General features: G+C 66.7%; 44 protein-coding genes and 1 pseudogene. 25 read left to right on the top strand and 20 right to left on the bottom strand.

Features of this window, described 5'->3' with window-relative positions; genetic code table 11:
- The first annotated feature begins 291 nt into the window (after positions 1-291).
- From AC1VXD_RS13280 to AC1VXD_RS13220, 13 genes are all read left to right on the top strand, one after another.
- Positions 292-876: a hypothetical protein gene (locus AC1VXD_RS13280; protein ID WP_482992434.1), complete on the top strand. Its 585-nt coding sequence runs from the start codon at positions 292-294 to the stop codon at positions 874-876.
- Positions 877-919: 43 nt separating this feature from the next.
- Positions 920-1,366: a GNAT family N-acetyltransferase gene (locus AC1VXD_RS13275; protein WP_482992433.1), complete on the top strand. Its 447-nt coding sequence runs from the start codon at positions 920-922 to the stop codon at positions 1,364-1,366.
- A gap of 153 nt (positions 1,367-1,519) precedes the next feature.
- Positions 1,520-3,208 carry a malate dehydrogenase (quinone) gene (gene mqo, locus AC1VXD_RS13270; RefSeq protein ID WP_482992432.1) on the top strand — a complete coding sequence of 563 codons (1,689 nt, stop codon included), beginning with the start codon at positions 1,520-1,522 and terminating at the stop codon, positions 3,206-3,208.
- 321 nt (positions 3,209-3,529) lie between these two features.
- On the top strand, positions 3,530-5,719 hold the full coding sequence (locus AC1VXD_RS13265; protein WP_482992431.1) for a TonB-dependent siderophore receptor: 2,190 nt from the start codon (positions 3,530-3,532) through the stop codon (positions 5,717-5,719).
- A 244-nt stretch (positions 5,720-5,963) separates the two neighbouring features.
- The gene (gene mdcA, locus AC1VXD_RS13260) at positions 5,964-7,607 is read left to right on the top strand and encodes a malonate decarboxylase subunit alpha (RefSeq protein WP_482992430.1); all 1,644 of its coding nucleotides are present in this window, start codon (positions 5,964-5,966) and stop codon (positions 7,605-7,607) included.
- Positions 7,608-7,617: 10 nt separating this feature from the next.
- Positions 7,618-7,938, top strand: coding sequence for a malonate decarboxylase acyl carrier protein (gene mdcC / locus AC1VXD_RS13255; RefSeq protein WP_482992429.1), 321 nt, complete (start codon positions 7,618-7,620; stop codon positions 7,936-7,938).
- Positions 7,935-8,843, top strand: coding sequence for a biotin-independent malonate decarboxylase subunit beta (locus tag AC1VXD_RS13250; RefSeq protein ID WP_482992428.1), 909 nt, complete (start codon positions 7,935-7,937; stop codon positions 8,841-8,843). Before mdcC ends, AC1VXD_RS13250 begins: the two co-directional genes overlap by 4 nt.
- Positions 8,840-9,550, top strand: coding sequence for a biotin-independent malonate decarboxylase subunit gamma (mdcE, locus tag AC1VXD_RS13245; protein ID WP_482992427.1), 711 nt, complete (start codon positions 8,840-8,842; stop codon positions 9,548-9,550). The genes AC1VXD_RS13250 and mdcE overlap by 4 nt, the downstream gene beginning before the upstream one ends.
- Positions 9,543-10,184 carry a malonate decarboxylase holo-[acyl-carrier-protein] synthase gene (gene mdcG / locus AC1VXD_RS13240; protein ID WP_482992426.1) on the top strand — a complete coding sequence of 214 codons (642 nt, stop codon included), beginning with the start codon at positions 9,543-9,545 and terminating at the stop codon, positions 10,182-10,184. The genes mdcE and mdcG overlap by 8 nt, the downstream gene beginning before the upstream one ends.
- Complete coding sequence (gene mdcB / locus AC1VXD_RS13235) at positions 10,181-11,038, top strand: triphosphoribosyl-dephospho-CoA synthase MdcB (protein ID WP_482992425.1); 858 nt, start codon at positions 10,181-10,183, stop codon at positions 11,036-11,038. The genes mdcG and mdcB overlap by 4 nt, the downstream gene beginning before the upstream one ends.
- Entirely contained in the window at positions 11,035-11,955 is a 921-nt protein-coding gene (mdcH, locus tag AC1VXD_RS13230) for a malonate decarboxylase subunit epsilon (RefSeq protein ID WP_482992424.1), read from the top strand. The genes mdcB and mdcH overlap by 4 nt, the downstream gene beginning before the upstream one ends.
- Positions 11,956-12,059: 104 nt before the next feature.
- Positions 12,060-13,427 carry an SLC13 family permease gene (locus AC1VXD_RS13225; protein ID WP_482992423.1) on the top strand — a complete coding sequence of 456 codons (1,368 nt, stop codon included), beginning with the start codon at positions 12,060-12,062 and terminating at the stop codon, positions 13,425-13,427.
- A gap of 105 nt (positions 13,428-13,532) precedes the next feature.
- Entirely contained in the window at positions 13,533-14,252 is a 720-nt protein-coding gene (locus AC1VXD_RS13220; RefSeq protein ID WP_482992422.1) for a GntR family transcriptional regulator, read from the top strand.
- 59 nt (positions 14,253-14,311) lie between these two features.
- Here AC1VXD_RS13220 and AC1VXD_RS13215 read toward each other — a convergent pair whose 3' ends face one another.
- From AC1VXD_RS13215 to AC1VXD_RS13205, 3 genes are all read right to left on the bottom strand, one after another.
- On the bottom strand, positions 14,312-14,638 hold the full coding sequence (locus tag AC1VXD_RS13215; protein WP_482992421.1) for a hypothetical protein: 327 nt from the start codon (positions 14,636-14,638) through the stop codon (positions 14,312-14,314).
- A 31-nt stretch (positions 14,639-14,669) separates the two neighbouring features.
- Positions 14,670-15,128: a hypothetical protein gene (locus tag AC1VXD_RS13210; RefSeq protein ID WP_482992420.1), complete on the bottom strand. Its 459-nt coding sequence runs from the start codon at positions 15,126-15,128 to the stop codon at positions 14,670-14,672.
- A gap of 103 nt (positions 15,129-15,231) precedes the next feature.
- A complete protein-coding gene (locus AC1VXD_RS13205; RefSeq protein ID WP_482992419.1) occupies positions 15,232-15,630 on the bottom strand; it encodes an SMI1/KNR4 family protein in 399 nt (132 codons plus the stop codon).
- A gap of 339 nt (positions 15,631-15,969) precedes the next feature.
- Here AC1VXD_RS13205 and AC1VXD_RS13200 point away from each other — a divergent pair, with 339 nt between their 5' ends.
- A complete protein-coding gene (locus AC1VXD_RS13200; RefSeq protein ID WP_482992418.1) occupies positions 15,970-16,917 on the top strand; it encodes a nucleoside hydrolase in 948 nt (315 codons plus the stop codon).
- Between the two features lie 4 nt (positions 16,918-16,921).
- On the opposite strand, the gene AC1VXD_RS13195 is transcribed toward AC1VXD_RS13200, so the two are convergent.
- From AC1VXD_RS13195 to AC1VXD_RS13160, 8 genes are all read right to left on the bottom strand, one after another.
- The gene (locus AC1VXD_RS13195; RefSeq protein WP_482992436.1) at positions 16,922-18,181 is read right to left on the bottom strand and encodes an MFS transporter; all 1,260 of its coding nucleotides are present in this window, start codon (positions 18,179-18,181) and stop codon (positions 16,922-16,924) included.
- 115 nt (positions 18,182-18,296) lie between these two features.
- Positions 18,297-19,454, bottom strand: coding sequence for a metallophosphoesterase (locus AC1VXD_RS13190; protein WP_482992417.1), 1,158 nt, complete (start codon positions 19,452-19,454; stop codon positions 18,297-18,299).
- A gap of 267 nt (positions 19,455-19,721) precedes the next feature.
- Positions 19,722-21,260 carry a TerC family protein gene (locus AC1VXD_RS13185; protein ID WP_482992416.1) on the bottom strand — a complete coding sequence of 513 codons (1,539 nt, stop codon included), beginning with the start codon at positions 21,258-21,260 and terminating at the stop codon, positions 19,722-19,724.
- A 42-nt stretch (positions 21,261-21,302) separates the two neighbouring features.
- Positions 21,303-21,527 carry a helix-turn-helix domain-containing protein gene (locus AC1VXD_RS13180; protein ID WP_108764376.1) on the bottom strand — a complete coding sequence of 75 codons (225 nt, stop codon included), beginning with the start codon at positions 21,525-21,527 and terminating at the stop codon, positions 21,303-21,305.
- Positions 21,527-21,994 carry a DUF2975 domain-containing protein gene (locus AC1VXD_RS13175; RefSeq protein ID WP_108770634.1) on the bottom strand — a complete coding sequence of 156 codons (468 nt, stop codon included), beginning with the start codon at positions 21,992-21,994 and terminating at the stop codon, positions 21,527-21,529. The genes AC1VXD_RS13180 and AC1VXD_RS13175 overlap by 1 nt, the downstream gene beginning before the upstream one ends.
- Before the next feature lie 185 nt (positions 21,995-22,179).
- Complete coding sequence (locus tag AC1VXD_RS13170; protein ID WP_482992415.1) at positions 22,180-22,782, bottom strand: NMCC_0638 family (lipo)protein; 603 nt, start codon at positions 22,780-22,782, stop codon at positions 22,180-22,182.
- A 202-nt stretch (positions 22,783-22,984) separates the two neighbouring features.
- Positions 22,985-23,416 (bottom strand): pyridoxamine 5'-phosphate oxidase family protein, encoded by a 432-nt coding sequence (locus AC1VXD_RS13165; RefSeq protein WP_482992414.1) that lies wholly within the window; start codon positions 23,414-23,416, stop codon positions 22,985-22,987.
- A 136-nt stretch (positions 23,417-23,552) separates the two neighbouring features.
- Complete coding sequence (locus AC1VXD_RS13160; RefSeq protein ID WP_482992413.1) at positions 23,553-24,578, bottom strand: AI-2E family transporter; 1,026 nt, start codon at positions 24,576-24,578, stop codon at positions 23,553-23,555.
- Positions 24,579-24,719: 141 nt separating this feature from the next.
- Between AC1VXD_RS13160 and AC1VXD_RS13155 the strand changes: the two genes are divergently transcribed.
- Positions 24,720-25,136 (top strand): hypothetical protein, encoded by a 417-nt coding sequence (locus tag AC1VXD_RS13155; protein ID WP_482992412.1) that lies wholly within the window; start codon positions 24,720-24,722, stop codon positions 25,134-25,136.
- Between the two features lie 27 nt (positions 25,137-25,163).
- On the opposite strand, the gene AC1VXD_RS13150 is transcribed toward AC1VXD_RS13155, so the two are convergent.
- Positions 25,164-26,171 (bottom strand): LacI family DNA-binding transcriptional regulator, encoded by a 1,008-nt coding sequence (locus tag AC1VXD_RS13150; protein WP_482992411.1) that lies wholly within the window; start codon positions 26,169-26,171, stop codon positions 25,164-25,166.
- Positions 26,172-26,266: 95 nt separating this feature from the next.
- Here AC1VXD_RS13150 and AC1VXD_RS13145 point away from each other — a divergent pair, with 95 nt between their 5' ends.
- From AC1VXD_RS13145 to AC1VXD_RS13125, 5 genes are read left to right on the top strand one after another with little or no spacing between them, the layout of a single operon-like run.
- A complete protein-coding gene (locus AC1VXD_RS13145) occupies positions 26,267-27,319 on the top strand; it encodes a sugar phosphate isomerase/epimerase family protein (RefSeq protein ID WP_482992410.1) in 1,053 nt (350 codons plus the stop codon).
- Between the two features lie 27 nt (positions 27,320-27,346).
- Positions 27,347-28,564 (top strand): nucleoside permease, encoded by a 1,218-nt coding sequence (locus tag AC1VXD_RS13140; RefSeq protein ID WP_482992409.1) that lies wholly within the window; start codon positions 27,347-27,349, stop codon positions 28,562-28,564.
- 11 nt (positions 28,565-28,575) lie between these two features.
- Positions 28,576-29,700 carry a Gfo/Idh/MocA family protein gene (locus AC1VXD_RS13135; RefSeq protein WP_482992408.1) on the top strand — a complete coding sequence of 375 codons (1,125 nt, stop codon included), beginning with the start codon at positions 28,576-28,578 and terminating at the stop codon, positions 29,698-29,700.
- A 19-nt stretch (positions 29,701-29,719) separates the two neighbouring features.
- Positions 29,720-30,580: a sugar phosphate isomerase/epimerase family protein gene (locus tag AC1VXD_RS13130; RefSeq protein ID WP_482992407.1), complete on the top strand. Its 861-nt coding sequence runs from the start codon at positions 29,720-29,722 to the stop codon at positions 30,578-30,580.
- Between the two features lie 18 nt (positions 30,581-30,598).
- A complete protein-coding gene (locus AC1VXD_RS13125; protein ID WP_482992406.1) occupies positions 30,599-30,895 on the top strand; it encodes a c-type cytochrome in 297 nt (98 codons plus the stop codon).
- A 9-nt stretch (positions 30,896-30,904) separates the two neighbouring features.
- Here the strand turns inward: AC1VXD_RS13125 and AC1VXD_RS13120 are convergent, their stop codons facing one another.
- From AC1VXD_RS13120 to AC1VXD_RS13100, 5 genes are all read right to left on the bottom strand, one after another.
- A complete protein-coding gene (locus AC1VXD_RS13120; protein WP_482992405.1) occupies positions 30,905-31,639 on the bottom strand; it encodes a 3-keto-disaccharide hydrolase in 735 nt (244 codons plus the stop codon).
- Positions 31,640-31,653: 14 nt separating this feature from the next.
- Positions 31,654-32,229 (bottom strand): gluconate 2-dehydrogenase subunit 3 family protein, encoded by a 576-nt coding sequence (locus AC1VXD_RS13115; RefSeq protein WP_482992404.1) that lies wholly within the window; start codon positions 32,227-32,229, stop codon positions 31,654-31,656.
- Positions 32,229-33,914, bottom strand: a complete 1,686-nt coding sequence (locus tag AC1VXD_RS13110) for a GMC oxidoreductase (RefSeq protein ID WP_482992403.1) — start codon at positions 33,912-33,914, stop codon at positions 32,229-32,231. The genes AC1VXD_RS13115 and AC1VXD_RS13110 overlap by 1 nt, the downstream gene beginning before the upstream one ends.
- Positions 33,915-33,941: 27 nt before the next feature.
- Positions 33,942-34,841, bottom strand: a complete 900-nt coding sequence (locus AC1VXD_RS13105) for a hydroxypyruvate isomerase family protein (protein ID WP_482992402.1) — start codon at positions 34,839-34,841, stop codon at positions 33,942-33,944.
- A gap of 213 nt (positions 34,842-35,054) precedes the next feature.
- Positions 35,055-35,636 carry a single-stranded DNA-binding protein gene (locus AC1VXD_RS13100; RefSeq protein ID WP_482992401.1) on the bottom strand — a complete coding sequence of 194 codons (582 nt, stop codon included), beginning with the start codon at positions 35,634-35,636 and terminating at the stop codon, positions 35,055-35,057.
- 375 nt (positions 35,637-36,011) lie between these two features.
- Between AC1VXD_RS13100 and AC1VXD_RS13095 the strand changes: the two genes are divergently transcribed.
- On the top strand, positions 36,012-37,043 hold the full coding sequence (locus tag AC1VXD_RS13095) for a LacI family DNA-binding transcriptional regulator (RefSeq protein ID WP_482992400.1): 1,032 nt from the start codon (positions 36,012-36,014) through the stop codon (positions 37,041-37,043).
- A 173-nt stretch (positions 37,044-37,216) separates the two neighbouring features.
- On the opposite strand, the gene AC1VXD_RS13090 is transcribed toward AC1VXD_RS13095, so the two are convergent.
- Positions 37,217-39,274, bottom strand: coding sequence for a PAS domain-containing protein (locus tag AC1VXD_RS13090; RefSeq protein WP_482992399.1), 2,058 nt, complete (start codon positions 39,272-39,274; stop codon positions 37,217-37,219).
- Positions 39,264-40,760: an ATPase domain-containing protein gene (locus AC1VXD_RS13085; RefSeq protein ID WP_482992435.1), complete on the bottom strand. Its 1,497-nt coding sequence runs from the start codon at positions 40,758-40,760 to the stop codon at positions 39,264-39,266. The genes AC1VXD_RS13090 and AC1VXD_RS13085 overlap by 11 nt, the downstream gene beginning before the upstream one ends.
- A 210-nt stretch (positions 40,761-40,970) precedes the next feature.
- On the opposite strand from AC1VXD_RS13085, the gene AC1VXD_RS13080 reads away from it, so the two are divergent.
- The 4 genes from AC1VXD_RS13080 (at position 40,971) to AC1VXD_RS13065 (ending at position 47,295) form a co-directional block, all read left to right on the top strand.
- Positions 40,971-41,873: an ABC transporter ATP-binding protein gene (locus AC1VXD_RS13080; RefSeq protein ID WP_482992398.1), complete on the top strand. Its 903-nt coding sequence runs from the start codon at positions 40,971-40,973 to the stop codon at positions 41,871-41,873.
- Positions 41,874-41,885: 12 nt separating this feature from the next.
- Complete coding sequence (locus tag AC1VXD_RS13075; RefSeq protein ID WP_482992397.1) at positions 41,886-45,470, top strand: ABC transporter permease/M1 family aminopeptidase; 3,585 nt, start codon at positions 41,886-41,888, stop codon at positions 45,468-45,470.
- A 929-nt stretch (positions 45,471-46,399) separates the two neighbouring features.
- Complete coding sequence (locus AC1VXD_RS13070; protein WP_482992396.1) at positions 46,400-46,900, top strand: hypothetical protein; 501 nt, start codon at positions 46,400-46,402, stop codon at positions 46,898-46,900.
- Positions 46,897-47,295, top strand: a complete 399-nt coding sequence (locus tag AC1VXD_RS13065; RefSeq protein WP_482992395.1) for a hypothetical protein — start codon at positions 46,897-46,899, stop codon at positions 47,293-47,295. The genes AC1VXD_RS13070 and AC1VXD_RS13065 overlap by 4 nt, the downstream gene beginning before the upstream one ends.
- 43 nt (positions 47,296-47,338) lie before the next feature.
- On the opposite strand, the pseudogene AC1VXD_RS13060 reads toward AC1VXD_RS13065, so the two are convergent.
- A pseudogene (locus AC1VXD_RS13060) lies at positions 47,339-47,703 on the bottom strand (hypothetical protein).
- Positions 47,704-47,858 lie beyond the last annotated feature (155 nt).

Raw genomic sequence — 47,858 nt, 5'->3', positions numbered from 1 at the left:
GTTGAGGGGGACGCCGTGAACCCATCCATGGGGGCTTGGTCGCGCCATCCATGGCGCTCACACCCCCTCAACCGGACCCACCCCGCCTTCGACAGTTTCCTGCGAGCTGTTGGAACCTGCTGCTGATGATGCTTCTGCTGATGGTGCTGCTGATGGTGCTGCTGGTGGTGGGTGCCGACCGTTGGTCGGCACGAGGGCGGATCCCGTTGCCGCGCAACGGGCTCTGACCCCATTTTTTGGGGCTGGTTTCTGTGCCAGCATCGCGGCATCCGACCTTCTGGGGGCTGGGCGATGCAGACCGATCCGGTGTTCCTGCATATCCGCGTGGTGATGGGCATCATCCTGGGCCTGTCGATCACCACGCTGCTGAAGGGGCTGGCGCAGATCATCGAGCACCCGCAGCGGCGTGGCTGTTCGGCCCTGCACCTGTGCTGGGTGGCGTGGACGCTGGTGTCGCTGGTGACGTTCTGGTGGTGGGAATTCCGCCTGATCCAGGTGCATCAGTGGACCTTCGAGATCTATCTGTTCGTGATCGCTTACTGCGCCACGTGGTTCCTGCTGTGCGCCCTGCTGTTTCCCGATGACCTGCGCGATTTCGGCAGCTACGGCGCCTACCTGTTGCAGCGCCGGCGCTGGATCTTCAGCGTGATCGCCACGCTGACGCTTCTGGATCTTGTGGATACCGCGATCAAGGGGCAGAGTCGCTGGCGTCTGCTGGGCGAGGAGTATCCGCTGCACACGGCGCTGATGCTGGTGGTCTGCGTGCTGGGCTGGAACCTGCGCACCGCGCGCGCGCAGGTGGTGCTGGCGGGAGTGGCGCTGGCGTACCAGGTGGGCTACTTCGCCGCGGAGTACTTCACCATCGGCAGTGATTGAATGCTTCCACCGGGCATGGCCCGGCGCTATTGAAGGAACCTGCATGACGATCCACTACCGCCCCGCCCTTGCCACTGATGCGGCTGCCTGCATCGACCTGCGCGGGCGTACCCGCGAGAACGCCTTCAACGCCGCGCAGCTGGCCGAACTGGGCATCACCGCGGAAAGCTGGGCGGCAGGCATCGCCGGGGGCGATTTCGTCGGCCGCATCGCAGAGCACGACGGCACGGTGGTCGGCTACGGCTTCGCCGACCGCGACAGTGGCGAGGTGCTGGTGCTGGCGCTGCTGCCGGACTACGAAGGCCGCGGCATCGGCCAGCGCCTGCTGCAGGAGGTGGTCGGACTCGCCCGCGCCGCCGGCCATCGCCGCCTGTTCCTGGCCTGCTCGGCCGATCCGCGCTCGCGTTCGCATGGTTTCTACCGGCACCTGGGCTGGCAGGCCACCGGCGAGGTGGACGAGGCGGGCGACGAGATCCTGGAACTGGTCTGAGCACATGACGCCGGGGAGCGGAATGCTGCATTGCATCAAAACCGGACCGGATCGGGTTAAAATCGCGCCAGGTTGCTGCAAGGCATTGTTTCTTCACGCCATTTGCTGTCCCAGCGCGCATCCTGCCCCCTTCCCCACGCCCAAGTCATTCCCATGAAGAAATTTGGCAAGGCTCTTATCGCCCTGCTCGTGCTGCTGTTGCTGGCCGCCGCGCTGTTCCTGTACTGGCCGCTGACCCAGCGCTCGGTGCCCGCCGCCAGCAACGACAAGCCGGTCGACGTCGTCCTGGTCGGTGCCGGCATCATGAGCATCACCCTGGCCACCTACCTGCAGGAACTGCAGCCGGACTGGAACATCCAGGTCTACGAGCGGCTCGACACCGTCGCCGGCGAAAGCTCGGACGGCTGGAACAACGCCGGCACCGGCCACTCGGCATTCGCCGAACTGAACTACACCCCGGAACTGCCCGACGGCAGCATCGAGACCAAGCGCGCGGTCGGCATCGCCGAATCGTTCGAGGTCTCGCGCCAGTTCTGGTCGCACCAGGTGAAGGAAGGCCGGCTGAGCCAGCCCAGCGACTTCATCAACCCGACCCCGCACATGAGCTTCGTCTGGGGCGATGACAACATCGCCTACCTGCACAAGCGCCAGCAGGCGCTGGTGAAAAATCCGCTGTTCTACGGCATGCAGTACTCGGAGGATCCGGCGCAGATCAAGCAGTGGGCACCGCTGCTGATGGAAGGCCGCGACCCGAAGCAGAAGGTCGCTGCGACCTGGATGCCGCTCGGTACCGACGTCAACTTCGGCGTCATCACCCGCCAGCTGACCGCCGGCCTGCAGCGCAGCCCGAACTTCGGCCTGCACCTGGAACATGAAGTGAGCGCGCTGCGGCAGAACGCCGACAAGAGCTGGAACGTGACGGTGAAGGACCTCAAGGCCGGCACCGAGACCACCACCCATGCCCGCTTCGTGTTCATCGGTGCCGGTGGCGCCGCGCTGAAGCTGCTGCAGATGTCCGGCATTCCCGAATCGAAGGATTACGCCGGCTTCCCGGTGGGCGGCCAGTTCCTCGCCTTCCAAGGCGCGGACGTGACCTCGCGCCACCACGTGAAGGCCTACGGCATGGCCGAAACCGGTTCGCCGCCGATGTCGGTGCCGCACCTGGATGCGCGCAAGCTCGATGGCAAGCCGGTGATCCTGTTCGGGCCTTTCGCCCTGTACAGCACCAAGTTCCTCAAGCACGGCTCGTGGTGGGACCTGTATTCGTCGGTCAACCACAACAACGTCGGCCCGATGCTGTCGGTGGGCAAGGACAACCTGGACCTGGTGCAGTACCTGATGGCCCAGGCGCGCCTGGATGATGCCGACCGTCAGGCCGAGCTGGTCAAGTACTTCCCCAACGCCAAGCCGACTGACTGGAAGCTGGTGACGGCTGGCCAGCGCGTGCAGATCATCAAGCGCGACCCGTTGAAGGGCCCGGTGCTGCAGTTCGGCACCGAGATCGTGACCGACAAGGACCACACCCTGGCCGCCCTGCTGGGTGCCTCGCCGGGTGCCTCGACCTCGCCGCCGATCATGCTGGACCTGATGGCCAAGGCCTTCCCGGAACAGATGAAGGCCGGCTGGGAAACCCGCCTGCGCGGGATCGTGTCGTCGTATGGGCGCAAGCTCAATGACAGCGCCGCGCTGACCAACGAGATCCGCACGCAGACCAGCCAGACCCTGCACCTGCCGTATCTGGACGTGCCGGTGGAAGCCGGTGCGACGCCGGCGCTGGCCCCGGCCGCTGCGCCGGCCGCGCCGGAAAAGCGCAACGCCAACGAGGAGCTGCAGGCGCTGTAAGCCTGCTTGCCCGCTGCGGTACACGGACGGCCACCTTCGGGTGGCCGTTCGTATTTGGGCGGCTCCCTGGTGTAAAGCCGAGCCCATGCTCGGCTCCAGCCAAATGCAGCCGAGCATAGGCTCGGCTCTACAGAAGGCGGTGCCCGGCGCCGGGACGCCCATGTCCACTGATACGAATTGTAATGTTGTTAAGAATTATTTACATTTGCGCCCTGCGAAGCGACTGCGCCCTCCCAGATGGACCTGATGTGCCCGAAGCCGTCGCCCCGGGTACTGGACGACTGTCGCCACCCTTCCCCGCTTCCAACCCTCGAGCCCACCATGTCCTTGACCCTGCGTAACCGCCTGCCCCGCCGCGCGCTGCTGCCGGCGGCCCTGCTTTCGTCGCTGTCCCTGCTGGCGGCGCCCAGCGCGTTTGCTGCCGCCGATGCCTCCGACGCCAAGACCCTGGACCGGGTGAGCGTGCGCGCGGAGCAGACGGCACCGCCGTCGAGCACCACCCGCCTGCCGATCACGCTGCAGGAAACCCCGCAGTCGTCGACGGTGATCGGCCTGGAGCGACTGCAGAACGAATCGCTGTTCAGCATCAACGACGTGATGCGCAACGTCACCGGCGTCAGCGTGTCCTTCTATGACACCCAGCGCCCGCTGTACTACGCGCGTGGTTTCGCCATCACCGATTTCCAGGTCGACGGCATCCCCACCTACAGCGGCTCGACCAACCAGGAATACGACACCGCCTTCTACGACCGCGTGGAAGTGATCCGCGGTGCCAACGGCCTGCTCAGCGGCGCCGGCGTTCCGTCGGCCACGGTCAACCTGCTGCGCAAGCGCCCGGGCAAGGAATTCGACGCCTCGTTCTCGGTCAGCGCCGGCAGCTGGGATTACCGCCGCATGGAGGCGGATGTGACCGCGCCGCTGACCACCGATGGCCGCTTCCGCAGCCGCGTGGTCGCCGCCTATACCGATCGCGATTTCTATTACGACCGCTACAAGGAAAACAAGATGGCCGGCATGGCCGTGCTGGAAGGCGACCTGACCGACAGCACCACGGTCACCGTCGGCTACCAGACCCAGGACAACAACCCGGTGGGTTCGACCTGGGGCACCGTGCCGTTCTTCGACAGCCAGGGCAATTTCGCCCACCTGCCGCGCTCGACCAACGTGTCGCCGAAGTGGAGCTACTGGCAGCGCGAAACCAGCACCGTGTTCGCCAACCTCGAGCAGCGCTTCGGTGACGACTGGCTGCTGAAGGTCAACACCTCCTACACCCGCGGCAACGTGCAGAACGTGCGCCTGTACGGCACCGGCAACCCGAACCCGGTGGACGGCTCGGGCATCTTCCTGCGCGCCGCCGCCGGCGATGCCGAAGACACCCGCCGCAACGTCGATGCCTACCTGACCGGCACCTTCAGCCTGTGGGGCCAGGAGCACGACGTGACCCTTGGCACGCAGTGGTCGGACCTGGAAGCCACCACCCACACCACCACGCTGAACTTTCCGAGCGACTGGGCGCGCTGCGGTAACGAGCGCTGCTACTACATCCCCAACATCTACGACTGGAACGGCGACATCTCCGAGGTGACCTACACCCGCACCGGTGCGCGCCGCCTGGCCAGGACCACACAGAGTGGCGTGTACCTGGCCACCCGCCTGCGCCTGGCCGACCCGCTGGCGCTGATCGCCGGCGCACGCCTGAGCCGCTGGGAAACCCGCACCCGCACCTACAACGCCACCGGCGCGTACACCGGCACCAGCGGTGCGTACAAGGTCAGCGACGAAGTCACGCCGTACGTGGGCCTGGTCTACGACATCACCCCGGACGTGTCCGTCTACGCCAGCTACACCGAGATCTTCAACCCGCAGAACTACAAGGACAGGAACGAGAACCTGCTGGCGCCGGTGCAGGGTTCCAACGTCGAAGCGGGCATCAAGACGCAGTGGTTCGACGGCCGCCTGACCGCCAATGCGGCGGTGTTCGAAGCCAAGCAGGACAACTACGCGGTGCGTGACATGAGCGTGCCGGACGGTTCGCTCAGCGATGGCAGCTCGGCCTACATCGGTATCAACGGCACCAAGGCGCGCGGCTGGGAAATGGACATCAACGGCGAGATCCTGCCCGGCTGGACGGTCAATGCCGGTTTCACCCACGTCAAGGTCACGCGCGCCGCGACCGACCTGCTGTACGCGAACCCGGCCGAGGACCTGCTGCAGCTGAACACCCAGGTGCGCCTGCCCGGCGTGCTCGACCGCCTGAGCGTCGGCGCCGGCGTGCAGTGGCAGAGCAAGGTGCAGGGCTACAACATCCCCTACCCGCTGGGCGGCACGGTGACGGTGAACCAGCCGGCCTATGCGCTGGTGCAGTTCAACGCCAACTACCGCATCAGCGACAACTGGACGGCGACGCTGAGCGTGCGCAACGCGCTGGACAAGACCTACTGGGCCAACCTGGACTACAACAACTACGGCGAACCGCGCTTCGTGGCGGCCAGCCTGCGCTGGAAGTTCTAAGGTCGCCGCATGCCCGGGGTCGTATCCCTTTCCGCAGGAAAGGGCTCTGACCCCACACCGGGCGCAATCCCGGTGGGGGCCGACCGTTGGTCGGCACTTGCCTCCCCCGCACTGCCACGACCAAGGGTCGTGGCCTACATGAATGGGCCCGCCTGCGTGCGGGCCCTTTTTTTGCTGCGCTGCGGGTTGCACACCGCTCCATAATTATGCCGTAATTATTCCAACACCAATCGGAAGCCGTTGGATGAACCCGAGCTGGGATACGTTGGAACGCAGCCGCCAGGCCCGCTTGGAACGGGCCGCGCCCTGGACCAGGGGCCGCGAGGTCGCCGCCGCGGATGTGGCCGAACTGCTGCACGCCCTGCTGGAACCGGGCGACAAGGTCTGCCTGGAGGGCAACAACCAGAAGCAGGCCGATTTCCTCGCCCAGTCCCTCGCCGATCTGGACCCCGCCCGCGTGCACGACCTGCACATGGTGCAGTCGGTGCTGTCCCTGCCCTCGCACCTGGATGTGTTCGAGCGCGGCATCGCGTCGAAGCTGGACTTCTCGTTCTCCGGACCGCAATCGGTGCGGCTGGCCAACCTGGTAGCCGAGGGACGCATCCAGATCGGTGCCATCCACACCTACCTGGAACTGTTCGGCCGCTACTTCATCGACCTCACCCCGCGCGTGGCGCTGGTCGCCGCGCAGGCCGCCGACCGCCACGGCAACCTCTATACCGGCCCAAACACCGAAGACACTCCGGTGATCGTCGAGGCCACCGCCTTCGGTGGCGGCATTGTCATCGCCCAGGTCAACGAAATCGTCGACACCCTCCCCCGCGTCGATATCCCCGCTGACTGGGTCAACTTCGTGGTGCAGGCGCCGCGCCCGAACCACATCGAACCGCTGTTCACCCGCGACCCGGCACAGATCTCCGAGATCCAGGTGCTGATGGCGATGATGGCCATCAAGGGCATCTACGCCGAGTACGGCGTCAACCGCCTCAACCATGGCATCGGCTTCGACACTGCGGCCATCGAACTGCTGCTGCCCACCTATGCCGAATCGCTGGGGCTGAAGGGCAAGATCTGCCAGCACTGGGCGCTGAACCCGCACCCGGCACTGATTCCGGCGATCGAATCGGGCTTCGTCAAATCGGTGCATTCGTTCGGCTCGGAACTGGGCATGGAGAAGTACATCGCCGCACGTAGCGATGTGTTCTTCACCGGCGCGGACGGTTCGATGCGCTCCAACCGCGCGTTCTCGCAGACCGCCGGCCTGTATGCCTGCGACATGTTCATCGGCTCGACCCTGCAGATCGACCTGCAGGGCAACAGCTCCACCGCCACCCGCGACCGCATCGCCGGCTTCGGCGGCGCACCCAACATGGGCTCCGATGCACGCGGCCGCCGCCACGCCAGCGATGCCTGGATCAAGGCCGGCCAGCAGGCCGCGCGGCCGGGCGAGATGCCGCGCGGGCGCAAGCTGGTGGTGCAGATGGTGGAAACCTTCCGCGAGCACATGGCGCCGGCCTTCGTTGAACGCCTCGATGCCTGGGAACTGGCCGAGCGCGCGGACATGCCGCTGCCGCCGGTGATGATCTACGGCGACGACGTCAGCCACGTGCTGACCGAGGAAGGGATCGCCAACCTGCTGCTGTGCCGCACGCCGGAGGAACGCGAACAGGCGATCCGCGGCGTCTCCGGTTACACCGCCGTCGGCCTCGGCCGTGACCGCGCGATGGTGGAAAACCTGCGCGACCGCGGCGTGATCCGTCGTCCTGAAGATCTCGGCATCTCGCCGCGCGATGCCAGCCGAGACCTGCTGGCCGCGCGTTCGGTGAAGGACCTGGTGCGCTGGTCCGGCGGCCTGTACGACCCGCCCAAGCGCTTCCGCAACTGGTAAGGGGCTGAGCATGGAAACCCTCGACTATCGATTCGACGGCCGTACCCCCGTGCAGTTCCCGCGCGATGCGGTGCTGGTGGGCGTGCTCGCCTCGGGCAACCTGGAAATCCTGCTGGAGCCCGCCGCGCAGGACGGTGCAATGACGGTGCGCATCATCACCGCCGCGCAGGGCTTCGGCACCATCTGGCAGGCGGTCATCGCCGATTTTGCCCAGCGCCATTCCCTGCGCGACGTGCGCGTCTCGATCAACGATGCCGGTGCAACCCCGGCCGTGGTCAGCCTGCGCCTGGACCAGGCCGTGGAAACCCTGCTGGCCGGAGGCACGCCATGAGCCACGTGCAACGCCACAGCTATTACGAAGCCGATGCACGCGAACGCATCGCCGGGCTGGTCGATGCCGGTTCGTTCCGCGAATTCCTCGGCCCCGCGCGGCGCATGATGAGCCCGCACCTGGCCCAGCTCGACCAGCCGGCCGCCTTCGACGATGGCATCGTCGTGGGTGAAGCGACGCTGCAGGGCAAGCGCGTGCTGCTGGCCGCGCAGCAGGGTGAATTCATGGGCGGTGGCGTCGGCGAAGTGCATGGCGCCAAGCTGACCGGGCTGTTGCGCCGCGCGGCGGAAACCCGCCCCGATGGCGTGTTACTGCTGCTGGATACCGGCGGTGTGCGCCTGCACGAAGCCAATGCCGGCCTGATTGCGATTTCCGAAATCATGCGCGCCACCCTGGGCGCACGCGCTGCTGGCGTACCGGTGGTGGCACTGATCGGCAGCGGCAACGGCGCGTTCGGCGGCATGGGCATCGTCGCCCGCTGCTGCACTACCGTCATCATGTCCGAGGAAGGCCGACTGTCGCTTTCCGGGCCGGAAGTGATCGAGACCGTGCGCGGCGTGGAGGAATTCGATTCGCGCGACCGCGCACTGGTCTGGCGCGTGACCGGTGGCAAGCATCGCTACCTGATCGACCAGGCGCAGGTGCTGGTGCCCGACGCCATCGAGGCCTTCGCCGGTGCCGCCGTTGACGCATTGCAAGCCGACGCCGCAAGCGAAGATTCCGATGCTGCGCTGGCCGCCCTGCAGGCCCGTCACACCGCGCTGAAGGCACGCGTGCAGGCCTGGGGCGACTGCCGTGATGGACTGGAGATCTGGTCCCGCCAGGGCATCGCCGAGCCCGAGCGCCTGCCGCTGCTGGACACCGACGCCTTCCTCGCCGCCACCGCCGACCGGAGCCTGCCATGAGTGCCCCGCTGCAGACCCTGCTCGACGCCCTGTTCCCGCGCGGCCACCGCATCGACAGCCACGATTCGGTGTTGACCGGCACCGCCACTACCGAAGATGGCGAAGTGACCGTGATCGGTACCACCGACCGCATCGAAGTCGGCGTCGACCACGCGCTGGCGCTGGCCGAAACCGTGCTGGCCAGTACCGCCGCACACCCGCAGCGGCCGATCGTGATGCTGGCCGACACCGCCGGCCAGCGCCTGGCACGCCGCGATGAACTGCTGGGCATCAACGGTTACTTCGCCCACCTCGCGCAGACCCTCGACCTGGCCCGCCGTCGTGGCGCGCGCCTGGTCACCCTGGTCTACGGCGAATCGGTGAGCGGCGGCTTCCTGTCCTTCGGCCTGATGGCCGACCACATCCATGCCCTGCCCGATGCACAGGTGCGGGTGATGGACCTGCGCGCGATGGCGCGGGTAACCAAGCGACCGCTGGAAAAACTGCAGGCGCTCAGCCAGAGCTCGCCGGTGTTCGCACCGGGCGTGGCCAACTACGTGTCGATGGGCGCGGTCGAATCGCTGTGGGACGGCGACCTCGCCCAGCACCTGCTGCAGGCGCTGCGCACGCCCAGCGACGGCGATCTGCGTGCCGCACGCGGCGCCGAACGTGGTGGCCGTGCGCTGGCGGCCGATGTCTGCTCTGCGGTGGCCCGCGGGGATGCCTGACCGGCCCGCCCGCCATACGCTGGTCTGGCTGTCGGCACATGCCGACTGGCGGGCCGACGTGGCCGCGCAGGAACCTCGCCTGGCGGCGTGGTTCGCGCAGGGGCTGCCCGCGATGGTGGCACGGCGTGCCGTGGATGATCCCGACCCGCGGCTGCGACTCGGCGTGCCGCTGCCGCCGAGCGAAGGCAAGCAGCGCCTGGCCCTGCGCGTGCCGCTGCACGACGTGCAGCGCCAGCAGCCGCCGCCGACGCTGGAAGCCATCCTCACCCCCGGCGTTGCCAACGACTGGCAGGCCGCGCTGCACGCACTGGCGCGCCTTGCCCCGGGCCGTGTGTTCGGTGCCTTCGCCTGGCAGCACCTGAGTGGCCTGCCCTACGTGCATGCCGCATCGGACATCGACCTGCTGTGGCAGGTGGACGCCACGACCCAAGCCGATGCGCTGGTGGCGCGACTGCAGCAGTGGGAGGCCGAGCACGGCCGTCGGGTCGACGGCGAACTGTGCCTGGCCGACGGCGGGGCGGTGAACTGGCGCGAGTACGCCGGTGGCAGCCGCCAGGTGCTGGTCAAACGCCTGGAAGGTGCCGCACTGGAAGCCCGCGAACGGCTGTTCATGGCCACCGGAGTGGCCGCATGAACGGCCAGGCCCACGCTGGCCGCCCCGTCGCGCGCCGCGTCGACAGCGCGCGCCTGGGCCGCCTGGCCATCGCCAGCCTGCATGCCGAACTGGCCTGCGCACCCAAGCCGGGCCTGGTCACTCCGTTCGACACCGGCAGTCATGACGACATGGATGCCGGTACGTTCCTGCGCAGCCTGTTCGCGTTGCGCCACTACTTCACCGCGATTGCCGACGCCGGTGCCGCTGATGCGCCGTTTGCCAGCCTGCGCGCGCATGGCATCGCCGCCGAGCACGCGATGCTGCGCGCTACCGGCGGCATCAATACCCACCGCGGCGCCATTTTCAGCCTGGGCCTGCTGGTGGCAGCTTCCGCACGCTGCCGCCGCCAGCAGGGCCACGCCGCGCCGGCCACGCAGGTCTGCCTGACCGTGCAGCACTGGGTCGATGCGTTCGCCACTGCGCCGCTGGATGCGAACAGCCCCGGCCAGCGCGCGCGCCTGCGCCATGGCGTGCCGGGCGTGCGCGAACAGGCCGCCGCCGGTTACCCCGTGCTGCGCCACCTGGCCGTACCGACCCTGCGCCATGCCCTGCACAACGGCCTGCCACGTGATGCGGCGATGTGCCAGACCCTGATGCAGCTGGTCGCGCAGGTGGACGATCTCAACCTGCTGCACCGCGGCGGCGCAGAGGGCCTGGCCTGGGCGCAGCAGCAGGCGCGTCGTTTCATCGAGGCAGGCGGTGCCTTCGCACCCGGCTGGCAGGTACGCCTGCACGACATCGGTGAGGGCTTCATCGCACGCCGCCTGAGCCCGGGTGGAAGCGCCGACCTGCTGGCCTGCAGCTGGTTCCTGCTGCAGCAGGAGGGCGCATGAGCCTTGCCCTGCTCTGCCCCGGACAAGGTGCGCAGCACGCGGCGATGTTCGACCGCGTACGGGAGTTGCCAGCGGCCCGCGACGTGCTGGCGTCGGCCAGCGCCGTGCTCGGCCATGATGTATTCGCGGCCGCCGCCGACGAAGCACGCTTCAACAACGCGCTGGCGCAACCGCTGCTGTGTGCCGCAACGCTGGCGCACTGGCACGGCCTGCGCGAAGCATTGCCGGCACCGCTGCTGGTGGCCGGCTACAGCATCGGTGAACTGGCCGCCCATGCGGTTGCCGGCAGCGTTGATGCGAGCACCTGCCTGGGCCTGGCCGCGCAGCGCGCGCGACTGATGGATGCCGCCAGCCCCGCCGATGCAGGCATGCAGGCCGTGCTGGGGCTGGAGCGCCACACCCTGCAGCCGCTGTGTGAAGCACACGGCGCGCATGTGGCGATTGCCAACGGCCGCGATCACTTCATCGTCGGCGGCACGCAGGACTCCCTGCAGGCGCTGGCCGATGCCGCGCGCGCGCAGGGTGCGGAGATCCGCCCGCTGCCGGTGCATGTCCCCGCGCATACGCCGCTGCTGCACGCTGCCCTCGCACCCTTCGCCGCCGCACTCGATGCCTCGCCGCTGCGGGCCCCGCGCCTGCCGCTGCTGGCGGGCATCGATGCGCGCCCGGTGCGGGACCGCGCAGCGGCGGTGCACACGCTGTCGGCGCAGCTGGCACAGACCATTGAATGGGCGCAGGTGATGCGCCAGGCCTTCGAGCGCGGCGCGCGGGTATTCCTGCAGCTGGGCCCGGGCAATGCACTAGCGCGCATGGTCGCGCCGTCCTACCCGTGCTGCGAGGTGCGCGCGGTGGAAGAGTTCCAGAGCCTGGACGGCGCGACGGCATGGGTCCGCAGCGCGCTGGAGCGGCTGCAGTAACGGGTTCGAGCAGTACGTATCACGCATCACGTTGTACGACGCCTTACCCCGGGATGGCGGGTCACCATCCGAGTTGTACCCGAGTCACGTGTCTGGGAGGGCGCATGAGTCCACAAATCGCAACGATCATCGGTCTGGTGATCATGTTCATCGTCGCCACCGCGATGCCCATCAACATGGGTGCGGTGGCCTTCGCCCTCGCCTTCATCATCGGCGGAATCTTCGTCGACATGGGTGGCAAGGACGTGCTCGCCGGCTTCCCCGGTGATCTGTTCCTGACCCTGGTCGGCATCACCTACCTGTTCGCCATCGCGCAGAAGAACGGCACCATCGACCTGCTGGTGCACTGGGCGGTGAAAGCGGTACGCGGCCACATCGTGGCCATTCCGTGGGTGATGTTCGTCATCACCGCCGTGCTGACCGCCTTCGGTGCGCTGGGCCCGGCGGCGGTGGCCATCATCGGCCCGGTCGCGCTGCGCTTCGCCAAGCAGTACAACATCAATCCGCTGATGATGGGCCTGCTGGTGATCCATGGTGCGCAGGCCGGTGGCTTCTCGCCGATCAGCGTCTACGGCAGCATCACCAACGGCGTGGTGCAGAAGGCCGGCCTGGACGTGACCGAGATGGCAGTGTTCCTGACCAGCCTCGGCTTCAACTTCATGATGGCGATCATCTGCTTCCTGGCCTTCGGTGGCATCGCGCTGATGCGTCGCGGTTCGATCACCGCCACCGGTGGCGTCGGCGACGCCGAGCTCGCCATGGCCGGTGGCCCGCAGGCGTCGTCGCGGCAGTTCGCCATCGAAGGCCACGGCGCGCTGGTGTCGGCCGGTGGTGGCACGCTGTCCAATGACCCCGCCGCGCTGGATGCGGTGGGCTTCACCCGCGAGCGTCTGTTCACCCTGATCGGCCTGCTTGGCCTTGGCGTGGCCGCGCTGATCTACAACCTCAACGTCGGCCTGGTCTCGATCACCGTCGCGGTGGCGCTGGCCCTGCTCTCGCCGCAGAGCCAGAAGGGTGCGGTCGATGGCATCAGCTGGTCGACCGTGCTGCTGATCTGCGGCGTGGTGACCTATATCGGCGTGCTCGAACACGCCGGCGCGGTGGACTTCATCGGCCATGGTGTTTCCAGCATCGGCATCCCGCTGCTGGGCGCGCTGCTGGTCTGCTATGTCGGCGGCATCGTGTCCGCATTCGCCTCGTCGGCGGCCGTGCTGGGCGCGACCATTCCGCTGGCGGTGCCGTTCCTGATGCAGGGCCACCTGGGTGCTGCCGGCGTGATCTGCGCGCTGGCCGTGTCGTCCACCATCGTCGACGTCAGCCCGTTCTCGACCAACGGCGCGCTGGTGGTGGCCTCGGCCGCGAAGGAAGAGCGCGAGACGCTGTTCCGCCGCTTCCTGGTGTACAGCGGCCTGGTGGTGGCGTTTGGGCCGCTGCTGGCCTGGCTGGTGTTCGTGGTGCCGGGCTGGATGTAACCACCCAACGGTAGTACCGGCCGCTGGCCGGCAATCTCATGAAGCCATCCAGCGATCATGGGTTGCCGGCCAGCGGCCGGCACTACCTGGCGGTACACTTCCACCATGGCCATTGCTCCCGCCCCGCGTTCGCCGAAGAAGCGCGCACCTCTGTACGAAGAGGTGGCCGGGCATGTGCGCGAGCGCATCTACGATTACCGGCTGCCGCCGGGCGAATGGATCGACGAACCCGCGCTGTGCGAGGAACTCGGCATCAGCCGTACGCCGCTGCGCGAGGCGTTGAAGCTGCTGGCCGCCGAAGGGCTGGTGCAGATCGATGCCGGCCGCGGTGCGCGGGTCACCCGGCTGACCCTGGAAGACCTCAACCAGCTTTTTCCGGTGATGGCGATGCTGGAAGGCCGCTGCGCGCATGAGGCGGTCAAGCACATCGACGACGCCGGCGTGCAGCAGCTGGAAGACCTGCATGCGGCGATGGAAGCGGCAGCGACCAATGGCAACATCGCCGAGTACTACCGCAACAACTACCTCATCCACGAAACCGTGCAGCACTACGCCGGCAACCCCTGGCTGATCCGCATCACCCACGACCTGCACCGTATCCTGAAGATGCACCGCGGCCGCCAGCTGCTGGCACCGGGCCGCACGGCGCAGTCGCTGGCCGAGCATCGCGAGCTGATGGACTGTTTCCGCCGCCGTGACGCACAGGCGGCAGAGCGCACCATGGAACGCCACCTGCTGAGCCAGGGCCAGGCGCTGGCCGCGTACGTGGCCGATGGCGGTTTGTTGAACGTGCCCGCACCGCTGCCGACCGAAGGCGGCGGCTGAGCGGGTATTGCCTCGCCGGGCATGGCCGCTACCGATGGCGGCGGATCGCCAGCTGCGCCTCAATCGCCGCAGCTGCCACCATCGCCGCCACCGCTGTCGCTGCTACAGTCCGATCCGCCATGGCTGTGGCTGCCGTGGCTGTCACTGGCATACCCGCCCGAGGAGTCGTAGCTGCCCGCGAAGCTGCCATCACTGCGGCTCACCGAGCCATCGGCGGTGGCGATCGCCATGCACAGGATCGCGCCGACCAGCGGCAGCAGCCAGACCAGCAGCAGCTGCACCGTCCGTCCTCCCACCGACACGTCGTCGCGCCGCACCACCACATAGGTGGCGGCCAGGTTCAAGCCCAGCACCAGGGCGATGAGGACCAGGGTCACCACCAGCATGGCGCGCCTCCGCAGCAGCGAACCGGCGCGGTCATGGCGCCACCATCAATGACTGGATCTGCGCGCGCTCATCCAGCGGCTGCTGGAAACCCGTCGGATAGACCGGTGCATGGCGCTCGCCCTTGAGCAGGAACAGGCTTTCGCTGCCCAGCGTGGCCTCCCGGATATGGCCCAAGGTGTAATGCCACATCGTCCACAGCGGCACCCGGATCGTCGCCGGCACCTTGCCCTCCCGCGGCCGCAGCACTTCCTGCACCTGCAGGACCAAGCGGATCTCGTTTTCCAAGCCTGGCCCGGTGCGCGATCCGGGATCGGTCAGCGGCCGTCCCTTGCCATCGACCATCTCCACATCGACCACCCTGGCGCGGACGATCTGGTCGGCTTCCGCCACCATTTCCGCCAGCGGCTTCGGCGCCACCGAGGTGGCCAGGGCCGGCGCGACGGCGCCCAGGCACAGCAGCCCGGCCAGCAGGATCGCGGGGGTCTTCATGGCGGTTCTCCTTCCGTGGATACCCCCTGACGATAGCACCGCCGCAGCGGTCCCAGGGTCCCGCCGCCCCCTGCACCACACGGAAGAGGCTTGCCTGCTCAGGTCATTCGTTCCGCTCTGCCAATCGAGCAAAAAGTTCGGAAAGATCGCCTGCTACCGGAATGGCATACTGACGTTCCATGCCTATGAACGGTATCCGAACTATCGGCATGGCTGCATCCAGAGTGTCAAACCCATACCCCTCCCCTCCGCCGTCAGAAGCGAACAGGAATATCCCTGGCGCATATATCTCGACTTCATATTCGCCATTGAAATCGACTACCTCTTCTGCTTTCCAGAAAACGATGTAGTTATCGCCCACGAATCCTTCGCCACCATCGTGCGCCTTCAGGAACTCAAAGTAACTCTCAGGAAGTGCCACTTCCAGCTGCGTTGACAGGCCCTCGATAGCGGAAGTTTCAGCTGGCCCATTGAGTTTTCCCTCTGTCAGATGATATTTCACCGCTATCTTTCCACGCCTTTCTGGAATTGGTTCAATTAGAAGTTACCTGCTGCGAAGAACCTGGTTTCCGCTGCTGGAACATGGAGGTGGCGCTGGTCTTTGCATGACAGATCTCGGCCATGGAAAGCAGCGCTGGCTCTTGATTGATGATGATGGATCAGAGGCTGCCAGGACAGCCCTCAGACGGTTCTAGTCGATACCCGCCTTGAAGGCGATGATAGGGCCGACGCCCGCGGTTCGCCCTGCCTGTCATGAAGATGGGACAATGTGGGGCGCGCCGGCCCGGCTCCTGGGTCCCGCCGGCCCCCCTGCACCACACGGAAGAAGAAGAACAACAACATGCTGAAAGTCATTTTCGATACGGATCCGGGCGTCGATGACGCGCTGGCCCTGCTGTACCTGCACAAGCACGCCCAGATCGACCTGGTCGGCGTCACCACCACCTTCGGCAATGCGTCGGTGGATTCGACCACCCACAACGCGCTGTACCTGAAGCAGGCCTGGGGCTTTGCCGCCCCGGTCGCGCGCGGCGCCGCCGGCCCGCTGCAGCCCGAAGCCACCCCGGAAGCCTGGCCGGTGCACATCCATGGCCACAACGGCCTGGGCAACCACCCGGTGCCGGCTGCGCTGGACGTGGCCGCCGATGCGCGCCCGGCCCACCAGCTGATCATCGACCTGGTCCGCGCCCACCCGGGCGAAGTGACCCTGGTCGCGGTCGGCCGCATGACCAACCTGGCCCTGGCCCTGCAGCAGGCCCCGGACATCGCCGGCCTGGTGCGCGGCGTGGTCCTCATGGGCGGCGCGTTCCACGTCAACGGCAACATCACCCCGGCCGCCGAGGCCAACATCTGGGGCGACGCCGAAGCGGCCGACATCGTGTTCACCGCGCAGTGGCCGGTCACCGCCATCGGCCTGGACGTCACCACCCGCGTGGAGATGGACCGTGACGGTCTGGACACGCTGGCTGCCATCGGCGGTGCCGATGCCGCGCTGGTGCGTGCGCTGTCGCAGGACTACGTGGACTTCTACCTGCAGGCTGGGCACAAGGGCATGGTCGTGCACGACTGCTGCGCCTGCATCGCCCTGACCCGCCCGGAGCTGTTCCAGTTCGAGCGCGCCAGCGTGCGCGTGGCCACCGACGGCGTTGCCCGCGGCATGACCATCCCCAAGCCGGAAGGCCTGGCCTTCGGCCCCAGCGTGTGGGATGGCCACGTGCTGCAGTCGATCGCCATCGGCGTGGATGCGCCGGCCGTGCTGGCCGACATCGCGCAGACCCTGGCGGTCTGATCGCCTAGCGCTTGCCCCTGCCCGGGGTCGTCTCGGGCAGGGTCCACAGCACCGGCAGCACCAGCACCGCCACCAGCGCGATCATCGCGCCCGGCGCCGCCGCCCAGCCGCTGCGTTCCACCCACCACTGCGCCAGCCACGGTGTCGCACCACCGAACACCGCCGTGGCCATGGTCACCCCCAGCGCCAGCCCGCTCACCCGGCCCTCGCCCGGGAACTGCTCGGCCGTGGCCGGTGCCGCCACCGCGCTGATGCCGCCGGCCACGCAGGCCAACACCACCGCCGCCAGCGCGATGCCCAGTGGCGCGGCTTCGGCCATCCAGCCGAACATCGACAACGGCAGCAGCGCTGCCAGCACCGTCAGACCCAGCAGCATGGGCCGCCGCCCGAAACGATCGGACAGCAGTCCGCACAGCGGCGTGATGGCGATGACTGCCACCGCCGCCACCGTCGACAGCCACAGCGCATCGCCTTCATCGTGCCCTTGCGCGTGCAGGAACGCCGGCACATAGGTGATGCCGACGTAGTAGGTGATCGAACCGAGTGCGGAAATCGCGAAGGTACGCGCCACCGCGCCGGGATGGTTGCGCAGTACGTGGCGCAGCGGCGTCGCCGGAATGCTGCCCTCGCGACGCTGGCGCTCGAACTCGGGTGATTCATGCATGCCCGAACGCGCAATGAGGATTACCAGCGCCAGCGCGGCACCGACGAAGAATGGAATGCGCCAGCCCCAGCCATCCAGCTGTGCGGGCGTCAGCATCGCCACCGTCACCGCGGAGAGCGCCACCGCCAGCAGCGCGCCCACTTCACTGGCGGCCGAGGCCAGCGAGGTCACCAGGCCGCGACGGCGGGCCGGTGCGCTTTCCAGCAGGTAGGCGACCACGCCGGTGTATTCGCCGCCCACCGAAAAGGCCATCACGCAGCGCAGGACCAGCAGCAGCACGCCGGCCGTAGTGCCCGCCGTCGCTGCAGTCGGCAGCAGGGCGGTGGCCAGCATTGCCGCTGCCATCAGCGCCATCGAGGCCAGCAGCATCCAGCGCCGGCCGAGGCGATCACCGAGGTGGCCGAAGCACAGTGCGCCGAGCGGACGCATCAGGTAGGAGACGGCGAAGCCCGCCAGCGTGACCAGCATCGCCTGCTCGCCGCCACCGAAGAACACCCGCGACAACACGGTGGCGAAATACAGGTACAGAGTGAAGTCGTACCACTCCACCACGGTGGACAGGCCCGCGACCCACATCGAGCGCTGCCGCGCCGCCGTCATTTCATTCATGGCCGGAGGGTGTCACGCGCGGGGTGACGGCGCGGTGCATCTGCAGGCAGGGCGTGGGGTCGGATCCCATCTCCGCAGGGAACGGGCTCTGCCCCCAGGGCCGACATCAGGGCGCGCGACGCAGGGTGAACAGGGTGATTTCCGAGGGCACGCCGATGCGCGCGGGGAAACCGGCCCACAGGCCAGCACCGTTGCTGACGTACAGGGTCATGCCATCCACCTCGTAGCGGCCGGAGACAAAACCACCGTTGGCCCGCTTCACCAGCTGGTCCATGCCGATGATCTGCCCGCCATGGGTATGGCCGGACAGCTGCAGCTTCACCCCGCGCGCGGCCGCATCGACGGCGTTCCGCGGGCGATGGTCGAGCAGGATCACCGGTGCGGCCGGATCGGCACCGGCCAGCGCCGCCTGCAGGTCGGGCAGCGGCAGGCCGTAGCGCGCCGCCACCGGGTCAGTGACGCCGGCAATGGTCAGCGCCGCATCGCTACGCCGCACCTGGGTGTGGCTGTTTTCCAGTACCTGCATGTGCAGCGCGCGGAAGGCCTGCATCCAGTCGCTGTACTGCGCGTAGTACTCGTGGTTGCCGGTGATGGCGATCACCCCGTCCGGCGCCTGCAGGTCGCCCAACGGACGGAAGTCATCGCGGCGTGCATCCACCGTGCCATCGATCAGGTCACCGGTGATCACGATCAGGTCGGGCCTCAGCGCATTGCTTTCGGCCACCACCTGGCGCACCCAGTCGCCGGTCAGCAGGCGGCTGGCGTGGATGTCGGTGAGCTGCAGCATGCGGTAGCCATCGAAGGCGGTCGGCAGGTCCTTGATGGCAACCTCGACCTGACGCGGCTTCGGCACTGCCATGCCCTGGCTGACGCCGTAGGCGCTGAGCAGCAGGGCGACACCTGCGGCCAGCGGACGCAGCAAAGGCAAACGCAGGGCCGAGACGGCGCGCGGCAGGCGCAGCACGCGCGCCAACAGCAGGCCGGCATCGAACAGCAGCATCGCCAGCGCCAGCAGCAGCACGGCGGTGGAGCCGGTGGCCAGCAGGGCGATGGCCATCTTCGGGATTTCCGGCGAGGCCATCGTGCCCCAGAAGGTGGCGACGATGCGCAGCTGCACGGCCAGACCCACCAGCAGCAGCGACAACAGGGCCTTGGCCCAGACCGGCAGGCGCAGCGGCCAGAACAGGCGCCAGGCCACGTACAGGCCCATCAACAAACCAATCGTACTCAGCACTGCGGCATTCCAGAACGTGGGGCCCGCCATGGTGACGGGCGGAGATTGCAATGGGTAGAGCCGAGCGTGGGCTCGGCTGCTCCAACTGTAGAGCCGAGCCCATGCTCGGCTGCCCCAACTGTAGAGCCGAGCCCATGCTCGGCTGCTCCAACTGTAGAGCCGAGCCCATGCTCGGCTGCTCCAACTGTAGAGCCGAGCCCATGCTCGGCTGCGGAAAAAGCAGTCGAGCACGGCTTGGATCTACAGAAGGCAAAAGCAGCCGAGCGTGGGCTCGGCTCTACAAGAGGCGGCCGCGCGTTACGACTGCGCCAGCCTTTGCACGCGCAGGCGGGCGATGCGGCGCTTCTCCATCGCCAGCACGGTGATGCGCACGTCGGCCACGTCCACGGCATCGCCTTCATCCGGAAGGCGCCCCAGCTGGTCCAGCACCAGGCCGGAAATGGTCATGTAGTCGCTGCTGCGCGGCAGCGACACACCCGCCAGGCGCTGCAGGTCGTCCAGAGTCAGCGCGCCATCGGCCTCCCACTGGTCCTCGCCCTGCGCCACCACGCCGTAGCGCTCGTCCTGGGTATCGGCCAGGTCGCCGGCGATCGCCGCCAGCAGGTCGTTGGCGGTCACCAGCCCTTCCACGCTGCCGTACTCGTCCACGGCCACCGCCAGCGGCACCGGGTGCTGGCGGATCAGTTCCAATGCCTGCAATGCGCTGGCGCTGGACAGCACGTACTGCGGCGCGCGCAGGTTGCCCTCCAGCTGCAGCGGCCGGCCCTGCAGCAGGTCGGCCAGCAGGTCGCGGCTCTGCACCACGCCGCGCAGCCTGTCCAGGTCGCCCTCGCCCACCAGCAGTCGCGTATGCGGCGACGCCACCAGGCGCGCCACCACGTCTTCCTGGCCGCGCGCCAGGTCGATCCACTGCACGTCGGCACGCACCGTCATCACGCTCGACACCGGCCGGTCGGCCAGGCCCAGCACGCTGCGGATCATCTCGTGCTCGGCCGGCTGCAGGCGCTCCTCCGCATCACCATGCTCCTCTTCGCCGTCGTCATTGTGGCCGTTGGCCGGGCGTGCACCCAGCATCCGCAGCACTGCATCGGCGGTGCGCTGGCGGAACGGCTGGCGGCGCTCGTTGCGCTCGCGGTTGAAGCGCACCCACTGGTTGAAGGCTTCCACCAGGATCGAGAACGCGATGGCCGCATACAGATAGCCCTTCGGAATCTTGTAGCCCAGGCCTTCGGCCACCAGGCTGAAGCCGATCATCAGCAGGAAGCCCAGGCACAGTACGACCACGGTGGGATGCTTGTTGACGAAACGGGTCAGCGGCTTGCTGGCCAGCAGCATCAGCACCATGGCGATGGTCACTGCGGCGTACATCACGCCCAGGTTGTCGACCATGCCTACGGCAGTGATCACCGAGTCAAGCGAGAACACCGCGTCGAGCACCACGATCTGCGCCACCACCATCGCGAAGCTGGCATAGACCTTCTTGCCGTTGTCCTCGTGCTGGCGGCCTTCCAGGCGCTCGTGCAGTTCCATGGTGCCCTTGAACAGCAGGAACAGGCCGCCGCCGAGCAGGATCAGGTCGCGCCCGGAGAAGCTGTGATCGAACAGCGTCAGCAGAGGCTCGGTCAGTTTCATGATCCAGGCCAGCGCGGCCAGCAGCACCAGGCGCATCAGCAGTGCCAGGCTCAGGCCGATCACCCGCGCGCGATCGCGCTGGTGCGGTGGCAGCTTGTCGGCCAGGATCGCGATGAACACCAGGTTGTCGATGCCAAGCACGATCTCAAGCACGATCAGGGTCGCAAGGCCCATCCAGATCGAGGGGTCAGCCAACCATTCCATTTCGGTTCCGTTTCTTCATGAGGTAAGGGAAAGAGGGGTGATTCAGTCGTCGTCCTGCGCCTGCAGCGGGTCATGCCCGAGCAGGTCGCCCGGCGTGCACTGCAGCTCACGGCAGATCGCATCCAGCGTCGAGAAGCGGATGGCGCGTGCCTTGCCGGTCTTGAGGATGGACAGGTTGGCCAGGGTGATGTCGATGCGCCCGGCCAGCTCGGACAGGGTCATGCCCCGTTCCTGCAGCATGCGGTCGAGCGTGATGACGATCGCCATCAGATGACACCGTCGAGGTCATCACGCATGGCCGCACCGGCGGCGAACACGCGCGCCAGCACGAACAGCATCAGCACGGCGATCAGGCCGGTGATGGACATGCCGCCGCCGACTTCCATCCAGGCGAAGTCCGGGCCCATCCAGGAGGCGTACACGCCGATGATGATCGACAGCACTTCCATCGCCAGCATCAGCCAGGCCATGCGCTGCAGGCGCTGCGCATTGGCATGGGTGAACGGGCGGGCGCCGGCGGCCGAGCGCAGCAGGCGCGCCAGGTGCCGCAGGAACACCAGGCACAGCACCAGCAGGGCGACGATGCTGCCCAGGCCGATGCAGAAATGCAGGAACAGATCGCTGCCGTGGACGGCCGCGGCGTGCGCGTCGTGCACGCTGTCCAGCAGCCAGCGCCGGTCGTAGGCCACCAGGGGCACGGCCAGCAGCGCGGCCAGGATGCCCAGCCAGCACATTGCCCGAACGGCCTGCACGGCGGTCTGGGCCAGGGTGAACAAGCCTCGCGCGGGTTCGGCGCGGGCGGGACGAGCGGTCAAGCAGCCTCCGGTGTGGGGCAGCCTCGCCGCCCGGGATGGATTTATCGATAAACGATATACCACATCTGGATGCGTTGAATGAATCGCAGGACCCGCGCCCGGCCCTAGCGCGGGGGCGCCGTGTCGCCCGGCGGCGTAGACGCCTGTTCGAGCATGGCTTCACCCGGGCTGGCCGAGGCCATGGCCTGCACGCCAGCTTCGGCGGCCTGCCGGGTGACCAGGCGGAAACGCACGCGCAGCCTGGTTTCGCCGGGCGTGGCCCAGCCGTACTGGATGGCCACCTGGTCGGCCGGCAGCGGCCCACGGCCGGGCAGCGAACGCACCTGCAGCGGTTTCGGCGCCGCCTGCATCAACCGCGCGAAACCCTTCTGCACCACCGCCGGCTCGGCCTTCTCCGCATACACGCTGCAGGTGCCGTCGTCGGCCCAGCTCACCGCATAACGCCCGCTGGCCAGCGGCACCAGCCATGCCACGCCCGGCTGCCCCTGCAGCAGGGTGGCCGCCTCGGCCGGTTGCAGCGGGGTCAGCCCATTGGCCTCCATCAGGGCCTGCAGGCGTGCCGGGGCGCCGATGTGCTGCATGCACGCGGTATCGAACAGTTCGCTGAAGGAATCCTGCGCGACGGCCGGCTTCGGCGCGCGCGTCGGCTGCGCCACCGCCAGCACGGGCAGCAGCAGGCCAGCCATCAACCAGGGCGCAGCACGCATCACAGCTCCAACGGATTGAAATCAGCGGGGAGGATGGCAAAGGCAGGGGTTGCTGCGCAACGATTCGCCATTACATTCGCCCCGGCGTTGCTGCGGCGTGCGGTGGAGCACACGCTGGCACCGGAACCGGCCGACTGGGTGGATGAGGGTATGTTCGAAGGGGCCTGAGCCGCCGGGCATGGCCCGGCGCTGCCGCAGGCGTTCAGACGTTCAGTTCGCCGTGGTCCTCGCCATCCCAGTACTGGATGCGCTGTGCGTGCACGTGGATCAGCACCAGCCCCGGCGTATCCACGCCCTGCTCGAACCAGCGCTCCAGCTCTTCAACCCAGTGCTCGGCCAGCACCGCGCGTTCGCGGATGATCTCTGCCCGGCCCCGGACGTGGACAAACAGCGGTGGCTTGCCCAGCAGCGACTTGCTGCCGGTAAAGCCCAACGCAACCTTCGGATCTGCCTCGATCTGCTGCACCATGTCGGCGCTTTCCAGGGCGAAGAACCAGCTGTCTCCGTCGTAGTCCACGTCGCCGTTGTTGCTCATCGGCCGGCCGTCGATCTCGCCGGCTGCGTGGGTCTGCAGCATCGCAAAATCGATGCCGGCCATCTTCTTCGCCAATTCGGGCAGGGTGAGCGTGGTCATGCGCTGGGTCCGGATGAAAGAGGGAGCCCAGCGTCCCCCGCGTGCGGTGACTGGCGTGTGCAGTAATGGTGGCGCAGCCTTCACGCTTCCGCCGGGCGTGGCCCGGCGCTACCGGCTCATGGCGACCAGGCTGGGATCAGATCCAGCCCTGGTCGACCAGTTCGCGCTTCAGGTAGGCGTAGAACACCGGGGCGGCCACCAGCCCGGCCAGGCCGAATGCCGCTTCCATCACCAGCATCGCGAGCAGCAGCTCCCATGCCCGCGCCTGGATCTCGCCGCCGACGATGCGCGCATTGAGGAAGTACTCCAGCTTGTGGATGACGATCAGGTACAACAGCGCCGCCACCGCCACGTAGAACGACACCGACAGCGCCACGATGGTGATGATGGTGTTGGAGATGATGTTGCCCACCACCGGCAGCAGGCCGGCGAGGAAGGTGATCAGCACCAGCGTCTTCGACAGCGGCAGATGCACGCCGAACAGCGGCAGCACGCCCAGCAGGAACACCGCAGTGAACACCGTATTGAGCAGCGAGATCTTCACCTGTGCGAACACCACCTGGCGGAAGGCCACGGCCAGGCGCGTGGTGCGGCCGACCAGTTCCTGCGCCAGCGGGCCCATCTTCGGCAGAGGCAACTCGTCGTACAGCGCGATCATCGCGCCCAGCACCATGCCGATCAGCACGCGCACGCCCACCTGCACCACCGACGTGCCGGCCACGCCCAGCTGCCGCTGGTGCTCGGCAGCCCATTCGTTCACCGCCTCGCGCAGCCGCGTCAGGTCTTCGGGGATGTACGGCTGCAGCAGTGCGGGTACCTGGTGCCGCGAGGTGTTGAGGATGTCCATCAGCCGCGCCAGCAGCACGTCGGGGCCACCGGTCTCGTTGCGGAAGAACGAGGCCACGCCGATGCCGGCCAGCACCAGTACTCCGATGATGACCGCCGACAGCAGGATGACCGCGAACGCGCGCGCCCGTCCCGGCGGCAGCTTGCCCTCCACCGTGTTGGCCAGCACGTGGGTCAGCTGGAACACCAGCAGGCCCGACAGCAGGGTGACCACCAGGCCCAGCTTCAGGGCCAGCCACATGCCCAGCAGCATCAACAGCCAGGCGGCGATGCGCGCGGCAGGTGGCCTGGGCGGGGCAAGGATCACGTCGGTCATGGCAGCACATCCACTGGGGTGGCCCATGGTAGTGGATTGCCAGGGCGGTTCCGGGGCAGTGCGCGGCGTTCCGTTCAGCCCTCTGGCGGCCGCGCCCACGCCAGCGCACACTGGCGCCTTACCTGCCTGCATGGATGCCCGATGCCCCGCCTGCTGCCCGCCGCCCTGCTGTTGATGGTTTACCCGCTGCCGACGCTGGCCGCGGGCGGCGCTGCCGACACGACGCCGCTGCCACCGCAGGTCAAGGCCGATGCCGAGGCCATCGCCGCCTCGCTGCTGGAAGTGCAGCGCACCGATGTCGAACTGTCGTGCCCCAAGGCCGTCGAGAACGCCCGCTACGGGCTGGAAACCATGCTGGACGTGGGCGCGAAGAACGTGGCCGGCGGCTACATGGATGCCGCCAAGTTCGAGGCCATGGCCACGCCGATGCGCGGCCTGCTGCCGCAGATCACCGACGCCGACTGCGAAGGCGCGACCGACGCCAAGCGCGATTTCTACCAGTGCATGTCAAGCGACTACAACCACGTGCTGGCCTGCACCAAGGCCCACCTGCGGTAGCGCCACGCCATGCGTGGCGGCCTGCGCTCATCCGCGCCCGGGCGCCGCCGTCGATCCCCTTACCATCAGGCTGAAATCCAGCGTCTGCTGCAGCGGCACATCGACGCGCTCGATGATCGCCAGCAGCAGGTTGACCGCACGCGCACCGATTTCCCGCATCGGCTGGCGGATGGTGGTCAGCGGCGGCGTCAGGAAGCTGGACGAGGCCAGATCATCGAAGCCAACGATGGACAGCTGGTCCGGCACGCCGATGCCCAGGTCGCGGCAGGCAGCCAGCGCGCCCAGCGCCATCTGGTCGCTGAAGCAGAACACCGCGGTCGGCGCGAGCGGAAGCGCGAGCAGCGCCTTCGCCGCGGCATGGCCGGATTCCAGCGAAAAATCACCGGGTACGACGCTCAGGCTGCGCAGCCGGCCGCGCGCCTTGCCGGCACTGCGCACGCCTTCCAGGCGCTGCTGGTGCAGCGGATTGTCGGGCGGGCCGCCGACCACGGCGATGCGCTCATGGCCGAGTGCATACAGATGCTCCATCACCGCACGCGCGGCGGCGGCGTTGTCGATGTGCACGCTGGGAATACCCAGCGCGGGATCGAACTCGCAGCCGTTGACCACCGGCGCGGCCACGCCCAGCGCCTGCACGATCTCGCGCGCGGTCGGTGGCAGGCGATGGCCGAGCACGATCAGGCCGTCGGCCTCGTTGCGCCGGAGCATCTGCGCGTAGCGTTCCTCGCGGTCGGGCTGGTGCTGGGTATCGCCCAGCAGCACCGCGTAGCCGACCGCCTGCGCCGCCTCTTCGGCGCCCTGCAGGATCTGCGCGAAGAACGGGTTGGCGATATCCGGCACGGTCACCAGGATCTTGCCGCTGCGCTGGGTCTTCAGCGTGCGGGCGACCGTGTTGGGCACATAGCCCAGCGTGGCGGCCGCCTGTTCGATGCGCGCGCGGGTGGCCGGCAGCACTTTTTCCGGCCGCGACAACGCCCGCGACACCGTCCCGGCGGAGACGCCTACGTGCTTTGCGATGTCGTAGATGGTTGCCATGGTCCTAGCTCCTGTTGCCGCTGTGCACTGCACAACGGATCTGCGGAAAGCGCATGCTAGGGTAATGCAATCGATTGCATCGAGGGCGAATCAACGTGAGGACGCTCAAGGGTCCGGCGCTTTTCCTGGCGCAGTTCATCGGCGACAAGGCTCCTTTTGATCGGCTGGACACGCTGGCCGGATGGGCCGCGGGGCTGGGCTATTCTGGCGTACAAGTGCCCACCACTGCGCCTCACCTGTTCGACCTGGCCGAGGCGGCGCGAAGCCAGACCTACTGCGACGACGTGGCCGGGATGCTGGCCGGGCACGGCGTGCAGATCACCGAACTGTCGACCCACCTGCAGGGGCAGCTGGTCGCGGTGCACCCGGCCTATGACACCCTGTTTGACGGATTCGCACCGGCAGACAAGCGCGGCGATCCTGCCGCCCGCCAGGCCTGGGCCTTGGATCAGCTGATGCTGGCCGCCAAGGCCAGCCAGCGCCTGGGGCTGACCGCACACGCCACGTTCTCCGGCGCACTGGCCTGGCCGTACATGTACCCCTGGCCGCAGCGACCGCCGGGCCTGGTGAAAGAAGCCTTCGCCGAACTGGGCCGCCGCTGGCGCCCGATCCTCGACGCGTTCGATGACTGCGGCGTCGACCTGTGCTTCGAGATCCACCCGGGCGAAGACCTGCACGACGGCGCGACCTTCGAGCGCTTCCTCGACGTGGTCGACCATCATCCGCGCGCGAAGATTCTCTACGACCCCAGCCACCTGCTGCTGCAGCAGATGGACTACCTCGGCTTCATCGACCGCTACCACGCGCGCATCGGCATCTTCCACGTGAAGGACGCGGAGTACCACGCCAGCGCCCGCAGCGGCGTCTATGGCGGCTACCAGGACTGGATCGATCGGCCGGGCCGGTTCCGTTCGCTCGGCGATGGGCAGGTCGACTTCAAGGGCATCTTCTCGAAGTTCGCGCAGTACGACTTCCCCGGCTGGGCGGTCCTGGAGTGGGAGTGCTGCCTGAAGCACCCCGAAGACGGCGCACGGGAGGGCGCCACCTTCATCCGCGACCACATCATCCGGGTCACCGGGCGCGCCTTCGACGACTTCGCCGACAGTGGCACCGATGCCGCATCACTGCACCGCATGCTGGGAATCTGAGCTGACACCGCCCCGGGAGGGCAAGCCATGACGCACGCCATGTCGCGCTTGGGCGCGATGATGTTTCTGCAGTTCTTCATCTGGGGGGCGTGGTTCGTCACCCTTGGCACCTACCTGGTGCAGGGCCCGCTGCAGGCCAGCGCCAGCCAGGTGGCCACGGCCTTCCTCAGCCAGTCCATCGGCGCGATCGTCGCTCCCTTCCTGGTCGGCCTGATCGCGGACCGCTACTTCGCCGCGCAGCGCATCCTGGCGGTGCTGCACCTGGCCGGTGCGGTGCTGATGTGGCTGGCCTCCACCGCGACCAGCTTCAGCACGTTCTCGGCCTGCGTGATGGGCTACATGCTGCTGTTCATGCCGACGCTGGCGCTGGCCAACAGCGTGGCGATGCGGCACATGCAGTCGCCCGAAAAACAGTTCCCGCTGGTGCGGGTGGCCGGCAGCATCGGCTGGATCATCGCCGGCGTGCTGATCGGCTGGCTGGGCTGGGAACAGGCACACCGCCTCGAACTGACCTTCCGGATGGCGGCGGTGGCGTCGCTGCTGCTGGGCCTGTATGCCTTCACCCTGCCGCACACGCCGCCCCTGGCGAAGCAGCGCGACGCCGGGCTGGGGCAGATCCTCGGCCTGGACTCGCTGCGCCTGCTGAAGTCGCGCGCCTACCTGGTGTTCTTCCTGGCCTCCATCGCCATCTGCATCCCGCTGTCGTTCTACTACAACTTCACCAACCCGTACCTCAACGACCTGGGCGTGCGCGGCGCGGCCGGCCTGCAGTCGCTGGGCCAGGTGTCCGAAGTGCTGCTGATGCTGGCCATGCCGTTCCTGTTCGTGCGGCTGGGGGTGAAGACCATGCTGGCGGTTGGCATGGCGGCGTGGGTGGTGCGCTATGCGCTGTTCGCCTTCGGTGACGCCGGTGGTGGCTTCTCGCTGCTGGTGATCGGCATCGTCCTGCACGGCATCTGCTACGACTTCTTCTTCGTCACCGGGCAGATCTACACCGATGCACATGCGGGTCCCGACGCACGCAGCAGCGCGCAGGGCTTCATCACCCTGGCCACCTACGGCGTGGGCATGCTGATCGGCACCTTCCTGTCCGGCGCGGTGGTGGAGCACTACACCACGGCCGCAGGGCCGGACTGGCAGCAGATCTGGCTGTTCCCGGCCGGCGTTGCACTGGTCGTGCTGATCGCCTTCCTGCTGCTGTTCCGCGACCGCCCCGCCGCCGCGACCGCAGCCACTACACGCTGAGAACAACGCCGATGCCAAAGCTGGGAATCGCCATTGTCGGCACGGGGATGATCGCCGCGGTGCACCGCCGCGCCGCCCTGCTCGCCGGTGCCGAAGTACGCGGCGTGGCCGCGTCTTCACCGCACCGTGCGCAGGAAAAAGCGCAGGCGTGGAACGTGCCGCGCGCTTACCGCGATATCGACGAGGTCGTTGCCGATCCGCAGGTGCAGGTGGTGCATGTGTGCACGCCCAACCACCTGCACCGGCCGATGGCGCAGGCTGCCCTGGAAGCCGGCAAGCACGTGATCTGCGAGAAGCCGCTGGCCACGACCCTGGACGATGCGCAGGCGTTGGCGTCGCTGGCCGCATCCAGCGGCCTTGTCGCCACGGTGCCCTTCGTCTACCGCTACCACCCGGTGGTCCGCGAGGCCCGCGCGCGCATCGCCGCCGGCGACCTCGGGCCCCTGCATCTCATCCACGGCAGCTACCTGCAGGATTGGCTGCTGGACCCGGCCAGCAACAACTGGCGCGTCGACCCGGTGCTGGGCGGCACCTCGCGCGTGTTCGCCGACATCGGCTCGCACTGGTGCGACCTGGTGGAATGGGTCAGCGGCGAGCGCTTCGCCGAGGTCAGCGCGTCCTTCGCCACGGTGATCACCGAGCGCAGCGCCGCGGGCGCGCAGAGCTTCAGCACACCCGCGACAGGCGGCGCGACGCAGGCAGTGTCCAGCGAGGACGTGGCCATGGCGATGTTCCGCACCGGCGCAGGCACATTGGCATCGCTGACCGTCAGCCAGGTCTCGGCGGGTCGGCACAACCGCCTCTGGTTCGAGATCGACGGCGCCAAGGCCAGCGTGGCGTTCAACCAGGAAGATCCCGAGCGGCTGTGGATCGGCCGGCCCGACCAGCGCGAAGAAACCTTCGTGCGCGGCCCCGGCGCCGGCAGTGCCGAACAGCGTCGTCTGTCGACATTGCCGCCAGGCCATGCGCAGGGCTACGCGCAATGCTTCGAGGCCTTCGTCGCCGACACCTATCGCGCCATCGACGGTGAAACGCCGCAGGGCCTGCCTACCTTCGAAGACGGCCTGCGCTCGGCGCGGATCGTCGACCGCGTCATCGCATCGGCCAGGTCGCGCGCCTGGGCCACCCTTGAATGAATCCCCGGAGGATGTACGGATGAAGGCTCCAACACGCAGGATCGCCACCGCCGCCCTGCTTCTGCTCGCCACCCTGCCCGTCTTCGCCGCGGAAACCGGCGGCGCTGGAAAGCCCATTGCGGTGCAGATGTATACGCTGCGCAACGCTGGCACGCTCGACCAGCAGTTGAAGATCGTCCACGACGCAGGCGTCCACGCGGTGGAAACCGTCGGCACGCAGAACGTCAGCGCGGCAGAGCTGAAGCAGCTGCTCGACAAATACGGCATCAAGGCGATTTCCTCGCACACGGCCCTGGCCGACCTGCGCAATGACCTCGACAAGGTGGTCGCCTTCAACCGTGCCATCGGCAACACCACGCTGGTGGTGCCCTACCTGGACAGCAAGGACCGGCCGAAAGATGCCGCTGGCTGGGCGGCGCTGGGCAAGGAACTGGGCCGCATCTCCGAACGGGTGCGCGCCAAAGGCATGCGCCTGGCCTACCACAACCATGACTTCGAGCTGGTCGACTTCGATGGGCGCACCGGCCTGGAGCTGCTGTTCGAAGCTGCCGGCCCAAACCTGCAGACCGAGCTGGACCTGGCCTGGGTGGCCCGCTCCGGCCACGACCCGGTGGTGATGCTTGGCAAGTTCCGCGGCCGTCTGTTCGCGGTGCATGCCAAGGACAACGCGCCCAAAGGCCAGGCCGAAGACGAAGGCGGATTCGCCGCCGTCGGCCAGGGCGTGCTCGACTGGAACGCGATCCTGCCGGCTGCCGCCAGTGCGGGTGTGACGTGGTACATCGTCGAGCACGACCAGCCGCGTGACCCGGCCAAGGTGATCCAGACCGGGGCCGACTATCTGCGTGAACACCTGACCCTGCCCGCCCGCGCATCGCGCTAGCCCGCAAAGGAGCTTCGTTTGAAAACTGTCCTGACCCTGGCCCTGACCCTGTGCGCGGCGACCCATGCGCTGCCGGCGTGGTCCAAGGAAGACCCTGCTGCCGGTGCCAAGCTGTACGCGACGCACTGCGTGGCCTGCCACGGTGCCGATCGCGCCGGCATGCCCGGCGCGTTCCCCGCGCTCACCGACATCGGCAAGCGCCTGCCGCCGGCACAGATCAAGGAAAAGATCAGCAAGGGCGGCGGCCTGATGCCGCCCTTCTCCCAGCTGTCCGCGCAGGAGATCGATGACCTCGCCAGCTTCCTGGCGAAGTAGGCGCGAGCGTTACAGCTCGCGCACCCAGATGTTGCGGTAGCTGACCTTGGAGGCGTGCTCCTGCAGATACAGCGGCGCGCACCCGTGCGGTGAGTAGGACGGCGCGCCGATGTACTCGGTCCGGCCCGCCAGCACGGTGTCGTCCTGCACCAGCACGCCGTTGTGCAGCACGGTGATGCGCGCCGGTGAGGTCAGCCCACCACCGGACGAGAAACGCGGCGCTTTCCAGATGATGTCGTAGGCCTGCCACTGGCCGGGCGCACGCGAGGCATTCACCAGCGGCATGGCCTGCTTGTAGATCGAACCGGCCTGGCCGTTGGCGTAGGTCGGGTTGCCGTGGCTGTCCAGTACCTGCAGCTCATACAGCTCCTGCAGGAAGATGCCGCTGTTGCCGCGGTTCTGGCCGTCGAAGCCTTTGGTATCGGCCGGCGTGCGCCACTCGACATGCAACTGCATGTCGCAGAAACGCTGCCGCGTGCGGATGCCCTTGCTGCCCGGCACTACGGTCATCGCGCCGTCGGCCACCGTCCACGGCACCCGCCCGCCCTGCTCCGCCTCCCAGGCGGACACGTCCCTGCCATCGAACAGCACGATCGCGTCCGACGGCGCAGCGCCGACCGGCGTGGCGACCTCCGCCACCGGCGCCCATACCTCGGTCTTCGCCGGATTACGCTCCGCACCGGCCTGCGCAAACACCGGCACCGCCGCCAGCACGCCCGCAGCCATCAAGAAAGGTCTGATCATCCTGTCGTACTCCATCAGCTGGTGGCCCAGGCCGGCGTACCTGGCACATAGGCCATGTCGCCGTCGTAGCGTCCGGGCACGGCGACGTACTTCAGCACTTCGGTCGCGCCCTGTTTCGAGGTGAAGAAGCCGAAGATGGCCAGCTGCTTGATCATGGTGAACGGATGCGGCATCGCCTTCGCGGTTTCCCCGGTGCCGGTCTCGCTCACCTCGACCGCGCGCCTGCGGGCCTCGGCATCCAGCGTGCGCAGCAGCATGGTACGCGCATCGGGCGCAAGGGCGACGAAGCTTCCGCCGGCGCGCTTGTCGATGTCGGCCAGGCCGGCACGGAACGTCGCCTGCTGCCGGCCGGTGTAGCAGTCGGTCACGAACCGCGCCATGAAGGCGCCCGTTGCCGCATCCTTCGCGCCGGGCGTGCGGGTGCGCGGCAGGATGGTCTCGGCGATCTCATCCAGCGTGGCGATCTCGGCCTCGGAGAAGCCAGCGCTTGGCGCCACGGCCGGCAATTTGGCGCTGGCCAGCGTCGGCAGGCCGATCATCGCCGCCCCGGTGGCGGCGACGATCATCTTCAACAGTTCACGACGATCCATCACAGGTTCCCCGCTTTCAGTTCGCGCACGGCATGGTCGGCGGCCCGCGCGGTCAGCGCCATGTAGGTCAGCGACGGATTCACGCAGGCACTGGAGGTCATGCACGCACCGTCGGTGACATAGACGTTCGGCGCATCCCAGACCTGATTGTTGGCGTTGAGGACCGAGGTCTTCCGATCACGGCCCATGCGCGCGGTGCCCATTTCGTGGATGCCCTTGCCGGGCGCGTAGTCGTTGTCGTGCATCTCAACATCCTTGACGCCGGCGGCTTCCAGCATCTCCGCCGCATCGGCCGCCATGTCCTTGCGCATCGCCCTCTCGTTCTCGCGCATGGCCACGTCCATGGCCAGCACCGGCAGCCCCCACTTGTCCTTGCGTTCGGGGTCCAGGCGGATGGTGTTGTCGTGGTGCGGCAGCATTTCGCCGAACCCGGTCATGCCGATGCGCCAGTCACCCGGCAGGCTCAGCGCCTCCTTCAGGTCGGCACCGATGTTCAGCTCGGCGATCTCGCGCGACCAGCCGTTGCGGCTGGCACCGCCCTGGTAGCCGAAGCCGCGCAGGTAGCCACGCTTGTCCGCCGCCACGTTGCGGAAGCGCGGAATATAAAAGCCGCAGGGGCGACGACCGAAGTAGTACTTGTCGTCGTAGCCTTCGACGCGGCCCGATGCGCCCGCGCCAAAGTGATGGTCCATCACGTTGTGCCCCAGCTCGCCTGAGGACGAGCCCAGTCCTCCCTCCCAGACATCGGTGGCCGAGTTCATCAGCAGCCACGTGGAATTGAACGACGACGCATTGAGGAAGATGACCTTGGCCGTGTACTCGTAGGTCTGGCCGGTCTCGGCGTCGATGATCTCCACGCCACGCGCACGCTTGCGGTCCTTGTCGTAGAGCACTTCCTTGACGATCGAGAACGGCCGCAGGGTCAGGTTGCCGGTCTTCATCGCCGCCGGCAGCGTGGCCGCCTGGGTCGAGAAGTAGGCGCCGAAGGGACAGCCGAGGATGCACTTGTTGCGGTACTGGCAGTTGACCCGGCCCTGCTCGGGCATCGGCTTGGTGATGTTGGCCGTGCGCGAGTGGATCATGTGGCGCGTGCCACCAAAGGCTTTCTGGATCCGCGCGGCGACGTCCTTCTCGACGATGTTCAGCGGGATCGGCGGCAGGAATTCGCCATCAGGCAGTACGTCCAGCCCTTCGCGCGTACCGGCGATGCCGGCGAACTTCTCCACGTGGTCGTACCACGGCGCGATGTCGGCATAGCGGATCGGCCAGTCAGTGGCGATGCCGTCCTTGAGGTTCGCTTCGAAATCCAGATCGGAGAAGCGATAGCTCTGCCGCCCCCACATCAGCGAGCGGCCACCGACGTGGTAACCGCGGAACCAGTCGAAGCGCTTGGTCTCGATGTAGGGCGAGTCCTGTTCGTCGGCCCACATGCCCTCCAGGTTCTCGGCCAGCGCGTAATCGCGCATCAGCACCGGGAACGCCGCCTTCATCGCCTGGGTCGGCCGGTTGCGATGCGGGAAGTCCCACGGTTCCTTCATCGCATTGACGTAGTCCTTCACGTGCTCGATGTTGCGCCCGCGTTCCAGCATCAGGACCTTGAGACCTTTTTCGGTCAGTTCCTTCGCCGCCCAACCGCCACTGATTCCCGAGCCAACAACGATGGCGTCGTAATGATTATCTGCCATGGGTCTATCACCTGGGTGGATATCGTTTCAGACGTCGCAGAGACGGATCGCCTCGCGCAATGAGCCAACGGGATCAGGCGCTGCAGGGATGAATTCCTGCGCCAGATACCCATCAAAACCGGTGTCGCGGATCGCGCGACAGATGGCCGGATAGTTCAGTTCCTGCTGGTCACCGATCTCGTGCCGGCCAGGCACGCCTGCGGTGTGGTAGTGCTTGAAGTACGCATGGTCCCGACCGATGGTGGCGATGATGTCGCCCTCCATGATCTGCATGTGGTAGATGTCGTAGAGCAGGCCGAAATTGTCGGAGCCGAGCCGCTTGCACAGCTCCACGCCCCAGGCCGAGTGGTCGCACAGATAGTCGGCGTGATCGACCCTGGAGTTCAGCAGCTCCATCACCAGTACGACGCCGCGTTTCTCGGCGTGGCCGAGGATGCGCTTGAGGCCGGCCTCTGCATTGGCCATGCCGTCCTGCGGGTCCATGCCGTTGCGGTTGCCGGAGAAACAGATGAGGTTGCGATAGCCTGCATCGGCCACGAGGTCGATATGCCGGGTGTAACGCGCCACCAGTTCATCGTGGAACCCGCGTCCGGCAAAGCCCTTGGTCAGGCCCAGCTCGGCGCCGTTGCACATCGAGCTGTCCACGCCATGGGCCTTCAAGGTCGGCCAGTCCTCCGGGCCGACCAGGTCGATGGCGGCAAAGCCGAGGCCCTTCACGGTCTGGCAGAGCTGGGCGACCGACAACTGCGGGAAGGTCCAGCGGGCGACGGAGTGCTTCAGCCGGCCCTTGAGCGGCGCGGCAGATGCGGCAGGGGGCAGAACGCCTGCCGCCGCCACCAGGCCCAGGCTGCCGGCGACGGCCATGCGCAGCGCCTCGCGCCGCGTGAGCCCCGGCGCAGGCGCCGGTTCGATGGAATGGATCGACATCCACTTCCCGGCCTCCCAACCGGTGCAAACACTGAGGATTCACAGCAATGCAATCGATTGCACCATACGGGAGGAATGTTTTTTTTTGCAAGACGCGGTGCACGAAAATTGATGCTGCAGGGCACCACGCACCTGACTGGACGCGCAAAAAAAAAGAGCCCCACGAATGGGGCTCCTTGTGAATTCACGTCTGCGCCTGCTGCCAGGCAGGCATCAGAACGGAATATCGTCGTCAGCGAAGTCGTCCATCGGCGGTGCCTGCTGCGGCTGCGGGCGCTGGTTGCCGCCCTGGTTGCCGTAGCCGCCACCCTGGTTGCCACCGCCCTGGTTGCCGTAACCACCGCCCTGGCCGCCCCGCTGGCCGCCGCCACCGCCGCCGTACTCCTGGCGCGGGGCCTGCTGGCGCTGCGGACGGTCGCCGCCGAAGTTGCCACCACCGCCGCCACCGCCGCCGCCTTCACCGCGGCCGCCCAGCATCTGCATTTCGTCGGCGATGATGTCGGTGGAGTACTTCTCCACGCCATCCTGGCCGGTGTACTTGTCGTAGCGCAGGCTGCCTTCGACGTAGACCGAGCTGCCCTTGCGCAGGTATTCGCCGGCGATTTCGCCGAGCTTGCCGAAGAACACCACACGGTGCCATTCGGTGCGCTCCTGCTGGTTGCCGTCCTTGTCCTTGCGGACGCTGGTGGTGGCCAGGCTGATGCGGGTGATCGCCATGCCGCCCTGGGTGTACTTCACGTCCGGGTCGTTGCCGAGGTTGCCGACCAGGATGACTTTGTTGATGCCACGCGCCATAGGTGTGTTCGTCCGTTGTACAGGGGCAGACCACCAGTGATAGCACGTCCTCCTGGCAGGAGGCAGTGGCCCGGGGCCGCCCCCGATGCATTTGGGGGAATTCAAGAATGTCCCATCTTATCATCGCCACCGCCTTCCGCCCGGTCAGGGAAGCTCCCGGCGGCGGCCGGATTGTCCCCTGGGCCCTTGTCCTGTCAGGCCTTGGGGGCGGTTCAACCCAGCCGACAGCAGGAATGGTCTGGACCTGTCCGCACCGGGCGGGTCCGGTCGCGTCACAGCCAAGCGCTGTCCGATCCGTCTCCCCGGCAAGACATCCACAGGGCCAGCAGCAGCCACCCGTGGCATCATCCGTGAATCTCCCAGCCTGCTCCCTCCATGACCATCAAAGGCAAAGCCACGTCCCTGGACATCGCCCACCTGGCCGGGGTTTCCCAGCCCACGGTGTCGCGTGCCCTGCGCGGCAGCCCGATGGTCAACGCCGAAACCCGCGAACGCATCCTGCGCATCGCCCGCGAGCTGAACTACAAGGTCGACAAGAACGCCTCCAGCCTGCGCCTGCGCAATGCCGGCACGCTGGCCCTGCTGTTCTTCGAAGACCCGACCAATGACGATTCGCTGATCAACCCGTTCTTCCACTCGATGCTGGGCTCGATCACCCGCGCCTGCGCGCTGCATGGGCAGGACCTGCTGGTGTCCTTCCAGCAGCTGTCCACCGACTGGCAGGCCGATTACGAGGACAGCAACAAGGCCGACGGCATCATCCTGCTCGGCTACGGCGACTACCACCAGTCGCGCGACCGCCTGCAACGGCTGGTCGAACAGGGCACGCATTTCGTGCGCTGGGGCGCGGCCCTGCCCGGCCAGCCGGGCGTGTCGATCGGCAGCGACAACTTCCAGGGCGGGCATGACATCACCGCCCACCTGCTGCAGCAGGGCTGCCGCCGCATCGCCTTCCTCGGCCATGCGTCCAGCCATTACCCGGAATTCGAGGAGCGCTACCGCGGCCACGTCCAGGCGCTGCGCACGCACGGCCTTGCCGCCGACCCGGCGCTGCAGCACGATGCCATCACCACCGAGGCCTCCGGGCAGGAAGCCTGCCAGGCGCTGCTGGCACGCGGCGAACGCATCGATGCGATCTGCGCCGCCAGCGATCTTATTGCCATCGGCGCGATGCGTGCATTGCGCGAGGCAGGGCTGCGCGTGCCACAGGACGTAGCGGTGACCGGCTTCGACGACATTCCGTTGGCGGCCTCGGTGTCGCCGGCGCTGACCACGGTGCAGCAGGACACCAAGCAGGCGGGCCAGCTGCTGGTGGAGAAACTGCTGGCGCTGATCGGCCGCCAGCCGGTGGAGAGCCTGAGCATTCCGGTGAAGCGGGTGGTGCGCGAGTCTTCGCAGCGGATGTAGAGCCGAGCCCATGCTCGGCTGCCATGGCTCTCCTGTAGAGCCGAGCCTATGCTCGGCTGCCTTTGTCCAGGCAAATCAGCCGAGCATGGGCTCGGCTCTACAAAAATCCGCAGAGATGACCGATCAGCGCAGCGACGGGAATCGACAGGCACGGCAGTCGAGCAAGCTCGACGCTACCGGGCTTCAGGCATGGCGGTGCGCACGGCGGTGCTGAACTCATCCAGGAGGAAGGGCTTGGCGATCATCGCCATGCCTTCGTCGAGGAACGATGCGCGCTCCTGGGCCTTTTCCGCATAGCCGGTCATGAACAGCACCGGCAGCGACGGGCGTGACTGGCGGGCGATCTCGGCCAGCTGCCGGCCGTTCATGCCGGGCAGGCCGACATCGGTTACCAGCAGGTCAATCACCTGCGCCGAGGCCAGGATCGGGATCGCCGCATCGGCATCGCCCACCACCTGGGTCTGGTAGCCGAGGTCTTCCAGCACCACGGTCACCAGCATGCGCACCTGCGCATCGTCTTCCACCACCAGGATCGACTGGCCGGCGCCACGCCGGATCGGCTGGGTCGTCGCCTGTGGGGCGGCAGCTTCAGGGGCGTCGTCCATCGGAATGAACAAGGACACCGTCGTCCCCTCGCCCACCTGCGACTGGATGGCAACATGGCCGCCGGACTGCTGCATGAAACCGTAGACCATCGACATGCCAAGGCCAGTGCCCTTGCCGATCGGCTTGGTGGTGAAGAACGGCTCGAACACGCGCTCGACCACGGCAGGCGCCATGCCGGCGCCGGTGTCTGACACCAGCACGTGCACATAGCACCCGGCGGGCACCGCCGGATACTGCCCCTCGCTTACGCTGGCGGCTTCAGTACGCAGGGTCAGCTGGCCGCCATGGGGCATGGCGTCACGGGCGTTGATCGCCAGGTTGAGGATCGCGCTCTCGAACTGGTTGGCATCCAGCGTGGCATGCAGTTCACCGGCACTGGGCTCGGCGACGATCCGCACCGATTCGCCGAGCGTGCTGCGCAGCAGGTGCTGCACCGAGTCCAGCAGCGCGTTGATCTCCACCGGCCGTGCATCCAGCGATTGCCGGCGCGAAAACGCCAGCAGCCGCTGGGTCAGCGCTGCTGCCCGCTGGCCCGATGCGGTGGCCGTTTCAAGGAAGCGATCCAGGTCATCCACCCGGCCCATTTCCAGGCGCATCCGCACGATGTCCAGCGCCGACAGGATGCCGGTCAGCATATTGTTGAAGTCGTGGGCGATGCCACCGGTCAGCTGGCCGATCGCCTCCATCTTCTGCGCCTGGCGCAGGGCCGCCTCGCTGGCCTCGCGCGCGGCCATCTGCATTTCCAGTTCGCGGGTGCGCTCGGCGACCTTGGCTTCCAACGCCTGGGCGTGCTGCTGGCTGCTGGCAAGCGCGAGCTTGGTGCTCGTGATATCGGTGACGAAGACATGGAAGCCGTCGACGTGGCCCTGCGCATCGCGGCGTGGCGAGTAGCGTACTTCGCAGTCGCGGCGACCGCGCAGGCGGTGTGGCCATTCGATCTCGAACACTGCACCCTTTCCCTGCAGGGCCGCCTCCATCGCCGGCCGGCGCTGCTGCCAGACGGGTTCACTGATGACATCCCGCACGTGGCGGCCGATCACTTCGCCGGTAGCCAGGCCGAACCAGTCTTCATAGGCGGTGTTGGCGAAGCGGAAACACATCGCCGTATCGACGAAGGCGATCAGCACCGGCATCGTGTCGGCGATCACGCGCAGCTCGGCTTCGCTGCGGGCCAGCGCGGCGCGACCCTCGTCCAGCGCCCGCAACTGGTCGCGCACCAGGAACTGCTTGTCGCGTGCGCGCAGCGCGCCCTGCACGGCACTCAGCAGGGAGACACTGCCCAGTGGCCGGTCCATCTCCACCACGTTGATCGACGCCGGCAGCAGCGGCTCGCGGGTGGAGCGGCGCCAGGAACGCGCCGAGCGCAGCAGGATGAAAGGCAGGTCCGACCATGTCGGCTGGCGCTGCAGCGCGGGCAGCAGCACGTCGCTGCCGCCTGCCATCGCCTCCTGGGTGACCACGACCAGGCCTGTATCGTCGTCCAGCTCACTGGCCAGGGCTTCCAGGCTTGGCGCAATGCCGGTGGAAACGCCCGCCGCGCCAAGCACCGCGGCGATGCTCTGCGCATCCCGTCCGAAGGGGGCGACGATGCGGACGACCGCCCCCCCTCCGCCGCTATCGGCCATCGGTCTGGCCGAGCAGCGCGGCGCTGTCGCCGACAAATTCCGGCGTGCCCGTGAGGATGCCCTGGAAATCGGCCAGCGCCTCGCTGACCGCGATGCCACGGCCATCGATCTTCAACTCGCGGATGGTGTCCTCATGCGCGCCGCCACGGTTTTTGATCACTGAAATGGCCTTGCGGATGCGGCCCTTGGCCTCGAAGAAGCGGAACAGCACCACCGCATCGGCAATGTAGGACACGTTGAGGCTGCCGGTGGACATGGTGCCTACCAGGCCGTGCTGCGGGTTGATGAGGAAGGTGGCCACGCCTTTCTGGTTGAGGTAGGACAGCATCTCGTGAAGCTGCAGCATCAGCTGTTTTTCCTGCGGCATGGCGGTAACGTAGCCGTTGAGGCTGTCGATGACCAGCACGCGGCAGTTGCGCTGCTCCACGGACTTGCGCAGGTTCCAGGAAAACTCGCCGGGCGACACTTCGGCCGGGTCCATCTGCAGGATCTCCAGCATGCCGCTGTCCAGATGCTTGTGCAGATCGATGTCCAGCGCCTTCGCGCGGGCCAGCAGCGTGCCCACGCGCTCGTCGAACTCAAAAATGCAGGCGCGCTCACCGCGCTCACACGCGGCCCATACGTACTGCAGGGCCACGTTGGTCTTGCCACTGCCGGCAGGGCCGGTCAGCAGGGTTGAGGTGCCACGCAGCGGTCCGCCGCCCAGCAGATGGTCAATCTCGTCGACGCCGCTGCTGATGGGGGTGCCGAGGAAGCGCCCGTGGTGTTCTGAAGCGATCAGCCGCGGGAAAATCTCCAGGCCGCCTCGGCGGATGACCATATCGTGATAGCCCGCGACGAATTCGACGCCGCGCAGCTTCTGCACCTGCATGCGGCGGCGCGCCGGGCCGAAGTCCAGGGTCAGCCGCTCCAGCGAGATCACGCCATGGCACAGGCTGTGTAGCTGGCCGTCGCGTTCCTCGCCGGTGGAGGTCAGGTCATCGACCAGGATGACGGTGGCGCTCTTGGGCCCGAAGAACTGCTTGATCGCAAGGATCTGCCGGCGGTAACGCAGCGAATCCTGGGCCAGCAGACGCAACTCGGACAGCGAATCGAACACCACCCGGGTCGGCCTGATGCTTTCGACCCGGGACATGATCATGTTGACCGTCTCGTCCAGCTCCATTTCCCAGGAATGCAGCACCGACTGCAGCCGGCCATTACCCATCGCGCCTTCGGCCGAGCCAAGCTCGAACAGGTGCAGGCCCTCCAGCGACCAGCCGTGGGCGCTGGCGACTTCGCGCAGTTCCTCGGCGGTCTCGGACAGGGTGATGTACAGGCACTGCTCGCCTTGGCGCAGCCCTTCCAGCAGGAACTGCAGCGACAGCGTGGTCTTGCCCGAGCCTGGGGGGCCTTCCAGCAGGAACAGCCGGGCCTGCGGCAGGCCGCCGCCGAGGATCGTGTCGAGCCCCTCTACACCAGTCGTAATACGCATGTGCGCCTGCATGGCTTTGAACTGGGGCAAAGCCTATCGGTGCCACTGTGGAGGCATCGTGTGATGAGAAGCACTGACCGCCGCCCCATTCAGGTTTGTTTCACCGCCGATTCACCCCCGCTGGGTTCTGTCCGTCGGCCAACCATGACCATCGGCGTTTGACCGACGTTGTATTCAGCGCGATAAACGGCTCTTCACACACAGGGAAGAGGTGTACGCCACATGCTGCAGATCGACTCGCTGTCCAAGACCTACGCAAACGGCGTCCACGCGTTGAACGCGGTCACCCTGGACATCCCGCGCGGCATGTTCGGCCTGCTCGGCCCCAACGGCGCCGGCAAGTCCTCGCTGATGCGTACCCTGTCCACGCTGCAGGAAGCCGACAGCGGCACAGCGGTGCTGAGCATTCCCGGCGAGGCGCCGATCGACGTGCTGCGCGACAAGGACGCCGTGCGCCGCCGCCTGGGCTACCTGCCGCAGGATTTTGGCGTCTACCCCAAGGTCAGCGCGCTCGACCTGCTGGAGCATTTCGCCGTGCTCAAGGGCCTGACCCAGCGCGCGCAGCGCCGCGAAGTGGTGGACGGCCTGCTGCAGCAGGTGAACCTGTGGGACGCGCGCAAGCGCAAGCTGGGTACCTACTCCGGCGGCATGCGCCAGCGCTTCGGCATCGCCCAGGCCCTGCTGGGCGATCCGCGCCTGGTCATCGTCGATGAGCCCACCGCCGGCCTCGACCCCGAGGAACGCAACCGCTTTCTCAACCTGCTGGCGGCCATCGGCGAGAACGTCGCGGTGATCCTGTCCACCCACATCGTGGAGGACGTGACCGACCTGTGCCCGAGCATGGCCATCATGAACAAGGGCCAGGTGCTGCTGACCGGCCGCCCCACCGATGCCATCGAAGCGCTGGCACACCAGGTCTGGCGCAAGCAGGTCGATCCGTCCGAGCTGGCCGACCACGAGGCGCGCTATGTGGTGCTGTCCACGCGCCTGGTCGGCGGCCGCCCGGTCATCCACATCCACAGTGCCAGCGATCCCGGCGATGGCTTCCGCGCCGTGGCCCCCGATCTCGAGGACGTCTACTTCCAGCGCCTGCGCCTGCAGGCTCGTGCCCGCGCGGCAGCCTGAGCGGAGCACCCCATGATCCTCAATTTCTTCCGCTTCGAGCTGCGCGAGCAGCTGCGTTCTCCCCTGCTGTGGCTGCTGGCCGGGCTGTTCGCCCTGCTCGCCTTCGCCGCCGCCTCCAGCGATGCGGTGCAGATCGGTGGTGGCAGCGGCAATGTGCACAGCAATGCGCCGACGGTGATCGCGCAGATGCTCGGCATCTTCACCTTGCTGGGGATGCTGGTGAACGCGCTGTTCGTCAGCAACGCGTTGCTGCGTGACTTCGAACTGGGAACTGCCGAATTGATCTTCGCCAGCCCGGTGAAGCGTCGCGACTACCTGGCCGGTCGCATCGCCGCGGCCCTCGTTGCCGGGCTGCTGGTCTACATCATCATCGCCTTCGGCCTGTGGCTGGCACCGTTCATGCCCTGGGTCGATCCCGAGCGCATGGGCCCGATCAGCTGGCAGGGCTTTGCCTGGGCGTTCGCGGTCATCGTCATTCCGAACCTGCTGTTCACCACCGCACTGCTGTCGCTGCTGGCGGCGCTGACCCGCTCGATCCTCTGGGTGTACATCGGCCTGGTGGCCTACCTGGTGCTGTACGGTGCCAGCGCCGCCCTGCTGCGTGACATCGACAACACCTGGATCGCGGTGCTGAGCGAGCCGCTGGGCATGCGTGCGCTGGGCCGTACCATCCGCTACTGGTCCACCGCCGAACGCAACGGCGGCATCCCCGAACTGGCCGGCTACCTGCTGGCCAACCGCGCCCTGTGGCTGGGCGTGGCCGCAGCACTGTTCGCCGCCACGTTTGCCCTGTTCCGTACCGAACGCAGTGGCAGCGGCCGCCGCCGCTGGGGCCGCAGGCACGCGCTGCCGGCCGCCGATGCGGGTGCCGGCCGCCCCAGCCGCACGCCCCTGCCGCGGGTGGTACCGGTGTTCACCGCGGGCACGGCGTGGCAGCAGTTCCTGCGCCAGGTCCGCTTCGACACGCGTGGCGTGCTGCGCAGCGTGCCGTTCATCGTGCTGCTGGTGCTGGGCCTGGCCAACTTCCTGCCCAGTGCATTGTTCCGGCAGACGCTGTACGGCACTCCGATCTGGCCGGTCACCTCGCAGATGGTCATGGCCCTGCAGGGCGCCTTCAGCTGGCTGCTGGTGATCATCGTGCTGTTCTTCGCCGGCGAGCTGGTCTGGAAGGAACGCGGCGCACGCATCAATGAAGTGACCGACGCCATGCCCGTGCCGAACTGGGTACCGCTGCTGGCCAAGTTCACCGCGCTGCTGGCAGTGATCGCCTGTTTCCAGGCCGCCGGCGCGCTGGCGGCGATGGGCGTGCAGCTGGCCAAGGGCTACACCCACCTGGAGCCACTGCTGTACCTGCGCAGCCTGGCACTGGATTCGGTGGTCTACATCCTGATGGGTGGCCTGGCGCTGGTGCTGCAGGTTCTCACCAACAACAAGTTCGTCGGCTATGCACTGCTGATCATCGTGATGATCGGCCAGGGCGTGCTGGGCATGCTGGACTACACGCAGAACATCTACAACTTCGGCAGCTGGCCCAATGCCCCCTATTCGGACATGAACGGCTATGGCCATTTCCTGGCCGGGCAGCTGGCGTTCCAGGGCTACTGGGCGCTGTTCCTGCTTGCGTTGATGTGCCTGGCCTCGGCCTTCTGGGTGCGAGGTGTCAGCCAGGGCCTGCGCCAGCGCCTGGCCCTGGCCGGCCGTCGCCTGCGCGGTCCGACCGGTGCCTTCGCCGCGGTCGCTGCGCTGGCGTTCGTGGTCGTCGGTGGCTGGTTGTACTGGAGCACCAACGTCCGCAACGCGTTCCTTTCCCCGGACCAGCAGCTGGATCTGCAGGCCCGCTACGAGCGCGAGCTGTCCAGGTACCGCACGCTGCCGCAGCCGCGCATCGTGGCGGTGGACAACCGCGTGGACCTGTTCCCGGAATCGCAGTCCATGGTGATCGACGCCCACTGGCAGGTGCGCAACACCCATGCCGTCCCGATCCAGGACGTGCACGTCTCGATGGGAGATGACAAGCAACTGCTCGCCGTCGATCTGGGTGGGCAGACCCTGGCGATGCACGACGCCGATCTTGGCTACCGCATCTACCGACTGCAAACACCGCTGCAACCAGGTGAAACCCGCAACGTGCATTTCCGGGTGATGCAGAAACCCGACGGCATCACCGCCGGCCAGGCGCCGAGCAACATCGTGGACAACGGCACGTTCTTCAACAGCCGCGTGCTGCCTTCCTTCGGCTACAACGAAGGTGCCGAGACCAGTGACCGCAATGAGCGGCGCAAGCGCGGCCTGGGTGAACTACGGCGCATGCCCAAGCTGGAAGACGAGGCCGCGCGCGCCAACACCTATGTGTCCAACGATGCCGACTGGCTCGACTTCCGCACCACGGTCTGCACCGCGCCGGACCAGGTGGCGCTGGCCCCCGGCTACCTCCAGCACGAAACCACGGTCAATGGCCGCCGCTGCTTCAGCTATGCCATGGACCGGCCGATGCTTAACTTCTATGCCTACCTGTCGGCACGCTGGGAGGTACGCAAGGCGAAGTACAAGGACATCCCGATCGAGGTCTACTTCGACCCGGCGCACGGCTACAACGTGGACCGGATGATTGAAGCCGTGCAGAAGTCGCTGGCCTACTACGAAGCGAACTTCACGCCGTACCAGCATCGCCAGGTGCGCATCATCGAATTCCCCGGCTATGCCCGCTTCGCGCAGTCCTTCGCCAACACCATTCCCTATTCCGAGGCCATCGGCTTCATCGCCGACCTGCGTGATCCGGACAAGGTGGACTACGTGTTCTACGTGACCGCCCATGAGGTTGCCCACCAGTGGTGGGCGCACCAGGTGATCGGTGCCAACGTGCAGGGCGCCACGGTGCTGTCCGAGTCGCTGTCGCAGTACTCGGCATTGATGGTGATGGAGCAGGCGTACGGCCGCCAGCACATGCGCCAGTTCCTCAAGCGCGAGCTGGATGGCTACCTGTCCGGGCGCGGCGGCGAGGCCATCGAGGAACAGCCGCTGGAGCGCGTGGAGAACCAGCAGTACATCCACTACCAGAAGGGATCGCTGGTGTTCTACCGGCTGCGCGAGGAGATCGGCGAAGAGGCTTTGAACCGTGCGTTGAAGCGCTTCCTGCAGGACAAGGGCTACCAGCAGCCGCCGTACACCACCTCGCGCGAACTGCTCGACTACATCCGCGCCGAAACGCCGGCGGATCGCCAGGCGCTGGTCACCGACCTGTTCGAGAAAATCAGCTTCTACGACAACCGGGTGATGTCCGCGAGCGCGCGCAAGCGCGAGGATGGTCGCTACGACGTGACACTGGTCCTGCACGCGGCCAGGCAGTACGCCGACGGCAAGGGCCAGGAGAGCGACGGCAGGATGGATGACTGGATCGAGATTGGCGTGTTCGCCAACGGGCCGTCGGGCAAGGAACGCGACCAGAAGGTGCTGTACCTGCAACGCCACCACGTGACCACGGCCGAGCCCACCATTACGGTGACGGTGGACAGCAAGCCGGACGAGGCCGGGTTTGATCCGTACAACAAGCTGATCGACCGCGTCAGCGACGACAACCGCAGGAAGGTTTCGATGTGATGCCGGCGGAGGTGCCGGTGATTGCCGGCACCTCCGTCACCCTGATACCCGTTGTTCGCCCCATACAGGATGAGTCGAGCATGCCTCGAACCTGTCCCAGTAGTGCCAGGCCATGCCTGGCAGAGCTTGCCCGCATCACCCTCGTGGCGATGCCCCGCGCCTAGGGCCGAACTGAATCCAGTAGTGCCAGGCCATGCCTGGCAGGGTTTCCCCGCATCACCCTCGCGGCGCCCCACGATTCGGCCTCAGCAACGCCATCAGCACATACACCACGATAGAAGCGACCGTGCCCAGCAGCGCAGGCCCGCCAAAGGCCCAGGCCGGACGGCCCTGCTGCCGCGCGCACTCACAGGCCAGCCTCTCATTCCCTAACATCCAAACGATCCTGTTTCCTGCGCGTCGAAAGCAGATGGCCTATTCAGATCAAATAGCCAGGCCGGCAGCATGAACACACGGGTTCACGTCAATTCCGAGTCGAATCCGCGTACAGCAATCGCCAACCAAGGGAATCAGATCATGAAAAACATTGTGGCGTCGGTATTGATTATGACCGCATACGCTGCCTTTCCGTCAACAGCACATGCAGTTCAAATCGTGACCTGCGGAAACTGCGCGCAGGATTGGCAGTATGAGTCTGCAGGCGAAATCGCCCATGGTGTTCGTCGCGGTTGGGATAGGTATATGGCCCTCAATCCCAATACTGCGAAAGCGCTATACGTCACTGTCAACTACGTCCCACCCGGGGAAGTACCCAGGCGAATCGAGAGGGCTCATTTACCTGTGGGATTCGTTGATATCAAAGACATTGAAGTCCCTACTTGGCGCTTACCCAGCAGATCCATAAGCACTCCATATGGTCAAGGAGACTACGACAGCAGTTCACATGAACCAGCGATGGCGAACGCCTCCAGCTAGAGGCTATCGTCCACATGTCCAAAGAGTGGATTTTCGTCAAACCCAGCAATGACAGCGGATATTTTTCAAGCGTATACGTCGCGAATCAATTCATTCCTGCGGTTGACGATGCAATCCGAATTGCGCATACGACGAAAAATCCAGCGTGGCAGCACGGCCAAATCAATGGAAACCTTGTCGGATCGCTATTCAGATCTCTCGAATACTTCTTTGGGAAAGGTGTCGGCGGCTGCCTGCTGATGGATAACGGAGACACCGCCTGCTGGCAGATCAATCCAATGGCGAGAGGAGCTGCGCGCCTTATTGAAGGCACCGCCAAAAATGTCCATGGCGATCTCCTCCCCGAATCGGACACAATCAAGAACGGAGGAAACATCAATATCGACATCGACAAGGGCGATTGGCCTCGCGAAGTCCGCTATCTCTTCGGGGGTGGACAATTCCGATGCGGCACTGTGAATGGAAAGCTTGATCGCTGCGAATGGATTCTTCCGCGCCAGGACAAGACGCAATGAAGAAATTTATTCTTTTCGGAACATACCTGCTTACAGCGATTCTCTCGTTAATTCTAGGGTTTTTTTACGCAAACCAGATGATCCCCAGCCCACGACAGCAGTACACAGATGATCTTGCCATGTCGATCCATACCCTGTTTGACGAACACGGACAAGCAAGAGAGGCCGCCGTACTTCGCGGAAGAATTTCACTACAAATCGCAAACAGCCTTCAACTTTCTGTCGACTCACCTGGAAGGTCCGAGGCGGAACTTGAGCGCCTCAAGGCACTCAGTAATCGCGTGATCGAGCAGGATCTGTTCAGGTACGTTGAACAAAAAGATGCTCGACGCAATGCGCTTGACCGGGCCATGTACATGACAGGCAACGAAATAACATCTTCCATGTCACGGTAGCAGTACGAACCCTTGTCAGGCAGTAGCAGCCCCCCGGGCGACTTCAATCTTGCGGCGACACTCCGAGCTTCGGCCCCGGGTAAGGCAAACAGGCGGTACACCACCATCGCGGCGACCGTGCCAAGGACGGCAGGGCCGCGAGCAGCACATACACCACATCGAAGCGACCGTGCCCAGCAGCGCAGGTCCACCAAGGGCCCAGGCCGCACGGCCCTGCTGCCGAGCCCATTGGCCCAGATGCCAGGCGGCGCCCAGGTTGATCAGCCCGGCAAGGGCGAACACCGGCCACTGCGCCATGCCGACGGCGCGCAGCAGCGGCAGGACCAGCAGCGCCGCGACGATCGCTGCGATCAGGAAGATCAGGGCAGCGCGCGAATGACGAGGTGCAGGTGCATTTTCCAGTTCCATGGACACTCCCTGTTGGGCTGCCATCGCCGTTCTGCAACGTCGAGCATGGCTTGTATGTTCCTCCCGGCTCCCACGAGGTATGTAGGAGCCAGGGTGGAGGGACCGTCAACATGTTATCTGCGGGTACCAGCCGACAGACGAGTCGAGCGATCCCC

Source organism: Stenotrophomonas sp. STEN054, from assembly GCF_056854535.1.
This window is presented reverse-complemented; position numbering and strand designations above follow the sequence as displayed.

Bases quoted from the DNA above. Each gene is read 5' to 3' on its own strand.
- AC1VXD_RS13280 (WP_482992434.1), top strand. From the start codon at position 292: ATGCAGACCGATCCGGTGTTCCTGCATATCCGCGTGGTGATGGGCATC.
- AC1VXD_RS13275 (WP_482992433.1), top strand. From the start codon at position 920: ATGACGATCCACTACCGCCCCGCCCTTGCCACTGATGCGGCTGCCTGC.
- mqo (WP_482992432.1), top strand. From the start codon at position 1,520: ATGAAGAAATTTGGCAAGGCTCTTATCGCCCTGCTCGTGCTGCTGTTG.
- AC1VXD_RS13265 (WP_482992431.1), top strand. From the start codon at position 3,530: ATGTCCTTGACCCTGCGTAACCGCCTGCCCCGCCGCGCGCTGCTGCCG.
- mdcA (WP_482992430.1), top strand. From the start codon at position 5,964: ATGAACCCGAGCTGGGATACGTTGGAACGCAGCCGCCAGGCCCGCTTG.
- mdcC (WP_482992429.1), top strand. From the start codon at position 7,618: ATGGAAACCCTCGACTATCGATTCGACGGCCGTACCCCCGTGCAGTTC.
- AC1VXD_RS13250 (WP_482992428.1), top strand. From the start codon at position 7,935: ATGAGCCACGTGCAACGCCACAGCTATTACGAAGCCGATGCACGCGAA.
- mdcE (WP_482992427.1), top strand. From the start codon at position 8,840: ATGAGTGCCCCGCTGCAGACCCTGCTCGACGCCCTGTTCCCGCGCGGC.
- mdcG (WP_482992426.1), top strand. From the start codon at position 9,543: ATGCCTGACCGGCCCGCCCGCCATACGCTGGTCTGGCTGTCGGCACAT.
- mdcB (WP_482992425.1), top strand. From the start codon at position 10,181: ATGAACGGCCAGGCCCACGCTGGCCGCCCCGTCGCGCGCCGCGTCGAC.
- mdcH (WP_482992424.1), top strand. From the start codon at position 11,035: ATGAGCCTTGCCCTGCTCTGCCCCGGACAAGGTGCGCAGCACGCGGCG.
- AC1VXD_RS13225 (WP_482992423.1), top strand. From the start codon at position 12,060: ATGAGTCCACAAATCGCAACGATCATCGGTCTGGTGATCATGTTCATC.
- AC1VXD_RS13220 (WP_482992422.1), top strand. From the start codon at position 13,533: ATGGCCATTGCTCCCGCCCCGCGTTCGCCGAAGAAGCGCGCACCTCTG.
- AC1VXD_RS13215 (WP_482992421.1), bottom strand. From the start codon at position 14,638: ATGCTGGTGGTGACCCTGGTCCTCATCGCCCTGGTGCTGGGCTTGAAC.
- AC1VXD_RS13210 (WP_482992420.1), bottom strand. From the start codon at position 15,128: ATGAAGACCCCCGCGATCCTGCTGGCCGGGCTGCTGTGCCTGGGCGCC.
- AC1VXD_RS13200 (WP_482992418.1), top strand. From the start codon at position 15,970: ATGCTGAAAGTCATTTTCGATACGGATCCGGGCGTCGATGACGCGCTG.
- AC1VXD_RS13195 (WP_482992436.1), bottom strand. From the start codon at position 18,181: ATGACGGCGGCGCGGCAGCGCTCGATGTGGGTCGCGGGCCTGTCCACC.
- AC1VXD_RS13190 (WP_482992417.1), bottom strand. From the start codon at position 19,454: ATGGCGGGCCCCACGTTCTGGAATGCCGCAGTGCTGAGTACGATTGGT.
- AC1VXD_RS13185 (WP_482992416.1), bottom strand. From the start codon at position 21,260: ATGGAATGGTTGGCTGACCCCTCGATCTGGATGGGCCTTGCGACCCTG.
- AC1VXD_RS13180 (WP_108764376.1), bottom strand. From the start codon at position 21,527: ATGGCGATCGTCATCACGCTCGACCGCATGCTGCAGGAACGGGGCATG.
- AC1VXD_RS13175 (WP_108770634.1), bottom strand. From the start codon at position 21,994: ATGTGCTGGCTGGGCATCCTGGCCGCGCTGCTGGCCGTGCCCCTGGTG.
- AC1VXD_RS13170 (WP_482992415.1), bottom strand. From the start codon at position 22,782: ATGCGTGCTGCGCCCTGGTTGATGGCTGGCCTGCTGCTGCCCGTGCTG.
- AC1VXD_RS13165 (WP_482992414.1), bottom strand. From the start codon at position 23,416: ATGACCACGCTCACCCTGCCCGAATTGGCGAAGAAGATGGCCGGCATC.
- AC1VXD_RS13160 (WP_482992413.1), bottom strand. From the start codon at position 24,578: ATGACCGACGTGATCCTTGCCCCGCCCAGGCCACCTGCCGCGCGCATC.
- AC1VXD_RS13155 (WP_482992412.1), top strand. From the start codon at position 24,720: ATGCCCCGCCTGCTGCCCGCCGCCCTGCTGTTGATGGTTTACCCGCTG.
- AC1VXD_RS13150 (WP_482992411.1), bottom strand. From the start codon at position 26,171: ATGGCAACCATCTACGACATCGCAAAGCACGTAGGCGTCTCCGCCGGG.
- AC1VXD_RS13140 (WP_482992409.1), top strand. From the start codon at position 27,347: ATGACGCACGCCATGTCGCGCTTGGGCGCGATGATGTTTCTGCAGTTC.
- AC1VXD_RS13135 (WP_482992408.1), top strand. From the start codon at position 28,576: ATGCCAAAGCTGGGAATCGCCATTGTCGGCACGGGGATGATCGCCGCG.
- AC1VXD_RS13130 (WP_482992407.1), top strand. From the start codon at position 29,720: ATGAAGGCTCCAACACGCAGGATCGCCACCGCCGCCCTGCTTCTGCTC.
- AC1VXD_RS13120 (WP_482992405.1), bottom strand. From the start codon at position 31,639: ATGATCAGACCTTTCTTGATGGCTGCGGGCGTGCTGGCGGCGGTGCCG.
- AC1VXD_RS13115 (WP_482992404.1), bottom strand. From the start codon at position 32,229: ATGGATCGTCGTGAACTGTTGAAGATGATCGTCGCCGCCACCGGGGCG.
- AC1VXD_RS13110 (WP_482992403.1), bottom strand. From the start codon at position 33,914: ATGGCAGATAATCATTACGACGCCATCGTTGTTGGCTCGGGAATCAGT.
- AC1VXD_RS13105 (WP_482992402.1), bottom strand. From the start codon at position 34,841: ATGTCGATCCATTCCATCGAACCGGCGCCTGCGCCGGGGCTCACGCGG.
- AC1VXD_RS13100 (WP_482992401.1), bottom strand. From the start codon at position 35,636: ATGGCGCGTGGCATCAACAAAGTCATCCTGGTCGGCAACCTCGGCAAC.
- AC1VXD_RS13095 (WP_482992400.1), top strand. From the start codon at position 36,012: ATGACCATCAAAGGCAAAGCCACGTCCCTGGACATCGCCCACCTGGCC.
- AC1VXD_RS13090 (WP_482992399.1), bottom strand. From the start codon at position 39,274: ATGGCCGATAGCGGCGGAGGGGGGGCGGTCGTCCGCATCGTCGCCCCC.
- AC1VXD_RS13085 (WP_482992435.1), bottom strand. From the start codon at position 40,760: ATGCAGGCGCACATGCGTATTACGACTGGTGTAGAGGGGCTCGACACG.
- AC1VXD_RS13080 (WP_482992398.1), top strand. From the start codon at position 40,971: ATGCTGCAGATCGACTCGCTGTCCAAGACCTACGCAAACGGCGTCCAC.
- AC1VXD_RS13075 (WP_482992397.1), top strand. From the start codon at position 41,886: ATGATCCTCAATTTCTTCCGCTTCGAGCTGCGCGAGCAGCTGCGTTCT.
- AC1VXD_RS13070 (WP_482992396.1), top strand. From the start codon at position 46,400: ATGTCCAAAGAGTGGATTTTCGTCAAACCCAGCAATGACAGCGGATAT.
- AC1VXD_RS13065 (WP_482992395.1), top strand. From the start codon at position 46,897: ATGAAGAAATTTATTCTTTTCGGAACATACCTGCTTACAGCGATTCTC.